Source organism: Acinetobacter sp. 197 (assembly GCF_048148385.1).
GTDB lineage: Bacteria > Pseudomonadota > Gammaproteobacteria > Pseudomonadales > Moraxellaceae > Acinetobacter > Acinetobacter pecorum.
This window is the reverse complement of sequence record NZ_JAYWZK010000010.1, coordinates 115,343-160,853: the sequence shown is the minus strand read 5'-3', so window position 1 is coordinate 160,853 and position 45,511 is coordinate 115,343. Positions and strand designations below refer to the sequence as shown.

Annotated in this window: 47 protein-coding genes; 17 read left to right on the top strand and 30 right to left on the bottom strand. The window is 43.7% G+C overall.

The features are described 5' to 3' along the window. Nucleotides 1-314 precede the first annotated feature (314 nt). The 5 genes from VXQ11_RS11595 to rplM all read right to left on the bottom strand — a co-directional run bounded on the left by VXQ11_RS11595 (nucleotide 315) and on the right by rplM (nucleotide 3,233). On the bottom strand, nucleotides 315-962 hold the full coding sequence (locus VXQ11_RS11595; RefSeq protein WP_416706082.1) for a hypothetical protein: 648 nt from the start codon (nucleotides 960-962) through the stop codon (nucleotides 315-317). A gap of 18 nt (nucleotides 963-980) precedes the next feature. Beyond that, nucleotides 981-1,409 (bottom strand): ClpXP protease specificity-enhancing factor, encoded by a 429-nt coding sequence (locus VXQ11_RS11590; RefSeq protein WP_416706081.1) that lies wholly within the window; start codon nucleotides 1,407-1,409, stop codon nucleotides 981-983. Nucleotides 1,410-1,418: 9 nt separating this feature from the next. Beyond that, complete coding sequence (locus VXQ11_RS11585) at nucleotides 1,419-2,072, bottom strand: glutathione S-transferase N-terminal domain-containing protein (protein WP_416706080.1); 654 nt, start codon at nucleotides 2,070-2,072, stop codon at nucleotides 1,419-1,421. Between the two features lie 332 nt (nucleotides 2,073-2,404). Beyond that, complete coding sequence (gene rpsI, locus VXQ11_RS11580) at nucleotides 2,405-2,791, bottom strand: 30S ribosomal protein S9 (RefSeq protein ID WP_064097058.1); 387 nt, start codon at nucleotides 2,789-2,791, stop codon at nucleotides 2,405-2,407. 13 nt (nucleotides 2,792-2,804) lie between these two features. Continuing rightward, a complete protein-coding gene (gene rplM, locus VXQ11_RS11575; RefSeq protein WP_004281682.1) occupies nucleotides 2,805-3,233 on the bottom strand; it encodes a 50S ribosomal protein L13 in 429 nt (142 codons plus the stop codon). Between the two features lie 302 nt (nucleotides 3,234-3,535). Here rplM and pdxA point away from each other — a divergent pair, with 302 nt between their 5' ends. Genes pdxA through VXQ11_RS11560 form a run of 3 tightly spaced genes read left to right on the top strand, consistent with a single transcriptional unit; the run spans nucleotide 3,536 to nucleotide 6,205 of the window. Beyond that, a complete protein-coding gene (gene pdxA, locus VXQ11_RS11570; RefSeq protein WP_416682043.1) occupies nucleotides 3,536-4,507 on the top strand; it encodes a 4-hydroxythreonine-4-phosphate dehydrogenase PdxA in 972 nt (323 codons plus the stop codon). A gap of 33 nt (nucleotides 4,508-4,540) precedes the next feature. Then, nucleotides 4,541-5,353: a 16S rRNA (adenine(1518)-N(6)/adenine(1519)-N(6))-dimethyltransferase RsmA gene (gene rsmA / locus VXQ11_RS11565; RefSeq protein WP_064097060.1), complete on the top strand. Its 813-nt coding sequence runs from the start codon at nucleotides 4,541-4,543 to the stop codon at nucleotides 5,351-5,353. Between the two features lie 6 nt (nucleotides 5,354-5,359). Beyond that, nucleotides 5,360-6,205: a symmetrical bis(5'-nucleosyl)-tetraphosphatase gene (locus VXQ11_RS11560; RefSeq protein WP_416682044.1), complete on the top strand. Its 846-nt coding sequence runs from the start codon at nucleotides 5,360-5,362 to the stop codon at nucleotides 6,203-6,205. A 53-nt stretch (nucleotides 6,206-6,258) separates the two neighbouring features. Here the strand turns inward: VXQ11_RS11560 and VXQ11_RS11555 are convergent, their stop codons facing one another. From VXQ11_RS11555 to VXQ11_RS11520, 8 genes are all read right to left on the bottom strand, one after another. Then, a complete protein-coding gene (locus VXQ11_RS11555) occupies nucleotides 6,259-6,705 on the bottom strand; it encodes a DUF2147 domain-containing protein (protein ID WP_064102538.1) in 447 nt (148 codons plus the stop codon). Nucleotides 6,706-6,845: 140 nt separating this feature from the next. Then, nucleotides 6,846-7,295 (bottom strand): DUF2147 domain-containing protein, encoded by a 450-nt coding sequence (locus VXQ11_RS11550; protein ID WP_064102537.1) that lies wholly within the window; start codon nucleotides 7,293-7,295, stop codon nucleotides 6,846-6,848. A gap of 61 nt (nucleotides 7,296-7,356) precedes the next feature. Next, nucleotides 7,357-7,806 carry a DUF2147 domain-containing protein gene (locus VXQ11_RS11545; protein ID WP_064097064.1) on the bottom strand — a complete coding sequence of 150 codons (450 nt, stop codon included), beginning with the start codon at nucleotides 7,804-7,806 and terminating at the stop codon, nucleotides 7,357-7,359. A 198-nt stretch (nucleotides 7,807-8,004) separates the two neighbouring features. Continuing rightward, nucleotides 8,005-8,451, bottom strand: coding sequence for a DUF2147 domain-containing protein (locus VXQ11_RS11540; RefSeq protein WP_416706079.1), 447 nt, complete (start codon nucleotides 8,449-8,451; stop codon nucleotides 8,005-8,007). Between the two features lie 86 nt (nucleotides 8,452-8,537). After that, nucleotides 8,538-9,212: an LrgB family protein gene (locus tag VXQ11_RS11535; RefSeq protein ID WP_064097066.1), complete on the bottom strand. Its 675-nt coding sequence runs from the start codon at nucleotides 9,210-9,212 to the stop codon at nucleotides 8,538-8,540. A gap of 9 nt (nucleotides 9,213-9,221) precedes the next feature. Next, nucleotides 9,222-9,593, bottom strand: coding sequence for a hypothetical protein (locus tag VXQ11_RS11530; RefSeq protein ID WP_064097123.1), 372 nt, complete (start codon nucleotides 9,591-9,593; stop codon nucleotides 9,222-9,224). Between the two features lie 34 nt (nucleotides 9,594-9,627). Then, nucleotides 9,628-10,968 (bottom strand): ribosome rescue GTPase HflX, encoded by a 1,341-nt coding sequence (gene hflX, locus VXQ11_RS11525; protein WP_144725323.1) that lies wholly within the window; start codon nucleotides 10,966-10,968, stop codon nucleotides 9,628-9,630. Nucleotides 10,969-11,045: 77 nt separating this feature from the next. Continuing rightward, a complete protein-coding gene (locus tag VXQ11_RS11520; RefSeq protein ID WP_263600648.1) occupies nucleotides 11,046-11,177 on the bottom strand; it encodes a hypothetical protein in 132 nt (43 codons plus the stop codon). A 190-nt stretch (nucleotides 11,178-11,367) separates the two neighbouring features. On the opposite strand from VXQ11_RS11520, the gene VXQ11_RS11515 reads away from it, so the two are divergent. Beyond that, nucleotides 11,368-12,177 (top strand): lysophospholipid acyltransferase family protein, encoded by an 810-nt coding sequence (locus VXQ11_RS11515; RefSeq protein ID WP_416682047.1) that lies wholly within the window; start codon nucleotides 11,368-11,370, stop codon nucleotides 12,175-12,177. Between the two features lie 36 nt (nucleotides 12,178-12,213). Here the strand turns inward: VXQ11_RS11515 and VXQ11_RS11510 are convergent, their stop codons facing one another. Next, nucleotides 12,214-13,848, bottom strand: coding sequence for a phospholipase D family protein (locus VXQ11_RS11510; RefSeq protein ID WP_416682049.1), 1,635 nt, complete (start codon nucleotides 13,846-13,848; stop codon nucleotides 12,214-12,216). 102 nt (nucleotides 13,849-13,950) lie between these two features. Between VXQ11_RS11510 and VXQ11_RS11505 the strand changes: the two genes are divergently transcribed. Further along, complete coding sequence (locus tag VXQ11_RS11505; protein ID WP_064097069.1) at nucleotides 13,951-14,961, top strand: metallophosphoesterase; 1,011 nt, start codon at nucleotides 13,951-13,953, stop codon at nucleotides 14,959-14,961. 24 nt (nucleotides 14,962-14,985) lie between these two features. On the opposite strand, the gene VXQ11_RS11500 is transcribed toward VXQ11_RS11505, so the two are convergent. The 3 genes from VXQ11_RS11500 to trhA form a co-directional block, all read right to left on the bottom strand. Continuing rightward, nucleotides 14,986-15,387 (bottom strand): hypothetical protein, encoded by a 402-nt coding sequence (locus VXQ11_RS11500; RefSeq protein WP_416706078.1) that lies wholly within the window; start codon nucleotides 15,385-15,387, stop codon nucleotides 14,986-14,988. A 130-nt stretch (nucleotides 15,388-15,517) separates the two neighbouring features. Beyond that, nucleotides 15,518-16,825, bottom strand: a complete 1,308-nt coding sequence (locus VXQ11_RS11495; protein ID WP_416706077.1) for an MFS transporter — start codon at nucleotides 16,823-16,825, stop codon at nucleotides 15,518-15,520. A 142-nt stretch (nucleotides 16,826-16,967) separates the two neighbouring features. Then, the gene (trhA, locus tag VXQ11_RS11490; protein WP_081406389.1) at nucleotides 16,968-17,612 is read right to left on the bottom strand and encodes a PAQR family membrane homeostasis protein TrhA; all 645 of its coding nucleotides are present in this window, start codon (nucleotides 17,610-17,612) and stop codon (nucleotides 16,968-16,970) included. 103 nt (nucleotides 17,613-17,715) lie between these two features. Here trhA and VXQ11_RS11485 point away from each other — a divergent pair, with 103 nt between their 5' ends. Both VXQ11_RS11485 and VXQ11_RS11480 read left to right on the top strand, forming a co-directional pair. Next, a complete protein-coding gene (locus VXQ11_RS11485; RefSeq protein ID WP_416706076.1) occupies nucleotides 17,716-18,939 on the top strand; it encodes a class I SAM-dependent methyltransferase in 1,224 nt (407 codons plus the stop codon). Continuing rightward, nucleotides 18,933-19,364: a GNAT family N-acetyltransferase gene (locus VXQ11_RS11480; RefSeq protein WP_064097074.1), complete on the top strand. Its 432-nt coding sequence runs from the start codon at nucleotides 18,933-18,935 to the stop codon at nucleotides 19,362-19,364. Before VXQ11_RS11485 ends, VXQ11_RS11480 begins: the two co-directional genes overlap by 7 nt. 69 nt (nucleotides 19,365-19,433) lie before the next feature. Here VXQ11_RS11480 and VXQ11_RS11475 read toward each other — a convergent pair whose 3' ends face one another. The 4 genes from VXQ11_RS11475 to VXQ11_RS11460 all read right to left on the bottom strand — a co-directional run bounded on the left by VXQ11_RS11475 (nucleotide 19,434) and on the right by VXQ11_RS11460 (nucleotide 24,502). Next, nucleotides 19,434-19,781, bottom strand: coding sequence for a hypothetical protein (locus VXQ11_RS11475; protein ID WP_064097075.1), 348 nt, complete (start codon nucleotides 19,779-19,781; stop codon nucleotides 19,434-19,436). Between the two features lie 162 nt (nucleotides 19,782-19,943). Further along, the gene (locus tag VXQ11_RS11470; RefSeq protein ID WP_416706075.1) at nucleotides 19,944-22,079 is read right to left on the bottom strand and encodes a 3-hydroxyacyl-CoA dehydrogenase NAD-binding domain-containing protein; all 2,136 of its coding nucleotides are present in this window, start codon (nucleotides 22,077-22,079) and stop codon (nucleotides 19,944-19,946) included. 11 nt (nucleotides 22,080-22,090) lie between these two features. Continuing rightward, entirely contained in the window at nucleotides 22,091-23,296 is a 1,206-nt protein-coding gene (locus VXQ11_RS11465) for an acetyl-CoA C-acetyltransferase (protein ID WP_416706074.1), read from the bottom strand. A gap of 195 nt (nucleotides 23,297-23,491) precedes the next feature. Next, on the bottom strand, nucleotides 23,492-24,502 hold the full coding sequence (locus tag VXQ11_RS11460; protein WP_064097078.1) for an AraC family transcriptional regulator: 1,011 nt from the start codon (nucleotides 24,500-24,502) through the stop codon (nucleotides 23,492-23,494). Between the two features lie 213 nt (nucleotides 24,503-24,715). Between VXQ11_RS11460 and VXQ11_RS11455 the strand changes: the two genes are divergently transcribed. From VXQ11_RS11455 to VXQ11_RS11445, 3 genes are all read left to right on the top strand, one after another. Next, nucleotides 24,716-25,837 carry a CaiB/BaiF CoA transferase family protein gene (locus VXQ11_RS11455; RefSeq protein WP_416706073.1) on the top strand — a complete coding sequence of 374 codons (1,122 nt, stop codon included), beginning with the start codon at nucleotides 24,716-24,718 and terminating at the stop codon, nucleotides 25,835-25,837. Between the two features lie 254 nt (nucleotides 25,838-26,091). After that, nucleotides 26,092-27,735, top strand: a complete 1,644-nt coding sequence (locus VXQ11_RS11450; protein WP_416682055.1) for a nitrite/sulfite reductase — start codon at nucleotides 26,092-26,094, stop codon at nucleotides 27,733-27,735. Beyond that, nucleotides 27,728-28,213: a DUF934 domain-containing protein gene (locus tag VXQ11_RS11445; RefSeq protein WP_416706072.1), complete on the top strand. Its 486-nt coding sequence runs from the start codon at nucleotides 27,728-27,730 to the stop codon at nucleotides 28,211-28,213. The genes VXQ11_RS11450 and VXQ11_RS11445 overlap by 8 nt, the downstream gene beginning before the upstream one ends. A gap of 64 nt (nucleotides 28,214-28,277) precedes the next feature. Here the strand turns inward: VXQ11_RS11445 and VXQ11_RS11440 are convergent, their stop codons facing one another. The 3 genes from VXQ11_RS11440 to VXQ11_RS11430 form a co-directional block, all read right to left on the bottom strand. After that, nucleotides 28,278-28,727 (bottom strand): VOC family protein, encoded by a 450-nt coding sequence (locus tag VXQ11_RS11440; protein ID WP_144725355.1) that lies wholly within the window; start codon nucleotides 28,725-28,727, stop codon nucleotides 28,278-28,280. 151 nt (nucleotides 28,728-28,878) lie between these two features. Next, nucleotides 28,879-30,054, bottom strand: coding sequence for a thiolase family protein (locus VXQ11_RS11435; protein WP_416706071.1), 1,176 nt, complete (start codon nucleotides 30,052-30,054; stop codon nucleotides 28,879-28,881). Between the two features lie 112 nt (nucleotides 30,055-30,166). After that, nucleotides 30,167-30,688: a GspH/FimT family pseudopilin gene (locus VXQ11_RS11430; RefSeq protein WP_064097082.1), complete on the bottom strand. Its 522-nt coding sequence runs from the start codon at nucleotides 30,686-30,688 to the stop codon at nucleotides 30,167-30,169. A gap of 376 nt (nucleotides 30,689-31,064) precedes the next feature. Between VXQ11_RS11430 and omp38 the strand changes: the two genes are divergently transcribed. Both omp38 and VXQ11_RS11420 read left to right on the top strand, forming a co-directional pair. After that, nucleotides 31,065-32,192, top strand: coding sequence for an outer membrane protein Omp38 (omp38, locus tag VXQ11_RS11425; RefSeq protein ID WP_064097083.1), 1,128 nt, complete (start codon nucleotides 31,065-31,067; stop codon nucleotides 32,190-32,192). Between the two features lie 103 nt (nucleotides 32,193-32,295). Further along, on the top strand, nucleotides 32,296-32,829 hold the full coding sequence (locus VXQ11_RS11420; RefSeq protein WP_416706070.1) for a peptidase C39: 534 nt from the start codon (nucleotides 32,296-32,298) through the stop codon (nucleotides 32,827-32,829). 55 nt (nucleotides 32,830-32,884) lie between these two features. Here VXQ11_RS11420 and VXQ11_RS11415 read toward each other — a convergent pair whose 3' ends face one another. From VXQ11_RS11415 to VXQ11_RS11405, 3 genes are all read right to left on the bottom strand, one after another. Further along, a complete protein-coding gene (locus VXQ11_RS11415) occupies nucleotides 32,885-34,348 on the bottom strand; it encodes an amino acid permease (protein ID WP_144725349.1) in 1,464 nt (487 codons plus the stop codon). Continuing rightward, on the bottom strand, nucleotides 34,348-35,382 hold the full coding sequence (locus VXQ11_RS11410) for a methyltransferase (protein ID WP_144725347.1): 1,035 nt from the start codon (nucleotides 35,380-35,382) through the stop codon (nucleotides 34,348-34,350). Before VXQ11_RS11410 ends, VXQ11_RS11415 begins: the two co-directional genes overlap by 1 nt. A 66-nt stretch (nucleotides 35,383-35,448) precedes the next feature. Beyond that, a complete protein-coding gene (locus VXQ11_RS11405) occupies nucleotides 35,449-36,819 on the bottom strand; it encodes a uracil-xanthine permease family protein (protein ID WP_416706069.1) in 1,371 nt (456 codons plus the stop codon). 174 nt (nucleotides 36,820-36,993) lie between these two features. On the opposite strand from VXQ11_RS11405, the gene typA reads away from it, so the two are divergent. Next, complete coding sequence (typA, locus tag VXQ11_RS11400) at nucleotides 36,994-38,832, top strand: translational GTPase TypA (protein WP_191731273.1); 1,839 nt, start codon at nucleotides 36,994-36,996, stop codon at nucleotides 38,830-38,832. Nucleotides 38,833-39,011: 179 nt separating this feature from the next. Then, nucleotides 39,012-39,455 carry a large conductance mechanosensitive channel protein MscL gene (mscL, locus tag VXQ11_RS11395; RefSeq protein WP_064097088.1) on the top strand — a complete coding sequence of 148 codons (444 nt, stop codon included), beginning with the start codon at nucleotides 39,012-39,014 and terminating at the stop codon, nucleotides 39,453-39,455. A gap of 178 nt (nucleotides 39,456-39,633) precedes the next feature. Here the strand turns inward: mscL and VXQ11_RS11390 are convergent, their stop codons facing one another. Both VXQ11_RS11390 and mutM read right to left on the bottom strand, forming a co-directional pair. Continuing rightward, on the bottom strand, nucleotides 39,634-39,918 hold the full coding sequence (locus tag VXQ11_RS11390) for a peptidylprolyl isomerase (RefSeq protein WP_064097089.1): 285 nt from the start codon (nucleotides 39,916-39,918) through the stop codon (nucleotides 39,634-39,636). Next, nucleotides 39,915-40,775, bottom strand: coding sequence for a bifunctional DNA-formamidopyrimidine glycosylase/DNA-(apurinic or apyrimidinic site) lyase (gene mutM / locus VXQ11_RS11385; RefSeq protein WP_416706068.1), 861 nt, complete (start codon nucleotides 40,773-40,775; stop codon nucleotides 39,915-39,917). The genes VXQ11_RS11390 and mutM overlap by 4 nt, the downstream gene beginning before the upstream one ends. A gap of 397 nt (nucleotides 40,776-41,172) precedes the next feature. Here mutM and VXQ11_RS11380 point away from each other — a divergent pair, with 397 nt between their 5' ends. From VXQ11_RS11380 to VXQ11_RS11370, 3 genes are all read left to right on the top strand, one after another. Next, nucleotides 41,173-42,441, top strand: coding sequence for a carbohydrate porin (locus tag VXQ11_RS11380; RefSeq protein WP_416706067.1), 1,269 nt, complete (start codon nucleotides 41,173-41,175; stop codon nucleotides 42,439-42,441). Nucleotides 42,442-42,534: 93 nt separating this feature from the next. After that, on the top strand, nucleotides 42,535-43,644 hold the full coding sequence (locus VXQ11_RS11375; RefSeq protein ID WP_416706066.1) for an NADH:flavin oxidoreductase/NADH oxidase: 1,110 nt from the start codon (nucleotides 42,535-42,537) through the stop codon (nucleotides 43,642-43,644). 60 nt (nucleotides 43,645-43,704) lie between these two features. Continuing rightward, nucleotides 43,705-44,631: an AEC family transporter gene (locus VXQ11_RS11370; protein ID WP_144725341.1), complete on the top strand. Its 927-nt coding sequence runs from the start codon at nucleotides 43,705-43,707 to the stop codon at nucleotides 44,629-44,631. An 80-nt stretch (nucleotides 44,632-44,711) separates the two neighbouring features. Here VXQ11_RS11370 and VXQ11_RS11365 read toward each other — a convergent pair whose 3' ends face one another. Then, nucleotides 44,712-45,509, bottom strand: coding sequence for a tetratricopeptide repeat protein (locus VXQ11_RS11365; RefSeq protein WP_191731276.1), 798 nt, complete (start codon nucleotides 45,507-45,509; stop codon nucleotides 44,712-44,714). Between the last annotated feature and the right edge of the window lie 2 nt (nucleotides 45,510-45,511).

The window sequence follows — 45,511 nt, the reverse complement described above, 5'->3', positions numbered from 1 at the left end:
CATTATTCAAAACACCCCCGGTCTAAAGGCCGGGGGTGTTTTTTTATGGGGGGAATTTAGTCGAAAGCTTAGACACTTTTTAGATGTATAAAAGGTACTGGAGCGGCTAGAGCTTCCTGAAAGGAATAATCTAAGGGAGAGAGCGTGTTTCAAAACCCGATAACATGGCTTTGGGCACATGATTACGGGGCTGGTCCTAAGTTGAAATGATTTGGCTTATAAGAGCCTACCAAGCCTGCAAAGTATAGATGCCGCTGTTGAAATGCAGGAAATAAAAAAACCAGCGATTCGCTGGTTTTTTACTGCTGGCTATTTTAGCCAAATACACGCATAACGGCTGCAATCAACACCCAGAGAATTGCAATGGCTACGATTGGTTCAACAATCTTTGCCCATGTTGGGGTTTCTACAAGAATAACATCTTCGACATCTTGATGCTGCTGATTCTGGCTTACCATTTGATTAAACTCCTTCATTGATGCTTCCAATGATAGCTCTTCTTGTACAATTGGTTTAGAGCCTTTTAGTTCTATTAGCTTATTTGTTGTCCAAATCCAGTCATCTGCTTGACCGGATAAATGTTCAATTTGTCCTTTAAGAAGTTCTTGAATACTATTCAGATTATGATTGCCGGTATCATTTAACTGTTTCAGCTCATTGAGCTGGAAATGAAAGATTTCTGAGGTGACCTGCTCAAGTTGCGGTTGTGGCAAGGCTGACTTGTTTTCAACTTGGGTCGTCAGGTGGCGGGCAATTTCCAGTATATATAATTCATCTGGATGCTTGATTTCATTATAAATTTTTTGCGGATTGTGACGCCACTCAGTAATAAGTTTACCTAAAGTTAAAGCATTGATTTCGCAGATATATTTTCGCCTTTCTTCTTTTGTATACTCTTTTAGAAGCTCAGGCTTTTGAGTTTCTATCTGTTCAACAAAATATTGTACTAAATCAAAAGCCATTCACTTACTCCATTATTTTTAATCTAATAGTCTTAAAGTTGTTTTTTTCTTTGGTGGTTCAGCTGGTTCTTCAGTGCTTGATTTTAAAGCATCTTCATCATTTTGTGTATGCTCATATTCACTTGGATCAAAGAATAAACCTTGTCCATTTTCACGTGCATAAATACCCAGTACTGCTTCTATAGGTACATAGATCTCCCGAGAGACGCCACCAAAGCGGGCCGAGAAGCTAATCGCATCATTGCTTATATGTAGCGCATGGACGGCATGGGGGACGATATTCAGAACAATTTGTCCATCTTTAACAAACTGCTCCGGAACCATTGTATTTGGACGTGTAGCATCCACCAGCAGGTAAGGCGTCATATTGTTATCGCAAACCCACTCATAGATTGCACGTGCCATATAGGGACGGGTAGGGCTAAGGTTGAATTCTTGTTCGGACATGAGGTTTCTCTACAGATGCTTGAGTTGCGCTGAATAACGGTTCTTTTCCTGCAATGTCATGGATTTTACAAAAGCAGAACGACTGAATATTCGCTGGCAATACAGGTGAAATGGACGGCATTGCTGCTGTGGTAATTCGACACCCATGTGTTTCAGACGGATAAAAATTGGTGCCAGCATGCAATCTAGGATACTAAATTGTTCGGACATAAAATAGGGAAAATGCTGGAATAAGGGTATAAGTGAAATCAGAATGTCCTGTAGCTGTTTCTGTGCCTTAACTTTGGCTTTCTTATCCAGGGTATCAGGATGACATAGCATGATATCAGCCAGTTTCAACCAGTCATTTTCAAAGCGCCAGATATATTGGCGTTGTTCTGCACGTGGCATTGGAGCATCGGCATAGAGTTTATTCTGGCGATAACGATCATCTATATATTCAGAAATAATCGGCGTATTGAATAATTTGAGCTCATTTTCAATCAGCATCGGCAATTGATTATAAGGATTGAGACTGGCCAAATCCTCATCATCAGTATCTACCAAAATCAGGTTATATTTAATCTGTTTTTCGGCAAGTACGTAGCGAATCCAATGGGAACGAAAGTCATCGGCATGACTATAGAGAGTAATTCCTTGAAGAGGCGCGCTTTCGACTGACATAAATCCTGATAAGCTTCTAATGAATAGACTAGGATACTAAAATTCAACCCAAAAAGCACTAATCATCAAAAGTCACTCCTTTTGAGTCGGGGTAGATTATAAGAAAAACAACTGGAGGAAAATAAAATGCTGATCAAGCTTCCTATCATTTTGCTGTTTATCTGTATTGGGATTGCAAATTATTATTTGATGAAGTCATTCTGGTGCCATGAAGGGGTATGGGGTAAAGATGTGCATGAACAATAAAGAGAAAATCTTTCCATCTACTCGACTAATATACCCATAAAAAACCCTGGAAAATCCAGGGTTTTTTGTCCGATTCGGTAAACGAATTAACGTTTAGAGAATTGAGGACGTTTACGAGCTTTACGTAAACCAAGTTTCTTACGTTCAACTTCACGAGCATCACGAGTAACGAAACCAGCTTGACGAAGAGCAGGTTTTAAAGTTTCGTCAGAAGCGATCAGTGCACGAGTAATACCGTGACGGATAGCGCCTGCTTGACCACCGATACCACCACCAGCAACAGTGATGTAAAGGTCATATTTGTTAGTCGCTTCAAGAAGCTCAAGTGGTTGGTTAACAACCATACGAGCAGTTTCACGACCGAAATACTGTTCAAGAGTGCGGTTGTTAATTACGAGTTTACCAGTACCAGCTGATAGGAAAACACGTGCAGTTGCGGTCTTACGGCGACCTGTACCATAATTAGTAGCCATGTGCTGTTATCCCTTAGATGTCCAAAACTTGTGGCTGTTGAGCAGCGTGTGGATGCTCAGTACCTGCATACACTTTCATTTTCTTGATCATTGCATAACCAAGAGGACCTTTAGGTAACATACCTTTAACAGCTTTTTCTAGAACTGCTTCTGGTTTGTGAGCGATTAACTTTTCAAAGTTAGTCTCACGGATACCACCAGGGAAACCAGTGTGGCGATAGTATTTCTTATCTTGTGACTTTTTACCAGTCACAGTGATTTCTTCAGCATTGATAACTACGATGTAGTCGCCAGTGTCAACGTGAGGAGTATAAGAAGTTTTATGCTTACCGCGTAAACGACGAGCGATTTCAGTCGCAAGGCGACCTAAAGTTTTGCCAGAAGCATCAACAACGTACCAGTCGTGTTGAACTTCAGCTGGCTTAGCGCTGAGAGTTTTCATTAAACCACTACCTATTATAGTTGGTTTGGACTATGGAATCTGTCCAAACTAAAGGAGACGCGATTCTAAACGAATACGTGAAGAATCACAAATGAAAATTAAAATTTCAAGCGCTGTATTTTATCTAATCTCCTTGGTGAAAGAAAGACCTAAGCCCTTATATGCTGCAAAAACTGCAACTATATTTGTAACCACAGTTTCAATCGTATCAAAATATTGATTTATAAGTACTCTTTGCAATGATCACTACAGCGTAGTCGTGATCGGGTTATAATATTTCTCAGCTTTGCCAAATTGAGAAGATGATGCTTCCTTTATATGTCACCAGTGGAGAACCTGCCGGAATTGGTCCTGATATTTGCCTGAGTCTTGCAGAGCGTGTTGATGAGCGCCCAATTGTGGTATTAGCAGATATGGATATGCTCAAGCAACGTGCTCAGACACTTAAATTGCCGGTTGAGCTGATTCCGTATCACGGGCAGGATGCATCTTCAGGTATCGGTGAGCTTTTTGTAGAGCATGTACCTTTGCAGCAAGAGGTGGTATTGGGTGAATTGAATCCGAACAATGCTGCTTATGTACTGGAGCAACTGCGTCGATCCGCAGACTACGCCATGTCAGGAAAAAGTGTCGGCGTTGCGACTGCGCCTGTACAAAAATCTGTAATTAATGAAGCAGGTATTTCTTTTAGTGGCCATACCGAGTATTACCAGGAATTTGCTGGTGTTCCACGTGTGGTCATGATGCTGGCCACCAAAACCTTACGTGTGGCTTTGGCTACCACACATCTTCCTTTACGTGCCGTGGCAGATGCAATTACCCCTGAACGCTTGCATCAGGTAATTGATATTCTGATTCACGATCTGAAATCCAAATTCAAGATTGAACAGCCGAAGATACTGGTTTGCGGTTTAAATCCGCATGCGGGTGAGGGTGGTTACTTGGGGATGGAAGAAATTGAAGTGATCAATCCGGTACTCGAAAGCTATCGTGCGCAGGGTATCAACATGAGTTTAAGCCTACCTGCTGATACTTTGTTTACCCCGGAAAACCTAAAAGATGCTGATGCTGTTCTGGCGATGTATCACGATCAGGGTTTACCTGTGTTAAAATCACAGGGCTTTGGTGAAGCCATTAATATTACCCTGGGCTTACCGTTTATTCGAACTTCTGTTGATCATGGCACAGCACTCTCCCTTGCGGGAACGGGACTTGCGAAAAGTTCCAGCCTGCACGTTGCTGTCGATTTAGCCCTCGATCTGGCGCGCCACTGATTATTGTTCATCACTCACGTTGGAAATGTTTTTATGTATCAAATTAATGCCTTAAACCCAAAAGATGAAGGGCATCAGGCTCGAAAAAGATTTGGTCAAAACTTTTTACATGACCAGCGTGTCATTGCCAAAATTGTACGCTCAGTCAATCCGCGTCCAGGTCAGAACATTCTGGAAATTGGCCCGGGTCTGGCCGCTTTGACTTCACCTTTAATTGGTGAATGTGATGCCTTAACTGTACTTGAGCTGGATCGTGATCTGGCTGCTGGTCTGCCGGGCCGTGTACCGCATCCCGAACGTTTAACCATTATTGAAGCCGATGCCTTGAGATATGATTATTCTCAATTGTTTCAGGAAGGTCGTCCATTACGTGTCGTTGGTAACTTGCCCTATAATATTTCAACGCCACTGTTATTCCATCTCCTGGAATTTGGTGACAAAGTGCAAGACATGCATTTCATGCTGCAAAAAGAAGTCGTGGATCGCATTACCGCATCACCGAATACCAAAGAATATGGCCGTCTGTCGGTGATGATTCAATATTTCTGTAAACCGACTTTCCTGTTCGAAGTACCACCAGGCTCTTTTAATCCGCCTCCAAAAGTAACTTCAGCGGTATTCCGTTTAGAGCCTTATAAAGTTAAACCGATTGTGGCGAAGAATGAAAAAGCGCTGGCACGTCTGGTATCTCATGTCTTTACCCAGCGTCGTAAAACCTTGCGTAACAGCTTGAAGGGTATGCTGGTAGAAGATGGTTTTGAAAAAGCGGGTGTTGACCCGATGGCGCGTCCAGAAACCCTGACCCTTGAACAGTTTGTTGCACTTTCAGATCAAATGGTGGCTTAAATTACGATGAACCGTACTGCTCGATATAATTATGTGATTGGTGATGTTCAAGGCTGTTTTGAGGCTTTGAAAGCTTTACTTAAAGAAATCAAGTTTGATGCAGATCAGGATTTTATCTGGTTTGCCGGAGATTTGGTGGCACGGGGTGAAAACTCAATTGGCGCACTGCGGTTTATCAAGAAACTGGCTGAGCAGGGTGCGGCTGCAACTGTCTTGGGAAATCATGATTTAACGTTGCTGGCCTATGCCCGCGGCATCAAGCCAGTAAAAGCAAAAGACAATGTTCAGGATGTCATTGATGCGATCGACAGCGATGAACTGATTGACTGGTTACGTAAACAGCCACTTTGTTTATTTCCCAATGAGCAGACTATTCTGACCCATGCCGGGATTCCGAGTCTCTGGAGTGCAGAAAAAACTGCACAGCTGGCACAGGAAGTAGAAGCAATTATTGCTCATGATGACTTTGATGTGCTGGATAATTTTCTAAAAGAGATGTTTGGGAAAGAGCCGGCACTTTGGTCAGATCAACTGCAAGGTCAAGAACGTATCCGCTGTATCGTAAACTATCTCACCCGAATGCGTTTAACCGATGTAGAAGGACGTCTGGAATACAGTTTTAAAGATGGGCTGGATGATCCGATGCCGGAAGGCTTTAAACCCTGGTTTGATTTTGAGTCCCAGGCTGCGAAAAGTCATCAGATCCTGTTTGGTCACTGGGCAGCTTTAAATGGTAAAACCATTTCAGACAGGATTCAGAATGTCGATGGTGGCTGTGTTTGGGGCAATCAGCTGATGGCATTTCGTCTGGAAGACCAGCAGATGTTTGCAGTTAACAATCCGGTGATGTAAGTAAAGCTATTAAAAAAGCCACGTGATTACACGTGGCTTTTTTAATTTTAAATTTAGTCTGCCCGAATCCAGGTCTGGTTTCGGCCCAATACAGAAACACCAATACTGGCACGTAAAGTTAAGCGTTTCCCCGTGTTGTTCAGACGCATTTTTGCATCATAAATTTTACCTACCAAGGGATCAATAACTTTACCTTTTTCATAGTTATTGGTGCCTTCTACATGTTTTAGGCCCCTGATAATGGTCATTCCCAGAATAGGCTGATTGGTATAGGGCGCGGGGCAATTATTGCATTTTTCACGTGGCGTATAACCCGGGCGAGGAGTGATCTTTACAATTTTGCCTGAATAGGTGTTGTTGTCCTCTTTGAAAATGACAATGATGGCTTTTGCTGCACCACTTTTATCATCAATCTGTTGCCAGATCCCGGTAATATCTTTTGCCCAAAGGTTGGTCATGCATGCTGCTAGCAGTATGACAAGCAATATTTTTCTAAACATAGAGGCTTATTCCACAGAATTTTTATCAGCGCCGCTCATGTTAGAAATCTTACTAAAATAGTCAATAATTATTTGAAAAAATCTAGAATGAATGCACTAAAAAGCTGCCAATTCGGCAGCTTTTGTATACTCAGAATTTATTAGTCCTGACGGATCCAGGTCTGGCTACGGCCTAAAGCGGAAACCCCAACATAACCACGCAAGGTTAAACGTTTGCCATTCGCACTCAAGCGTACCTTGGCATCATAAATTTTACCTGATAGTGGATCAATCACTCTACCTTTCTCGTAGTTATTGGTGCCTTCCACATTTTTTAAACCAGTCAAAACGTCCATGCCTAAAATAGGTTGATTGGTATAAGGGGCCGGACATTTATTGCAGGTTTTCTGAGGCGTATAGCCTGGACGTGGAGTCACTTTGACAATTTTTCCAGCAAAAGTTCCATTGTCATTTTGACGAATTTCAATAATCGCTTTTGGTGAGCCGGTTTTGTCATCAATTTGCTGCCAGGTGCCAGTTAAATCCTGTGCATAAATCATCCCGCTCATCATTGTCACGAAGAACATTAATACTAATTTAAATTGTTTCATTATATTTATCTCTTTTTTTATGGATGAAATAAAAGATCCCCAACACCGAAGTGCTATTTTATTAATCCTGACGGATCCAAGTTTGTGTACGCCCGATAGCAGATATCCCAATATATCCACGTAAGGTCAGTCGTTTCCCATTGGCGGAAATCCGCCCCTTTAAATCATAAATTTTGCCGGTGAGTGGATCGAGTACCTGGCCATGTGCAAAGTTATTTTTGGTGGTGGGCTTCAATCCTTTAATGACATCTAAACCCAAAATCGGTTTATCTGTATAAGGTGCCGGACATTTGATGCATTTTTCCCGTGGTGTATAACCCTGGCGGGGTGTGACTTTAGTAATCGTTCCTGTATAGGAACCATCTGCTTCAGTTTTCATTTCAATCAATGCTTTAGGTGAGCCAGTTTTATCATCAATCTGTTGCCATAGGCCAGACAGTTCCTGAGCAAATGCCATAGAGCCAGTAAATAAAGAAGCTGAAATAATAGTTAAAGCTGCAATTTTATGCATGTTATATCCTTATTTTTTTAATTAACGTTCACCCAATTCCATGTGGTGAACGTTGCTGCACATTACCCTAATACATTTTCATAATCTTTATTGCATGAAAAAGCATGTGTCTAATATTCATACAACTTAATGTATAAAAATGCAAGCTTCTATCTACTAAAGCATAAATTAATCACATTTTATGTGATTAAACCTGACTTATTCATATTTGATCCAGGTCTGACTACGGCCCAGTGCTGAAACCCCTACATAGCCACGCAATGTCAGACGTTTACCATTGGCACTCAATTTCGCTTTGGTATTGTAAATGTTGCCTGATAATGGATCGAGAAGTTTGCCCTGACTGAAACTGTTATTGCCTGTGTATTTCAGGCCTGTCAGTACATCCAGTCCTAGAATTGGCTTATTGGTATATGGAGCGGGACAGGATACACAGATTTCTTTTGCTGTATAACCAGGGCGCGGAGTGATTTTCGTAATTTTAGCTGTATAGACGCCTTCTGATGTCTCACGAATCTCCAGGAATGCTTTAGACGAGCCGGTCTTGTCATCAATGCTTCGCCATGTCCCTGAAAGGTCAGAGGCCAAAGCCAGATGGCTGAAAGAGGCTAAAAGTAAAGTTGAAAAAAATTGAACCTTTTTCATATATCTGTTCCTAGGTGAGATTAGTGTTCTTACTCTATAGTAAGAACGGTTACCACATAAAACAAACAATTAATTTGATTCACTAGTCACATTTTTTGCAGATACAGTATAAAAGTTGGCAACCAGATTGCAGTAAAGACTGCATTTACCGCCATGCCAAAAGCAGCATAACGTCCCGCAACACTGCCACGCTGCCAGGCCTGTGCTGTGCCGATGGCATGTGCTGCCAGTCCCAAGGCGAGTCCGGATGCACGTTCATCATTAATATGTCTCAGAATAAACGGAGAAAAAGCCGCACCAATCACACCAGAGAGAATCACAATCAGAATAACCATACTGATAGGTGCATCCAGCAGGGTGGCAATATTAATTGCAATTGGCGTAGTGACGGCACGAGTAGCAAAAGCCAAAATGTCGGCAGAAGCCATATGTAGCAGATAAGCCAGACCCATCGGTAAGGCAACCGCACTGATACTGGCAAAGACCAAAATGCCGATAATGGCTTTGAGCGGCAAATCATCATAGCGCATGGCAGCCAGAGGAATAGCCAATGCGACTGTCACATAGCCGAGTAAATGGTTGAAAAGTGGATTTACTTCATCCATGTAATTTTCATAGGGAATTCCGAGTGCAAATAAAAGTGCCAGCACAAAAAACATGCTAAACACGATGACGGGAATTTGCGGAATGATCCGGTTACAGGGTTTGGCAATCAGATAGGCGATGAGTGTGACCGCGAAGCCATACAAAATAGATAACATGCGGAACTCCTATAACCAGCGCTTGGCCATTTTGGCATACACCCATAAAGGAATTAGGGTGCTAAAAAACATGATGAACAGAAAAGCCGGAATTTTCTGGCCCATATGTACCAGCATCATTAGGGCACCTGCACTGACAGGAAGGAAAGCAAAGGCACTTTCCTTCATCAGTTTGTTATTGGTATCCACCAGGCGAGCGGGGAGTTTGCCGAAATAGCGCCAAGTAAAAAGTGCAATTAATAGGCTTAATAACCCGACCAGATTACCCAGTTCAGGATGATTCAGCTGGGTCATTAACCAGACCGAAGCTTCCCGAAAGATAACAATAAGTAACAGGGTGCCGATCCATGCTGGCCAGTCAATTTGTTTTATCCAGTTCATTACTCTGATCATTAATAAGTTTACTTATCAAGTTTTACTCGATCTTTGACTGGATTTCAAACGCTTCCAGTGGACGTTGAAACTGCTGCGCCTGTTTTCCCAAAATTTCGTCTAAAGGTAAATGCGCCTGTTTAATCAATTGTTCCAGTTTTTGTGGTGCAATTCGAATGTGCAGATGCAGTTGGCCTTCATCATCATAATGTTCAGACTGAATCACATTCAAGCTGTACAGCTGGTTGCGCAGCTTGCCATAGGCGGGTTTAAGAATTAAATCGAAGGACTGCAGTTGCCCCATCAAGGATTCATGTACCGCTTTACGCAGCAGGTCGATACCTTCGCCAGTATGTGCCGAGACATAGACCCGTTCCGGTTCACCCGGGCGTCGATAAATAATTTTGGCTTCTTCACCGCTACAGTCAATTTTATTGTAAACCTGAAGGATGGGAACATCGGCCCCAATTTCTTTCAGCACTTTTTCAACGGCTTCAATCTGTTCCAGCATCTCTGGACTACTTGAATCAATCACATGCAGTAACAGTGTGGCTTCAACGGTTTCTTCCAGCGTTGCCTTAAAGGATTCCACCAGTGAATGGGAAAGATTACGGACAAAACCGACCGTATCGGCCAATACCAGATTGCCGATACCATCCCATTCCAGACGCCGTAAGGTAGGGTCCAAAGTGGCAAACAGCTGATCGGCTGCATAAACATCGCTGTTGGCGAGTAAGTTAAACAGGGTCGACTTGCCGGCATTGGTATAACCGACTAAAGATACTGTTGGAACAGCCGCTTTTTGACGGGCTACACGACCTTGCATCCGGGTCTGGCGGACTTTATCAATACGTGCCTTGAGTTGCCCCATACGGATACGTAGCAAGCGCCGATCTGTTTCCAGCAGGGTTTCACCCGGACCACGCAAACCGATCCCGCCTTTCTGGCTGTCAAGATTGCCACGACTACGAATCAAGCGCGAAGATAAATGCTGTAATTGTGCCAGTTCAACTTGCAGCTTGCCTTCGTAGGTACGTGCACGCTGGGCAAAAATATCCAGAATCAGTTCGGTACGATCTACCACGCGGCATTTGATTACCTGTTCCAGGTTCCGGGCTTGAGCAGGGGTTAAGGCATGATCAAAAATGACCAGATTGGCATCTAGTTCTTTTACACGTTCGGCAATTTCTTCTGCCTTGCCGGAGCCGATAAAAAATTTGGCATCAGGTTTAACCCGCTGAGCATGAATATGTTCCAGAATTTCGGCATCTGCAGACTGTGCCAGCAAACGAAACTCTTCAGCATCAAGGTCATCCAGCATTTGTACGCTGACACTCACCAGAATGACGCGCTCTTTCCCTCGATGTTGTTGTAAATACTCCACTCAGGCCGATCTCCACTTAAAAACTTAAGTGTAGTAGAAAACGGACTATACAGATACTGAATTAGTGCGGCTTAGGTTTAAAGTGCGCTAATAAATAGTTGTGCAAGTGTTACCAGTACTACGGCATAGATAAGGGTACCACCCAAAATATATTTGAGCACTTGTAGAGGCTGAAGTGTTTCTTTCGCGGGCTGTATTTGATCTGGCATGGCTGCGATCCTTTTCAATCTAATATTTCGATAGTTTTATTTTGAATGATTTTTTAATCCAATTAAAATTGTAGATATAGATGTTATTGGCCGATTTTTATTATCAATGCAAGTTGCGAATGAACAGTATAGAATGAGTTTAATTCGTGGATATTCCCTGTATCTAGCTTAGGATTTTAGTGACGTTTTTATGAACCCGACTGTACAAGATCAAACATCCGACATACATGGCTTGTCAAAATTCTTCCTCTATACAAGAAAAATTGGTGCCTTGCTGGCAGCCATTAGTAACGGATTTTATCTGGTTTTTCGTCATGGCTTATATAAAAATCCGAATAATCCCTCCAATACCCGTTATGTACAATATTTTTGCCGCCAATTGTGTCAGGTTTTTAATATTAAAGTGCAGGTGCATGGGGAGATTCCACGGGAACCCGCCTTATGGGTAAGCAATCATATCTCTTGGCTAGACATTGCAGTGCTGGGATCAGGAGCACGCGTATTTTTCTTGGCCAAGGCCGAGATTGAAAACTGGCCTGTTTTTGGAAAATTGGCCAAAGGCGGCGGTACCTTGTTTATTAAACGTGGTTCTGGAGATTCTGTCAGAATTCGTGAACAAATTACTGATTTTCTCAAGCAGGATATTCCGGTGCTGTTTTTTCCTGAAGCCACGACTTCAGATGGCCGTTTTATTAAAAAGGTTCATGGCCGGATTCTAGGGGCTGCGATTGAAGCTAACCGTCCAGTGCAAATCTGTTTGATCTGTTATGTGAATCAGCAGGGTGAGCTGGATCTGGTCGCGCCGTATGTCAATGATCTCAGTTTTGCTGCCCATGTCAAAAAAGTACTGGAAATGCCACAAGTTACTGCACATTTAATGGCTTTGCCTGCAATTTCTTCCGAGGGGCATACGGTAGACAGTCTGACTCGTGAGGTACAGGAAAAAATGCAGGAAGGCTTACATGAGTTGCAATCCCGAGTATTAAAAAAGCCTCGGTAAACGTAGTTTTTTAGAAATAAAATTTATGCGTCGGCCTTACATAAAGCCTTCAATTGGCAACCACGACAACAGTTTTAATCCGGTTTTCTGATACCATTTTATTCCTGGCTCTTTGCTAAAGGTTTTTATTTCGCCATTGGCTTTCCTGATTTTCCAGTTAATGTTCTGGTTCGCATCCAAGACCAGTTTATAGGCATATTTACTCAAATTCTGATCCATGGTTTCGTGTACGGCTTTTGCCAGAGCAGGGCTGTTTAGCAACACACCAATTTCAGTATTCAGATAAGCTGAACGCGGATCAAAGTTAAATGAACCGATGAAAACCTGTTTCTGGTCCAGTGCCATCAGTTTGGCATGCAGACTGGAGCGACTCAGGCCTTTCAGGCTAACTTTCGCTTTTTTGGCAATCTCTTCTGTATTGACGTTTAAGTTGTGTGAATCCGGGGCAGCCAGAAATTCATATAGCTGTACATCATTTTCCAGCAGGTCCTTTCGATATTTGGCATAAAAGGCATGTACTACAGAAACGTCATTGGCTTTAAATGAGTTGGTTAATACCCGAACCTTGATATTCTCATTCACCAGTTTTTTCAGACGGTCTGCACCGGTTTTTTCCGGCACGAAATAGGCAGAGACAATGTCTACACTCTGTTCAGGCTTTTCCAGATGCTGTAATAACTGGAAATTGAGATGTTCTTCAGTTTTGGCTTTGGCCTTGATTTTACTGGGTGGATCTTTGACGACTTCTGCTTCAACCCAGTCTAGCTGAATCTTCTGTTCTAACCATTGATCAAAGGCCAGAGAACGATTCGCCAGATCCAGATAATTCTTTGTGGCTGGATCCTGACTATGGGCTTCAAGCTGTTGCCTCAGGCTCGGGAAACGTAACCCGTGATGGTGCGGATTGACAATTTTTTGTACCGGATAAGCATAATCATCATTCCAGTACTCATCGAAGGAATGGATGATTTCATCCGAAGCCGCACCGACCAGCATGACATCGACATCCGAGAACTGATAGTTTTCACTGACATTATAATACTGGTTGCTCATATTGCGCCCGCCAATCAGTGCAATCTGGTTGTCAGCAATAAAGCTTTTATTGTGCATGCGGCGATTGATTCGCTTTAAATCCAGCACCATGTCCATGGCGCGATATTTACGAAAGCGATAAGGGTTGTACAGTTTCACATCGATATTCTGATGCTGGTTCAAGGCCAGATAAATCCCTTCCATTTTCTTGGCATTGTTATCATCCATCAACAGGCGTACTTTTACACCACGGTCCGCTGCCTGAATAATGGCATGCAGGGCGAGGGCGCCAATGCGGTCGTTATCCCAGATGTAATATTGCAGATCCAGACTGCGTTCTGCTTTATGGATCAGCTGCATACGTGCAGCCAGTGCTTCCAGTGGATCATAAAGCACGCGATAACCGGTCAGACCGATATTCTGTTCACGTAAAGGTTCAATAATTTGAGCCAGACTGGTTTGCGAGGTATCAGTTTCAAATGCCATCTGGCTTGGCTGTTCAGTTTGCTTGGGTAAGGTGCTACATGCAGGAAGTCCCAGTACCAGACTACAGCTTAGTAAAATGCCGGCTTTATAACGATGGGTGCGGATAAAACCTGAGGATTGAAGATAGATTTGATCGCTGGAAGCATTGGCCATATAAGTCGCAGAATGAAAAATTAGAATTGAGTATAATTGCCAGCTATGAAAAGATAAATATAAAGCCAGTGATATACTGCTTGACTGAAACAAGGCGAATATATGTGGGATTCAAATTCCGTACTTTTTTATTGTTATCTCGGCATGGCCATTCTCGCTATCTGGGCTGTGTATCAGGCCTGGTCGAGTCAAACCCGCACCGAGACCATTCACCCATTTAAAGCATTCTGTCATTTACTGGCTTTTTATCTTTCCTATTTATTAATCCCATTGGTGTTCTTCAGTATTTTTGCTGGATGGACGGGTCATTATTCGCTACATGAAGCTGTTTTTGTATTTCTACTCAGTGCGGTTTTAAGTTATGCACGCTTTATTGAGCCGCATCTAATTCAAGTGAAAACGACACAGTATCAGATCAATGCGGATAAACGTTTACAGAAACCGGTCAAAATCGCCCTGATTGCAGACTTGCATATCGGTCTGTTTTCAGGACATGAGCGGCAGTTACGACAAATTGTACATAAATTAAATCATATTCAGCCTGATTTGGTGGTGGTCGCCGGCGACTGGACCTATGAGCCAGAAAATAAACTGGCTCAAGAGCTGGCAGTTTTAAAAGAGATTCACGCTCCGGTCTATTCAGTCAATGGTAACCATGACGAGCAATATCCAGGGCCGCCGATTCAGGAATTGTTGCACTATGCACTGCAAGTCAATCAGGTCATGGATATTGAAGGTCAAATTGTCGAATTTGATGAGTTCCGTCTCTTGGGCGTAGGCGACCTCTGGGCTGGAAAAGCTGATATGCGCAGTTTGCCTGATCTCCCTCAGGACAAGCCCTGGATCATTCTTTCGCATAACCCGGATACGGTCGATATGGTTCCAAAACTGCCGACGCGTCCTTTAATGCTGTCCGGGCATACCCATGGCGGGCAAGTGGAGCTGCCTTGGCTGACCGATTATGTGATGAAAAGAGTGTCCATTTTGGGACATAAGAAAGGCATGTACCGTCATGAACATGCAGATGTGTTCGTGACAGTTGGAACGGGGCTGGTTGGTGTACCTTTTCGCTTCCGGGTCCCCCCTACCATTGATATTATCGAACTGATTTAAAGTCAGTTCGCCTTCTGTGCAGGATTAACTGATCAGCCAGATCAGAATCAGCAAGATGACAGCGACTGTTGCTATTATCCAGATTTTCTTTTCGATTTTTCGGGGCGGTACATTTTCACGTAATTGTTGTGCAGTGATTTCAGCTTCTGTAGGTGCACTCAAACTAGGATGGTTGGGAATTTCCAGGGGAGGCGTGACCAGGTCAATATCATCAGCATCATCACTAAAACGTGGGCCGGTACTTTCATGTTTCATGACGATGTCGTGTTCACGCACAATCTCTTCAATTACTTGCAGCGCCTGAACTTCATCTAAAGGGGTATTCCCGGTGATATAGCCAACAGCTTCTTTTTTCTTATCATCTTCCAGTAAAATAATGACATTGACCAGTTGTTCCTGTGATAAGTATTCGATGAGATCTTGCATACCCGTGCCTCATTTTTTGAATTGAGTCCATTTGATTGTTGAGCAAATTTAACGAGATAAGTAGCAGAGTTTTGTTGTGAAATCATAAAAAAGCCAGCATCGAGTGCTGGCTTTTCATCCATCTAAAACCTTAGATCTGGTTATTTACATCATCATTCTTGGTTTCACGAATCATCAGAAACGCGATTAGGGACAGGATCGATGCTGCGGTCAGGTAGTAACCGACTGCAGACAAACCATAAGTAGTCGCCAGTTTGGTGGCGATTAACGGAGCAAATGATGCACCGAAGATACCTGCCAGGTTAAAAGTCAATGCAGAACCGGTATAGCGGACTGAAGTCGGGAAGATTTCAGATAATACGGTACCGATAGGCCCATAGGTTAAGCCCATGATTGACAGACCAATACACAAAAACAGGAACACCACCAGGGTACTGCCAGATTCAAGCATATCTGCAAAGAAAATACCGAAGATCGCAGAAACGACACATACCGCAATCGAAGTAGTCTTACGGCCAAATTTCTCTGCCAATACTGCTGAAAGCGGGATGAATGCAGCAAAACACAGGGTTGCAACTAACTGCAATTGCAGGAATGCTTCACGAGAATAACCAAGTTGTTTGGTTCCCCATTGCAGCGCAAATACCGTAGTCAGGTAGAACACGACAAAGGTACAGATTGCGGCAATCGTACCCAGAACCAGCATGCGGGAATGCTTTTTGAATACCTGAACAAAAGGAACATTCACTTCTTGTTGTTTATCCAGCACTTTCTGGAAAGCAGGCGTTTCATGCAGTTTTAAACGGATCCATAAACCCATAATTACCAACAAGGCACTTGAGATAAACGGAATACGCCAGCCCCACGCCATAAAGTCAGCTTCAGACATGAAAGCGCCAAGCGTCAGGAAGGAACCTGTCGCCAGAATAAAGCCGATTGGGGCACCCAGTTGCGGGAACATGCCATACCAGGCACGCTTACCTTCAGGTGCATTTTCGGTGGCAAGCAGTACTGCACCTGACCATTCACCACCCAGACCCAAGCCCTGACCTAAACGGCACAGTGCCAGCAGCAGTGGCGCAGCAATCCCGATTTGTGCATAAGTTGGCAGCAAGCCAATCGCAACGGTTGAAATCCCCATGGTCAGCAAAGCCGCGACCAATGTCGCTTTTCGTCCGATCCGGTCACCTAAATGACCAAATAATGCAGCACCAATAGGGCGGGCAATAAAGGCAATGGCAAAAGTCGCAAGAGACTGAATGGTTGCGGTCATCGGATCTGTACTTGCAGGGAAGAACAGATACGGGAAAATAATAACAGCAGCGGTGGCATAAATATAAAAATCGAAGAACTCGATTGTGGTACCTACCAAGCTCGCTGTTAAAACGCGAAATTTTGAATTTTGTGCTGGTTGAGCAGCAGAATTAGACGACGCCATGGAAAACCTTACACTTACTAAAAATAAAAAAACTTAGTTTTAAAAGCGTAATCTTTTTAAAAAAGGCGTAATTTTTTAAAAAAACAACTGCAATCTTCTCGCTTAAACTCGCTCAGGGTCACTGAAATGAAAAAGGAGATGATTAAATCACGTAAAGATAGATAGCCAGAAAATGTGATCCTGCGCCTATCAATACAAATATGTGCCAGATAGCGTGGGTATATCTTACTCTTTTTAAAGCGTAAAACAATGCACCCACGGTATAAGCCAATCCGCCAATGATGAGAAAGGTTAAAGATTGAGCACTTAGATATTGCTGCATATCATCCATGACCAGCAGTGCCAGCCAGCCCATGGCCAGATAAGCAGCCAAAGAAAGTTTCTGGAAACGATGAATGAAAACGAACTTGAAAAGTGTACCAAGGATGGCAATCACCCACAGCGCAATCAATAAATAATGGGCTTTAGGGGTGGGAATGGCGATTGACAGAAACGGGGTATAGGTTCCGGCAATCAAATAATAAATCGCGGTATGATCGACTTTTTTGTAAAAATAACGACGGTCTGCTGTGGTGGCCATATGGTAAAGCATGGAAGCAGAAAACAGCAAAATCATGCTGAGCGCATAGACCCAAAGCCCAATCCATTGTCCGGTACTTAGGTAAGAACCTTTAATAATTAAAAGAATACCGGCAACAACGGAGAGTCCGGCACCTATACCATGACTGACATAGTTAATCCGTTCCTCATTCTGATCATAATCTGGAACCAGTGGAGCATTCTGCATCATTGTCATTCTTTCTTCAAATATACACTTGTATAGTAATTCAATTTTGCTTTTAGGTTAAGAAGATTTAAACTTGATATGCAATTCATTTCAGGTTTTATCTATGTCAACATTGGCAACTCTCTCGGACCAGGAACAGCAATTCCTGGATACATTTCAGCAAACTGTTGAAAGGAATCAGTTTGATCGTCTGATCTTAAGCCAGTATAAGGGTGAGCTGCAGGATTTAGAGAAAATGACCTGGCGAGTCATTACATTAAATGAACAACGGGTATTGAGCTGCCTGTATCGCTACAAGACGCAGGATGTCACTAAAAACTATCCTTTGGAAGAAGCGTTATCGCAGGTGACTACATTGCTAGCATGTTGCAAGCAGGCCAATCTGATGACAGTAGATGAAGAATTACAGCTGAAAAAAAACAAGAAAAAAGCCATGTTGACACGCAGCAAACATACAGGATCTGCTACTCAGGCAAAGCCCGCTGAACAAAGTCATGACCGGATGAAACAGCGTTTTGTGGATCAGGACAGCATTTTTCTCCAGCATCTTGGCATTACCGATCAAAAAGGGCAAATCATTCCGAGCATGGCGCGCAAATGGAAACAGATTAACAAGTTTGTGGAAATTTTCTCAGGCGCGCTGACGCAGATCAAGCCACAGGCTGAAGGCCTGCGCGTGGTAGATTTTGGTTCGGGCAAAGGCTATCTGACCTGTGCTTTATATGACTATATGCAAAAACATGGTCAAACGCCGTATGTCACGGGGGTAGAGCTTAATCCAAAAATGGTCGAGTTCTGCCAGAATGTCGCGCAGCAATCTGGTTTTGATCAACTGGACTTTTTCCAGGGAGATGTGCGTACTTATGCGCCAGAAAGACTGGATGTAATGATTGCCTTGCATGCCTGTGATGTAGCAACAGATTTTGCGATTCATAGTGGCATTCGCCTGAATGCACAGATAATCATGTGTGCGCCATGTTGTCATAAGGAGTTACGTCCACAGTTACAAGCACCGAAAGTCCTGAGTCCGATGTTGCAATTCGGTATTCATGCGGGACAGCAGGCCGAAATGCTGACTGATACCATTCGTGCTTTATTGCTCAAAGCTTATGGTTATGAAACCAAAGTTTTTGAATTTGTGGCGCTAGAACATACCAGTAAAAATAAAATGATTCTGGCAACAAAACGCAAAGACTATCAACAACCTGATCAGGCGGTTCTGGCAGAAATTCAGGCCTTAAAAGAGATGTATGGAATCCAGAAACATTCACTGGAATTGTTGCTCAATGATCAATGGGATCAGCAGGGAATTGGTTCTAAATGCTAAATAATCCAGAATTGAAAATAGTGTCCGGCAGCTGGAAAGATTTGGGAGTGTATGCCAAAGTGATTCGTGAAGCCGTATTTATTCAAGAACAGTATATTGCAGCTGAAGATGAATGGGATGCTGAAGATGCGGTTGCTGTACATTTCATTGTTTTTCAGCAGGATCAGGCGATAGCCACTGCAAGATTGCTGACAAATAACAGTGTAGGTCGCATTGCAGTTTTAAAGTCACATCGTGGTTTGAAGATCGGGCAGCGCCTGATGCAGGCCGTGATTGACTATGCGCGTGCCGAGCAGCGCGAGTTGGTCAAGCTGTCTTCGCAAGTGCATGCCATTGGCTTCTATCAAGCGCTCGGGTTCGAAGCTCAGGGCGAGGAATATCTGGATTGTAGCATTCCCCATATTGATATGTATTTAAAGCTTTAATTTTCAGCCATTCAAATATAAAAAAGCGAGGCATTGACCTCGCTTTTTTATGCATAGACTGAATCTGGATCAGTGGCCATGTGCTGGATTTGAGCTGTGCTCGGCATTATCCATGTTGGCATGTTCTTCAGCTGACATATGATGCTCAGTGGCTGTCGTATCTGTAGGAGCCACATTGGCAGCTTCACGTGCTTCACGATCTGCCTGAGCTTTGGCAAGCGCTTCTGGAGACATCGTTGGTGCATTTTTAAAAGCGTGTTGCTGGGTGTTCTGTTTATTTTGCTGGCTTGGCATATAATCCGGTTCATTACTTACTGCAAGCCAAAAAATAAGCATGAATAATCCACCTAAAATACAGAAGATAATAAGTGCTTTCCAACCCCAAGGAGATTTTTCAGGTGAACTGTGATCAGTCATAGGTCTTACCCACGTGGATACCAAACTTATGTAACTTTATAACATAAATTAATCAAAAAGCAGATCAAAATCTGTCATCACATAACTCTGTTCCGTGCTTGAAGCAAATCTGAAAGATAAAAAAGAGGAAACACGTTCCTCTTTTTTATCTAAGTGGCCACACTATTGAATCGGCTGGGCATGTGCTGCGCGATCTTTGAGGAGTTGCGGAGCTTTGAAGCGTTCGCCATACTTATTTTCAAGTACTTTGGCACGGGTCACAGCTTTGGCCAGTCCATACTGATTCAAGAATTGTACAGCACCGCCCGTCCAGGCAGCAAAGCCAATACCAAAAATAGAACCCACATTGGCATCGACTACAGATTCAAGGACACCTTCTTCCAGACAGCGTACGGTATCCAGTGCCTGTACAAACAGGAAGCGGTCAATCATTTCCTGTTCAGAAATATCGTTGTCTTTTTTCCAGTGGCTGAGACCAGACCAGAGCTGCTTTTTGGCATCAGCCGGATAATCATAAAAACCTGCGCCTGCAGCCTTACCTTTACGGTTAAATTCGTGAATCATGCTGTGAATCACGTCATCCGCAGGTGAACGAGAAATTGACTGTCCCTGTGCCTGCAAGGCTTTATATCTTTCATTGGCCACCTGTTCAGACAGGGTCAAGGACACCTCATCCTGAATCGCCAACGGACCCACCGGCATACCGGCTTTGAGTGCAGCCATTTCAATTCGCGCCGGGTGTACACCTTCTGCCAGCAGGCATAAACCTTCCTGTACAAAGGTACCAAACACGCGGCTGGTAAAGAAGCCACGGCTGTCATTTACCACAACCGGTAATTTGCCAATTTGCTGCACGAAATCGAAAGCTTTGGCCAGCGTTTCTGCCGAGGTATTTTTACCTTTGATAATTTCCACCAGCTGCATTTTATCGACCGGACTGAAGAAATGCAGGCCGATAAAGTTCTGATCATTTTTTGAAGCCTGGGCTAATTCTGTGATCGGCAGGGTCGAGGTATTCGAAGCCATTACGCCGTTGCTGGCAAGATATTGCTCTGCCTCTTGCGTGACTTGAGCCTTGAGCGCGGGATTTTCAAAAACTGCTTCAATGATCAGGTCGCAACCGGCTAGATCTGCATTAGATGCAGTTGTTTGAATCAGGCTTAAAACCTGATCTCGTTTCTCGGCTGATAAACGCCCTTGAGCGACTTTTTTATCCAGCAGTTTCTGGCTATAGGCTTTGCCTTTTTCAGCCGCTTCGATTGAAATATCTTTTAATACCACAGGAATGCCTGTGCTGGCAGTCGCGTAGGCGATCCCAGCCCCCATCATGCCCGCACCTAGAATACCGACTTTCGTGGCTTTCCATCTTTCAATACCTTGAGGGCGACTGGCACCGGACTTGATCGTATTCAGGCCATGCCAGAAGGTGCTAATCATATTTTTAGAAATTTGACCGATGGCAAGATAAGTAAAGTAACGTGATTCAATGGTCAGGGCTGTATCGACATCGACCTGTGCACCTTCTACCGCAGCCGACATGATCGCTTCAGGTGCAGGGTAGCAGCCTTTGGTTTTATCGCGCAGCATCGCCGGAGCAATAGCCAACATCTGGGCAACTGCTGGTGTCGAAGGGCTACCACCTGGAATTTTATAGCCTTTTACATCGAATGGCTGCTGAGATTTTGGATTGGCTTTGATCCAGGCAATGGCCTTTTCCAGCAATTCATCGGTACTGTCTGCGACCTCATGAATCAAGCCTAAAGATCTGGCTTTATCGACTCCAAACTGTTTGCCTTCCATCAATAAAGGAAGGGAATTTTGCAGACCGAGCAGGCGGACGCTACGGACGATACCACCGCCACCTGGTAATAAACCCAGTGTGACTTCAGGCAGGCCAAATTTGCTTTTAGGGTCATTCAGGGCAATACGATGATGGGCACACAAGGCAATTTCCCAGCCACCGCCAAGCGCCGTACCATTCAATGCAGCAACAACAGGAATACCGAGAGTTTCGATATAGCGTAGTTTGGCTTTCATCTCTTCAATCATATTGAAGAATTCAGTTGCATGTTCCGGAGTGGCTTGAATCAGTTCGTCCAGATCACCACCAGCAAAGAAAGTTTTTTTCGCTGAACGGAAAATAATCCCGGCAATATCTTCATCTGCTTGTAACTGGGCAACGACTTCATCCAGTGCCGTGCGAAAGTCGGCATTCATGGTATTGGCAGACTGGTTTGGAGAATCAAACGTTAAAATAACAATATTATCTTCATTTTTTTGATATTGAATTGCGCTCATTATTTTTCTCCTTATACCAGTTCAATAATGGTTGCGATGCCCATACCGCCACCCACACAAAGTGTAGCCAGACCCCGCTTTTTGCCCTGGCGTTCTAGCTCGTCCAGTAATGTCCCTAAAATCATCGCACCAGTCGCACCGAGTGGATGTCCCATGGCAATTGCACCGCCGTTAACATTCACCTTGGCAGGATTAACCTTCATCTCATTGATAAAGCGCATCACCACGGCAGCAAAAGCTTCATTGACTTCAAACAGGTCAATATCATCAATTGTTAAACCGGCTTTCGCCAAGGCCTTACGAGCAGCCGGGGCAGGGCCGGTCAGCATAATGGTTGGATCTGCACCGACCAGTGCCGTCGCCAGTACTTTGGCACGTGGCTTCAGACCTTGTTCTTTTACTGCTTGTTCCGATGCGATCAAAACCACAGCCGCACCATCGACAATGCCTGAAGAATTCCCGGCATGATGCACATGATGGACAGCACCCACTTCAGGATATTTTTGCAGGGCAATCGCATCAAAGCCCATTTGTCCCATAGTGGCGAAACTTGGATTGAGTTTGCCCAAGCCTTCTGCAGTCGTTGTCGGTTTGATAAATTCGTCTTTGTCCAGAATTACTACACCAGCTTTGTCTTTTACCGGGATAACAGAGGCGTTGAAATAACCATTGGCTTGAGCGGCAGCTGCTTTCTTTTGTGATTGTTCGGCAAACTGATCTACATCTGCACGGCTATAACCGTCAATGGTAGCAATCAAGTCTGCACCAATACCTTGTGGAATAAAGTCACAGGCCATATTGGTCTCAGGGTCCAGTGCCCAGGGCCCGCCGTCTGAACCCATCGGCACGCGAGACATGGATTCGACTCCACCTGCAACAACCAGATCTTCCCAGCCAGAACGGACTTTTTGTGCGGCCAGATTGACAGCTTCCAGACCGGAAGCACAAAAACGGTTAATTTGCACACCCGCTACATCATTGTCCCAGCCGGCAGCGATGGCAGCCGTTTTGGCAATATCGGCACCCTGATCACCAATCGGGGTGACACAGCCGAGCACGATATCATCCACTTTTGCGGTATCAAACTGATGACGCGCCTGAAGTTCGTTGAGTAAGCCAGTCAGTAAGGAAATGGGTTTTACCTGATATAAAGATCCATCTTTTTTGCCTTTTCCGCGTGGGGTACGAATGGCGTCAATAATATATGCCTCGCTCATAGCTTGTCCCTTTTATTGATTTGATGAAATTTATTCTAATGACTCGAGTGTAATACTTAATTTTTGAAGTGCAATGACGAGAACGGGCCAGATCATTTGAGCGATTTAGCCAATTTTAACCATAAAAAAAGCCTAAGCTAGGGAGCTTAGGCGGAGAGAAACGATTTTAATTTTTATCGGTTCGGGAGTATCAGCTTAATGATAACCGTGTAATTGACGATACAGACCCGGAGTCACACCTGTCCATTTTTTGAAAGCACGGTGGAAGGTACTGGTTTCACTGAAACCGACCTGTTGCGCGACATCTTCAAGGGTAAGATCAGGGTTAAGTAACAGGTGAATTGCGGCATCACGGCGCAAGGCATCTTTCACACCTTGATAGCTTTTGCCTTCGGCTGCCAGACGGCGACGCAAGGTTTGCGGTGATAGATATAACATCGATGCCACATCATTCAAGGTTGGCATTTCTTCACCAATCTGGCTCTTCAGCACATCACGGATTCTGGAGGTCAGTGAATTGGTATTTTTGAATTTCACCAGCAGTTGGGCCGGCGCTGCTTTCAAAAACTCTTCCAGAGTTTCTTCATTCTGGCGAACGGGCAGGTCCAGATAGTCTGCAGCAAAGGTAATTTCAGTGCGTGGCATGTCAAACTGCATCACTGGTGCAAAGAATAAAGCATCATATTCATCGGCATGGGCTGGACGCGGATAGCTAAAGTGTACGCGTTCCAGCGGTACACGACGCTCAATAAGCCAGGAAGCCAGACCGTGCCAGATCATTAGCATACTTTCGGTAATAAAATGATCCGGATCCATTGCATTTGGAATCAATGGCACCAGACGTGCTTCATGCTTGTCACGTTCTAGGGTCACCGACCAGTCATCACCGAAGAGTTTGTAGAACTGGGAAGAAAGTTCCAGTGCATCACCGAGGGTTTTGGCATGAATAATCAGCTGGCACATGATCGCAAACGTACCCAGACGGCGTTGCTGTTTGTCAAAACCGACATGCTCGTCCTGAGTCACCATCCACAACATTTTTATAAAGCGGGTATATTGTTCAGGTGAAATACGCGCTTTGGGTTGATGCAGCAGTTCTGCTTCAATCCCGACGTGAGACAATAAAGTATCGACATCCATGCCCAGACGTTTAACGCCAGATAGAGCTGCGTTGACGAAATGGATACTGATCGTATCACGACTCATGTTTAATCCTTCAGTCTCTTTAATGTTCACTAATAATTGACCTAAATGACGAAAAATAATAAAGCAATGGCAATTTACAAGAATACCTTTGCCATTTTCTTACATATTAGATTGCCGAAACTATCAAGGTAAATGGCTGAACATGACATTGTTTTTGTGCATTTATATTCTTATGATGCTAAAAAAAGCAATAGAAGTAGAGCAAATACTCCAATGTCATATGCATTAAAAGGATTGAAAATCCTAGACTTTTCTACACTTTTACCCGGCCCGTTTGCCACCTTGTATCTTGCTGATTTAGGTGCAGAAGTTGTGCATATTGAATCACCAACCCGACCGGACCTGCTACGGTTAATGCCACCTTTTGCCAATGGGCAGGCCACCTCACAGAGTTATCTGAACCGTAACAAGCAATCGGTTGCTCTGGATCTGAAAGATTCTGCAAATATCGAACTGATCAAAGCCAGGATTGCAGATTATGACATTGTGATTGAGCAATTTCGTCCCGGTGTGATGCAACGTCTAGGGCTAGACTATCAAACCTTAAGCGAAATTAATCCTAAACTGATTTACTGTTCCATTACCGGTTATGGTCAAACTGGCACATATAAAGATAAGGCAGGCCACGACATTAACTATCTGGCTTTGTCCGGAATTGCCGGACACAGTGGCCGGATTGAAAATGGTCCACCAGCTTTGGGAGTTCAGGTTGCCGATGTTGCAGGTGGTTCCCTGCATGCCGTAATTGCAATTTTGGCTGCCGTAATTGAACGTCAGCAAAGTGGCAAAGGGCAATATATTGATATATCCATGACCGATTGCGTGGTGACGATGAATAATCTGGCCGCATCTGCCAGTCTGGCTGGCAATCAGCATCAACGACCGGAATCGGGCTATCTGAATGGCGGAACTTTTTACGACTATTATGAAACCCAAGATGGACGTTATCTGTCAATTGGCAGTCTGGAACCACAATTTATGCAGGGGCTGGCACAGGCCTTAGAGCTGCCAATTATTCTGGAAAAGGGCAATTCTTTTGCTGAAGAAGATCGTACTGAGGTGAAGCAGGCGATCCAAAATAAAATCAAGACCAAGCCTTTATCTGAATGGCAAACACAGTTTGCCGCGCTGGATGTCTGCGTCGAACCGGTACTCAAACTTGAAGAAGCCTTGCATTCTGATCTGGCCCAGCAGCGAGGCTGGATGGTACAGGTGCCACTTAAAGCCCGCAGTCAGCAAACTGAAGCACAACTGGCTTGTCCGATTAAATTTTCACGTTCCACGATACGTTATGAATTTGTAGGGCAGCAATTGGGAGAGAGCCAAAATTGGTAGCATTTTTCAAGTGTTAATAGATTAGATAACGAAAGTAGAGATAAATCTTTCTATATGAAAATAAGTAATAATGATTGAAGATTTTCATCATTATTACTTTAAATTTAATCCAATGCTGTAAATACAGAGATCCGTGAAATTTTGTCAGGCTTATCAATAAAACCGCTATGAAATATGTATAAAAAGCATTTTATTGATAGGTTCAATCTCGCTATCCTTGCCGGCGATATAATAGAAACTACTAGCTGTACGCCATGTATTTATATACTGATTTTGATCAGCAACTGATTAATGAACGTGTTGCACAGTTCCGAGACCAGACGGAACGTTATTTAGCCGGTAAACTCACTGAAGATGAGTATCGTCCGCTTCGTCTGCAAAATGGTTTGTACGTACAGCGTTATGCGCCAATGTTACGTATTGCCGTGCCATATGGTTTGATGAATTCAAAACAACTTCGTAAAGTGGCTGATTTGGCAAAAGAATATGACCGTGGCTACGCGCATATTTCGACTCGCCAAAATATCCAGTTTAACTGGCCTGCACTGGAAAATGTGCCGGATATGCTGGCTGAACTGGCGACGGTGCAAATGCATGCGATCCAGACCTCAGGGAACTGTATCCGTAATACCACGACGGACCAGTATGCAGGTGTGGTTGCCGGTGAAGTTGCCGATCCGCGTCCGACCTGTGAATTGATCCGTCAATGGTCTACCTTTCATCCGGAATTTGCTTTCTTGCCACGTAAATTCAAGATCGCAGTTTCTGCGCTGGAAGAGATTGACCGTGCAGCCACTGCATTCCACGATATTGGTGTATATATCGTGCGTAATGAAGCAGGCGAAATAGGCTATAAAATCAAAGTGGGTGGGGGTCTCGGCCGTACGCCAGTGATTGGTAGCTTTATCCGTGAGTTCTTGCCGCGTGAAGACCTGATTGCTTATCTGGAAGCAGTACTTCGTGTATATAACCTGCACGGCCGTCGCGACAACAAATATAAAGCGCGGATCAAGATTCTGGTAAAAGCCTTAACACCAGCTGTATTTGCCGAGAAAGTTGAAGCTGAATTTGAGCATACGATTAAAACACTGAAAATCGATGCAGACACCTTGGCAAAAATGGATGAGAACTTTACGCCATTCGATTACCAAGATTATGCAGATGAAGATTTCACTGAATTGTTCGCGCAATATCCAAAATTCAAACAGTGGTTCAACATCAATACCAATGCACATAAAGTGAAAGGTTATCGCATCGTGACGATTTCACTGAAACGTGCCGGAATTGCACCGGGTGATGTCAGCACTGAAGAAATGAACCTGATTGCAGAGCTTGCAGACAAGTATACTTTTGGTGAGCTGCGTACTACACATGAGCAAAATATTGCGCTTGTGGATGTACCGCAAAAAAACCTGTTTGAGTTATGGCAGATCCTTGATCAGCATAACCTGGCACGTGCACACATTGGTTTCTTGACCGACATTATTTGCTGCCCGGGCGGTGATTTCTGTTCATTGGCCAATGCCAAATCCATTCCAATTTCGGAAGCAATTTCACGCCGTTTTGATGACCTTGATACCATTTACAATTTAGGCAAACTGGATCTGAATATTTCAGGTTGTATGAATGCCTGTGGTCATCACCACGTGGGTAACATCGGTATTTTAGGTGTAGACAAGAAAGGTGCAGAATTCTACCAGATCACTTTAGGCGGTAATGCCGATCATGATGCTTCGATTGGTGACATTCTTGGCCCATCATTTGCAGCCGAAGTCGTGCCGGATATTGTAGAAGAAATTCTGAATACCTATCTTGACCTGCGTCAGGAAGGTGAAGAGTTTATCGATACTTATCGCCGTGTCGGCATTCAACCATTCAAGGAGCGTGCATATGCTTAATACCGCACTACAAGTGCTCTCTAAAGATGGCACGATTGCAGACAATACATACCAATTAATTGGTGAAGACGGTATTTTACCACAGGGCGATGTCGTTCTGACTGTTGAACAGTTAGACCAGATTGCCAATGTGGTAGGTAAAAAAGCATTGTACTTAACTGTAGATGCTTCGCCGGAAAACCATGAATTTCCACTGGACCAGCTAGACACAATCTTTATCGAGTTTGCAGGTTTTAATGATGGCCGTGGCTATTCATTTGCAGCGCTGCTTCGTCGTCAAGGTTTTCAGGGCGAACTGCGTGCTACTGGGGATGTATTCAAAGATGTGTTGAACTACATGAAGCGTTCTGGTTTCGACACTTTCGTGATTAAAGAAGGTAAAGATATTCAGGAAGCTGCTGCAGGTTTGAATGATTTCAAAAATCCGTATCAGGCATCGACTGCGGTTGCACAGGCACATTATCAAACAGGTGCATAATTTAAATTATGCTGCTATAAAAAGCCGGATTGATTCCGGCTTTTTTATGTCTTAATAAAAATCTTTAATTTTCTTCAAGTTGACAGTTGATCATCCAGTGAATTCCAAACTGATCGCTAAAGGCAGCATAAAGTGCGCCCCAAAAGGTCTTTTCTAGTGGCATCTCAATTTGACCATTCACCGATAAAGCATCAAAGAGTCGTTGTGCTTCAGCTTGCTCGCTGGCGTCTAAGTTAATGGAAATATAGTGGTTATTACCTTGCATGAACACAGTATTGGTTTGCGTGCAAAATTGATCATTCGTATCAGATGCCATCAGTTCTGTAAAATCGTTAATGGGAAGTGAGATATGCAGGATTTTATTTTTATCCGCTTCCGACAGTGTGACACCTTCTTCAACTGGCATTTCACCATAACGACTCAGACTTGAAAATTCGCCTCCAAAAACTGATTTATAAAAGTTAAAGGCTGCTTCAGCCTGACCTTGGAAATTGAGGTAATGATTCAGTTGCATGGGAGAACTCCCTTTTATTTACTTGCTTTAATCTACGCCACTTTGCGGTATTTTGCGCGAGCAAGCCTTATCAAGATGTAAGCGAAAAAAATCCCCCAGATCAGGAGGATTTTTAACTCCCTATGGGAGAGGGATGGGATGAGGGAAGAGGTTACAGTAATTCAATCGCTACAGCAGTCGCTTCACCACCACCGATACACAGGGCTGCAATCCCTTTCTTGCCACCGGTACGTTTTAATGCATGAATCAAAGTCAGGATAATACGTGAACCGGTAGAACCCACAGGATGGCCGAGTGCACATGCACCACCGTTGATGTTGACTTTTTCAGGGTCTAGCTTGAACTCATCCATTGGGCACATGGTCACCATGGCAAAGGCTTCATTGATTTCCCAAAGGTCGACATCAGAAGCGGCCCATCCGGTTTTATCTAGCACTTTCTGGATTGCACCGACTGGAGCAATAGTAAACTCAGATGGATGTTGAGAATTCGAAGCATAAGCAACAATTTTAGCCAAAGGATTCAACCCTTTTGCTACTGCATTGTCAGCCGAGGTAATTACTAAAGCTGATGCACCATCCGAAATCGAGCTGGCATTAGCCGCCGTAATCGTACCGTCTTTAGCGAAAGCAGGACGCAAAGTTGGAATTTTATCGATGTTGGCATTGAACGGCTGTTCGTCTTTATCAACGACCACATCACCTTTACGGGTTTTAACTGTTACAGGCACGATTTCATCAGCAAAGTAGCCTTCATTGACCGCAGTTTGCGCCCGCTTTAATGAGCGAATCGCAAAATCATCCATCTGCTCGCGGGTATAATCTTTGGTATTTGCCATATCTTGGGCAAATGAACCCATCAAACGACCTGTTTCAGCATCTTCCAAGCCATCCAGGAACATATGATCCTTGATTTCACCATGGCCCATACGGAAACCACCCCGTGCTTTTGGCAATACATAAGGCGCATTGGTCATGGATTCCATACCGCCGGCAACCACGATATTTGCAGAACCAGCTTTAATCATGTCAGCCGCTTGCATGACGGCTTTCATGCCTGAACCACATAATTTATTAATGGTTACCGCACCAGTAGAATCTGGAAGACCAGCTTGACGCATCGCTTGACGTGCAGGACCCTGCTTTAAGCCTGCAGGGAGTACACAACCCATAATGACTTCTTCAATATCCGTTGGTTGCAGACCCGCACGGGCAATTGCTTCCTTAATAGTGACAGCACCCAGTTCCGGTGCAGTTACACTGGCCAGACTGCCCTGAAAGCCACCCATGGCTGTACGTGCACCATTTACAATTACGATGTCAGTCATTGTTGTATCTCCCTATCAGTTTTGATCGTTTTATCTTGAACTTAAGCAGTATATTGAAAAAAACTGACGATTGAAGCTTTAATCGTACCGAAGCATAAACTGGATAGTTCTATTAACATGAGGGAAGACTTTCCCTCCGGATATGCCCCATTTTGCTAAGTACAATACGCTGTTGGCTAGAAAACTGGGCAGAACAGTAGTAGAAACTGCCATTTGAACCAATAGGCAGACCTGTTTGTGCCTGATAAGTGACACTTGGTAAGCTCAAAGCTCCTCGCCAACTCAGGTTACCGTATTTGAGATTAACTACATCAATATGTAAAATGGTCTCACCTGTATCCACTTGCCTGTTTTTATTTTTATCAATGAAAACCAGCATAGTCTTGTTCCATTGATTGGCTTGGCAAGTGAGAGAATCTTGGCTTGGGCAGATCACTACATTCTGTCGCAAAATTGCAGCCTGGCTGCGTGCATAACGATTAATTGTAGATAACTTGATCGGTATGTTTTGAGCTTCCTGTCTGGCTCGGTACTCGTGATAGTAAGGAAGCGCGATACTGGCGAGAATTGCAATCATTGCAATACAGATAATTAACTCAACAATAGTAAACGCTCTTGTTATTTTTTTATACATAGAGTTACCTGATTTATATATTATTTTTCTTATAAGGGTGCTATTAATTATATGTTTTTTATGCTTTATTGAGCGTGTAATTCATTGCTTACTTAAGTTTAAAGAAAGCTGTTAAAAATAATTGGCAATCACAATAGGTCATTCAGAATAAAAAATTGAGTAAAAAGTTACCGAATTACAACGGAAATTGTAAGTAATTTTGTCAATAATTTACTTGATTAGATTAATCAAGCACTTGGAAAAATAATAAAGTGTTTGTATGATGCCATGTGAATAGCTTAAGAATAATACTGGGGTAATAAAAAGCCTATCTCAGGATGGCCTATTTATAAGGCTTGAGCTTGAACAACAATTGTTATCTCTGGAGGATAAATCCATGAAAATGAGTCGTATTGCTTTAGCTATGCTTGTAGTTGCACCTTTTGCTGCTGCAAACGCAGGCGTAACTGTTACTCCATTAATGCTGGGTTATACTTGGCAAGACACCAAGCATAACAATGGTCAGTCCCACTTGTTATCTGCACAACTCGGTCAAGGCGAAATGCAAAACGACTTGTTCGTTGGTGCAGCACTTGGTGTAGAACTAACTCCATGGTTAGGTTTCGAGGCTGAATATAACCAGGTAAAAGGTGATGTTAACCAATCACTTCGTTACATTACTGATGGTCGTCCATCACAAGTTGAACCAGGCGCTGAGTATAAGCAAACTCAAATCAACGGTAACTTCTATGTTACTTCTGATTTAATCACTGGTAACTATGACAGCAAAGTTAAGCCTTACCTATTGGCGGGTGCGGGTCACTACAAATATAAATTTGATGGTTTAACTCGTCTTAACAGCCCAACAGCTCCAGTACGTCGTGACCGTGGTAATACTTCAGAAGGTACTTTAGCAAATACAGGTATCGGTGCTTTCTGGCAGTTAAATGACGCGTTATCACTACGTACTGAAGCTCGTGCTACGTATAATTTTGATCACGAGTTCTGGAACTATACAGCACTTGCTGGTCTTAACGTAGTTCTAGGTGGTCACCTGAAGCCAGCTGCTCCAGTAGTTGAAGTTGCTCCAGTTGAGCCAGTTGCTCCAGCTCCACAAGAGTTGACTGAAGACCTGAACATGGAACTTCGTGTATTCTTTGATACTAACAAGTCAAACATCAAAGATCAGTACAAACCAGAAATCGCGAAAGTTGCTGAGAAGCTAGTTGAATATCCAAACGCTACTGCTCGCATCGAAGGTCATACTGATAACACTGGTCCACGTGCATTGAACGAACGTTTGTCTCTAGCTCGTGCTAACTCTGTTAAGTCTTCACTTGTGAACGAATACAACGTAGATGCATCTCGTTTGTCTACTCAAGGTTTCGCTTGGGATCAACCGATTGCTGATAACACTACTAAAGAAGGTCGTGCTATGAACCGTCGTGTATTCGCGACAATTACTGGTAGCCGTACTGTTCTAGCTGAACCAGTTATGCAACAACAAGCTCCTGCTGCTCAATAATTCGTTATTGAACACAGACTGAAAAAGCGACTCTAAGGAGTCGCTTTTTTTATGGCTGTTTTTTGCATACACTTGCTGCTCTAAAATGATTTTGAGTAAAGGCATGAGCATAGAACTTCCTCAAGACTTGCTGAGTCTGGAAGCCAATAGTGGTATTTATGCAATTTGGATGATCTTTCATCATTATGGTATCGATCTACATATTCCTGATCTGGTGCAATTGACACGGCACGATGATGAGATGGGAACTTCAACTATTGCGCTCGCAGTTGCGCTCAAAACCTTGGGGCTGGATGCTGAATTTTTTACAGAAGTTGATCCGGATAAACAGCCTGTTGAAGTAGAATTTTATCAAAAGGCCCAAGAACTCAAATTACCTGTTTATGAATCTCCTCTTTCATATGCAGAAATTCAAAAAAAGGCAGGTGAAGGTCGTTTTGTGATTGTGTTCTATGACACTTTAGACAGGGTAGGGAATCACTCGTTAATTTATGCTATTGATGAGCAGGAAATCAGTTTCTTTGATAGCTTTGAGGCAATGCCGGCGCATGTGTTTGAGCAGCAACGTCGGGTAGATGGAATCTGTCAGCAAGCGATTGTGATTGATGACCGTAACTTTGTAATGCGAAATAGCTAAAATAGAGAGATTAAAAAAGCAGTCCTGAGACTGCTTTTTTTGATTATTGACTGGGTTATTCCTGATCAAGCTTCATGGGCTGTACATCCATTTCCTGATAAGACACCAGTTTGGTTTTTTTCTTCCATTTGTAGCCGAACCAGATGGCCAGGAATAGCGGAATACTGATATAGGTCGATAATACGCCCATCCAGTGACCGGCCAAAACATCCTGATAGTTCTGACCCAGAACGACAATCGTACACAGAATAAATGCAAACCAGGGAGCAAAAGGAAAAAATTTGGCACGATAAGCCAGATCTTCGAGTTTATATCCTTGTGCCAGATAACCTTTACGGAAGCGGTAATGGGAAATGGCAATACCGAGCCAGACGATAAAGCCGCACATTCCTGACATGTTCAGCAGCCAGTTAAAGACTTCCTGCTCACCAAAGAAAGTGGTCAGAAAGCACAGAGCTGCGATTACAGTCGTGGCATAGAGTGCATTCATTGGCACACCACGCGGGTCTAGACGCGCAAACATTTTAGGTGCACTACCTTTACGTGCCATATCAAACAGCATACGGGTAGATGAATACATGCCCGAGTTACCTGCAGATAGAATAGCGGTCAAGATCACCGCATTCATGATGCTGGCAGCAAAGGCAAAACCAGCTTTTTCATACAATAAGGTAAAAGGAGAAAGTGCAATATCGTCGGTTGCAGCTGCCTGTAATAAACGTGGGTCATTATAGGCAATCAATGTGCCGATAACGAAAATACACACGATATAAAACAACAGGATACGCCAGAATATCTGTTTAATGGCTACCGGAATGGTTTTCTTTGGATCTTTCGATTCACCTGCCGCGACACCGACCATTTCGGTACCCTGGAAGGAGAATCCGGCAATCATCGCCACACCAATTAATGCCTGAAAGCCACCGACAAAAGGTGCATCGCCAATGCTCCAGTTGGCAAATGCTTCTGCACCCGGAGTCAGCATGATCTTCACGATCATCCAGATCCCGATAATGATAAAGGCAATGATTGCAAGGACTTTAATCAGCGAAAAGAAAAACTCAGATTCGCCAAAGCCTTTTACTGTCAGGGCATTAATCCCAAAAATAATGACAAGAAAAATGGCGCTCCAGTACACGCCCGGTATATCGGGAAACCAGAATTTCATAATGAACTGAACGGCAACCAGTTCAAAAGCCACGGTAATGGCCCAGTTGTACCAGTAATTCCAGCCTAAAGCGAAACCAAAACCACCTTCGACATATTTGGTGCCGTAAGTGAAAAATGCACCTGAAGTCGGATTGTGCGTGGCAAGCTCCCCCAAGCTGGTCATCAGGAAATAAATCATGATCCCAATCAGTACATATGCAAGCAGTGCACCACCTGGTCCAGCATTGGCAATGGTCGCACCTGAGGCCAAAAATAAACCTGTACCAATGGATCCGCCAATGGCGATCATATTCAGATGACGAGCACCCAGCTTACGCTGCAGCTGCATCGTATTTTGCGTTTCGCTCATCATGATTCCTTAACATTTTTTTGAGTGCTGGCGAAGAGCACTTTAAAGCCTTGTTGATCCGCTTTCACTGTGCAGCGACCAAAGTTTTGTTCAATCAGGGTAGGATAGTTCAAGAAACGGTTGGCCACGATCCAAAGCTCGCCGCCTGATTTTAAATGACGACGCGAGGTTTTACATAAGGTTTCACTTGCCGTGTAATCGGTCTCGATTCCCATATGAAAAGGCGGATTACTGACAATGGCATGCAGGAACAAGGGTGCATCCTCAATGCCTGTAACCGCTTTGATTTCAATCTGTTCAGGAGTAAGCTGGTTTTCTTCAAATGTCATTTGTGTAGAAGCCAGTGCAAAGGCATCAACATCCATGGCAAAAATCCGGTTTTTCGGATTCAACTTTGCCAGATACGCGCTAATCACCCCCGCACCACACCCAAAGTCGGCAATTTTACCTGAAGTGACTTGTGACAAATAAGGTAATAGTGTGGCAGTTCCTACATCCAAACGGTTTTGACTAAAGACGCCTGGAAGTGCACAAATATTCAGATCACCATTTGGTGTAGATACGGTATAACGCTGTGCCCAGTCTGCAAGTGCTTTTTTCTCGACCGTATGGTCTAGAACCAATTGCCAAAGCTGGCAATGACGTGCGCTGTCAAGTTTGAGAGTTTTACCAAAAGGCTGCAACTGTTTGGCTGCGCGTTCTATCCCGCCTTTCTTTTCACCGACCAAAAAAATACTGCTGCCCGGTTTAAGCTGCGCTGCCACAGTGTGCAGTAAATAATTCAACAGTTCTTTAGACTTGGGTACAAAAATAACTGCCTGATCAAATTCAGCTTCAGGCATTTCTGCACCAAAATGCACATCTGCTTGTTGTGACTGGAAATATTGAAAATCGTTAAAATTCCATGTCCAGACAGCCGGATTGATAGAGGCATCGAATTCAGCGAGCAGATTATCTGTCGGTGCATTAATCAGTAAGATGCGACCCGACAAAAAATCATATTGTCTTAATAAAACTTCGCTTTTAGGATCCATAGGTATCTCTCCAATATAAAGAACACTGCCTAAGCCTGACCTAGACAGTGTTCTTTGGACATGAAATTACTTCTTTGTTTCAGGAAGTACCACATTCAGAATAAGGGCAGCGATACCACCAGTGGCAACGCCTGAGCTAAAGATATTACGGAATAACTCAGGAAGATGCTCAAGAATTTGTGGAACTTGTGCAACACCTAAACCCAGTGCCAGTGAAATCGCAATAATCAGCAGGGCGCGACGGTCCAGATGGACACCAGACAGAATGTTAATACCAGAGGCTGCGACTGCGCCAAACATGACCATGACTGCGCCGCCCAGTACCGCTTGTGGAACGGCCTGAATAATACCAGCAACTGCAGGCAACAAACCAAGAATAACCAGCAAAGCAGCAATCCAGATGCCGACATAACGACTTGCTACGCCCGTCAACTGGATTACACCATTATTTTGTGCAAATACTGAACTTGGGAAGGTATTAAAAATACCGGCAAGGAATGAATTCGCGCCATTGACCAGTACACCGCCTTTAATGCGCTGCATCCATTTTGGACCATCAACTGGCTGGTTGGAAAGCTTTGAAGTCGCAGTGATATCACCAATCGCTTCTAAAGAGGTCACCAGGTAAATAAATGCCATCGGAATAAACAGGCTCCAGGAGAAGCTTAAACCGAAATGCATGGGAGTCGGAATCTGTACCAGAGGTGCATCTTTTAAGCCGGAAAAATCCAGATGGCCCATAAAGCCCGCCAGGATATAACCACAAACCAGAGCGATCAAAATGGCAGAACTTTTTACCCAGGTAATCCGGATACGGTTCAGAATAATAATCAGTGCCAGGACGGTACAAGACATGATCAGGTTGTCGGCATTGGCAAAAGTTTTATCGCTCATGGCCTGATAACCACCACCCATGCTGATTAAACCTTCTTTAATCAGGGTCAAGCCAATCAGAAGTACGACAATTCCGGTGACCAAAGGGGTAATCAGTTTTTTGATCCAAGGCAGAATTTGTGACACGCCCATTTCAATGAATGCACCTGCAATCACTACACCAAAGATAGACGCCATGACTGCTTCTACAGGTGTACCCGCAGCCACCATGGCTGACCCAATACCAATAATTGGACCGATGAAGTTGAAACTGGTTCCCTGAACGATCAGCAGACCGGCACCAAATGGCCCTACTTTTTTAGACTGTAAAAAAGTCGCGATACCCGAGATCACCAGAGACATGGATAAAATCATGTTGGTGTCTTCTTTGGAAACACCAAGCGCCAGACAAATCAGTAGGCCAGGGGTCACAATCGGGACAATAATCGCTAATAAATGCTGGAAAGCAGCTAGAAAAGCAATCAGGGGTTTTGGACGATCATTCAGACCATATATCAGGTCAAGTTGATCTTTAGAAGGAGGAGATTGATTAAAATCAGACATGTGTCAATGCAAAATAAGGCTGGATGGCGCTATTCTAATCGAGTTACACGTCTTTACAAAATCAAAAAAGCCTCGACCAGACAAAAAAAGTTGAGGAGTAGGGCTACAGTGACTATAAAAGTTTTGTATTTTTCTGTATAATTTGCCCTCAAATTACACACGCATTGAATTTACATGTCAGATATTAAAACTCTCCGTAACATCGCCATTATTGCGCACGTCGATCATGGTAAAACCACTCTTGTAGACAAACTTTTGCAACAATCAGGTGCTCTCGGTGATCGCGCGGGTGAGATCGAGCGTGTCATGGATTCCGGTGCTATTGAAAGTGAACGTGGTATTACCATTCTTGCAAAAAATACTGCAATCAAATGGTTAGATGAACGTACCAATACTGAATACCGCATTAACATCGTGGACACCCCGGGACACGCCGACTTCGGTGGTGAAGTTGAACGTGTAATGTCGATGGTTGACTGCGTACTTCTTCTTGTAGATTCACAAGAAGGCCCGATGCCACAAACACGTTTCGTAACGCAAAAAGCATTCGCACGTGGTTTAAAACCAATCGTAATTATTAACAAAGTTGACAAGCCAAGCGCGCGTCCAGACTGGGTAATTGACCAAGTATTTGATTTGTTTGATAACTTGGGTGCTTCTGACGAACAGTTAGACTTCCCGGTTGTTTATGCTTCAGGCCTTCGTGGTGTTGCTGGTCCTTCTCCAGAAGAACTTGCTGAAGACATGACTCCGTTGTTCCAAACGATTGTAGATATCGTTGAACCACCAAAAGTTGACGTTGATGGTCCATTCCAAATGCAAGTGTCTTCACTTGACTATAACAGCTTCGTTGGTGTTATCGGTATTGGTCGTATTCAACGTGGTTCAGTAAAATTGAATACACAAGTCACTGTAATCGATAAAGAGGGCAAAACACGTAACGGCCGTATCTTAAAAATCATGGGTTATCATGGTCTAGATCGCGTTGACGTTGAAGAAGCTTCTGCAGGCGATATCGTTTGTGTAACGGGTATCGATGCACTCAACATTTCTGACACCATTTGTGATCCGAAAAATGTTGAAGCTTTACCTCCATTATCTGTAGATGAACCTACAGTATCGATGACCTTCCAGGTAAACAACTCACCGTTTGCTGGTAAAGAAGGTAAATTCGTGACTTCACGTAATATCCGTGAACGTCTAGACCGCGAATTGATTCACAACGTAGCACTTCGCGTTGAAGATACTGACAGTCCGGACCGTTTTAAAGTGTCTGGTCGTGGTGAACTTCACCTTTCAGTTCTGATTGAAAACATGCGCCGTGAAGGCTTCGAGATGGGTGTATCCCGTCCGCAAGTAATCATCAAAGAAATTGATGGTGAAAAACAAGAGCCATACGAAAACGTAACGTTTGACGTTGAAGAACAGCATCAAGGTGCTGTAATGGAACAAATGGGTTTCCGTAAAGGTGAAATGACCAATATGGAAGTTGACGGTAAAGGCCGTATCCGTATTGAAGCAACTGTTCCTTCACGTGGCTTGATTGGTTTCCGTTCTGAATTCCTGACCATGACTTCTGGTACAGGGATCATGACGTCAAGCTTCTCGCATTACGGTCCAATGAAACAAGGTACTGTTGCGAAACGTCAAAACGGTGTATTGATTTCTATGGTTCAAGGTACTTGCCTGGGCTATGCATTGTTCACGCTTCAAGACCGCGGTCGTCTATTCGCTAAACCTCAGTTAGAAGTTTACGAAGGTATGATCATCGGTATTAACTCTCGTTCAGACGACATGACAGTTAACCCGACTAAAGCGAAACAGTTAACGAACGTACGTGCCTCTGGTACAGATGAAGCGTTGACCCTTGTTCCAGCAATTGAATATACGCTTGAACAAGCGCTTGAATTCATTGAAGATGATGAGTTAGTAGAAGTAACACCTAAGTCAATCCGTATCCGTAAGCGTTTCTTGACTGAAAACGAACGTAAACGTAACCGTTCAGGTAAATAATCTGTAGATTATTGGCCCGCTTACTAAAAACCGTAATCTTTTCGAAGATTACGGTTTTTTTATATTTACGCTATGCTCACATCGTAATTTATTAAATCGTATTAAACTAAGTCAAAATTAGAAGTTTCTAGTCAGGTATAATTTAGCCCAAAACTTGAAAATAAAATATGGGAGCAGACATGAGTATTATTCAAGAATTTAAAGAGTTTGCCATCAAAGGCAATGTGATGGATCTGGCGATTGGTGTCATCATTGGTGGTGCATTCAATAAAATCATCGACTCGATGGTCAAAGACATTGTTATGCCGGTAATCAGCTGGATTTTAGGCGGAGATGTTGACTATTCCAACTGGTTCTTGGTACTGGGGGATAATCCGAATAATGTCACCACACTCGCTCAGGCCCAAGCGGCTGGCCTAAACGTTTTTGCTTATGGTAACTTTTTGACTATTCTGATCAATTTCTTGTTATTGGCTTGGGTGGTATTCCTGTTAGTTAAAGCGATGAACAAGTTGCGCCGTAAGCAGGAAGCAGAACCTACTACGGAAGAGACACCGGAAGATGTCGCATTGTTACGTGAAATTCGTGACGAGTTAAAAAAACGTCCTGATCCTGAAGCTTAAGTTCCAGGGATTAAAAAACGGCGCCTATTGCGCCGTTTTTTTAATTTCCCTCTGCGGCCAAGAGATGAGACACATTGTTTCGCAAAGGGAGAGCTTAAATATAATCTAATTTATTTAAATATCTCGTTACCCTTGCGGATTATATTCCTCACCGCTTAAAAGAAGAAAAGAAAAATATTTAGAAATCTGCCCGAAACTTAATTTCGACTAAATGGAAACCAAACTGGCTTTTGACCGGGCCATGCAATACCCGTTCTGCTGCAGTAAAAACCAGTTTATCAATCACTGGAACCAGCTGGCCTTTTTTGATTTCACCCAGCTCACCACCACGTTTGGCAGAATTACAGGTCGAATACTGTTTGGCGATTTTATTAAAGTCTGCGCCACTTAAAATCTTCTTTTTAAGCTGTTCTGCAGTTTCTTTGTCTTTGACCAGAATATGACGCACAATGGCTGTTTTCATGACTTTTTTCCTCGTACAGTTGCCATTTTTTTGACAGGGAGCTGGCGCTTTTTCAAAGGTTGGCATTCAGGACAAAAAACGGAAGCCCGTTGCCCCAATTTAATATTTTCAAGCGTAGTTTCACAGTTCACGCACATTTCACCAGCGCGGCCATAAGCCAGCAAGGTTTGCTGGAAATAGCCATTTTCGCCCATGGCATTGGTGTAGTCTCTTAGGGTTGAGCCACCCAGATCAATTGCCTGTTTTAAAATGCGCTTAATTTCAACGACCAGTTTTTCAATCTGCTCAAAACTCAATGTAGAGGCAGGTTGTGCTGGATGAATGCCCATATTAAACAGGCTTTCAGTCGCATAAATATTGCCTACGCCCACCACCACATGGTTATCCATAATTGCAACTTTGGTGCCAACATTTTTATTCTTCAGTTTTTCAAACAAATACTCGGCATTAAAGCTCTCACTTAAGGGTTCTGGTCCCAAGGTGTCGATCAATTTGCTTTGGGATTGGGCATCTAGCCAAAGAATACAGCCAAAACGGCGAGGGTCGTGATAACGCAGTTGAATATCTTCAAACTGGATAATCAGATGGTCATGTTTGCGTAATTCTTCAGTGCTCTCGCATAGACGGAAACTCCCAGACATGCCCAAATGCCAGAGCATCGTCTCATGTTCAAACTCCGCCAGAATATATTTGGAACGGCGACTAAGCTTGAGCAATTTCTGTCCCACCAGCTTCTCTATATTTTCCGGAATGGGCCAGCGTAAACTTGACTGGCGTACTTCAACACGTTTCACGCGTTGTTCCAATAAGGGTAATAAACTGATTTTGGTGGTTTCGACTTCTGGTAATTCAGGCATAACACATCGCTGGCGAGGGAGATGCAGCTAATATTGGGTGAATCGGCCAGGATTGCAAGCATTAATCTAAAGGAAATAATTGGAAAATGGCTAGATATTTCATATTTATTTAAGCTGTATTTTGTTTGAAAAATGAACTTTATTTTTAGGCCTTTCTAGCAGAATTTTAGTTGAATAAACCTCACGATAAAATTGAGTAAATTATAAAATTTTGAAAAATATATAAATAATTTAAAGTATCAAAATAAAAATTATATTTTTATATTTAAAGCATAACTAAAAGTTTAATCAATAATAAAAAAAATGCTGAGAATTTATATGAAAATTTATGTAACTTCATGTGCCTGAAAGCAATTTTAAAACCTTGCTTGTTTTTCTCCTTATGTTCGGGTTTTACATGAAATATTTAGGTCTAGCTCTATTGCCTTTGTTGGCTGCCATGACAACCGCACAAGCGGAAACTGCATTTGATCCACAAGGTCAGTATTTACTGGGGGACTGGAATGGTCAACGTACAAAACTGGCCCAACAGGGGATCAAATTTGAAGCCAATCTGTTAACCGATACCGCATATCTTGCTGATGGTGGCCGTAATGAGGGTGCAGATCCATTAACTTCTGCCCAATTATGGCTGGGTAGTCAACTGGACATGGAAAAACTGGCAGGATGGGAAGGTATCACTATACGTGCCGCGATGACTGCACGTCAGGGGCAAAGTACCTCTATTCGTGATCTGCAGGATACTAATGCCCCACAGTTGGCAAATGTACAAGGCACTTTTGGACGCGGTAATCAGGATAGCCGCCTGAGCGAGCTGTCCATTGAGAAGAATTTTAAAGACCAGGGGCTCAGTATTAAGGCAGGCCGTCTTGGTCTGGGCATGGATTTTAATGTCATGGCCTGCGATTTTGCCAGTACGGCATTCTGTGCAGCGCAAATGGGCAAATGGCAGGGCAATATCTGGATGAATACGCCAGTTGCACAATGGGGTGCACGGGTGAAGCAGCAAGTGGCCCCTGAACTCGCGATACAAGTTGGTGTCTACGAGTTTAATCCAGATAATGGTAATGGTGCCAAAGAAGGTCAAGGCTGGAGTCTGGATACCGACCATGCCGATGGCGTAACCATTCCTGCAGAAATCGTATGGACACCGAAATCATTGGTGAATGGCTTGCCGGGCAGCTACCGTATTGGCGGGATGTACAATACTGCCGATGAAGTTGCCAACCAGAAAGATATTGCCCATCCTGCAGATGCCAAAAACCGTACCTTTGCAGGCTGGTTAGCAGTGGAACAACAGCTCACTTCAACAGGCGCAGGTCGCAAAGGTTTACACAGTTTTGCCAACTTTACCTGGCATGACCGCGATACTAACAAAGTGGATAATTCACAACAAATTGGTGTGAAATATATCGGTTTGGTTGACACTCAGTCAAATGATATTCTGGGCTTGGCGGTTAACCGTGTGCATGTCAATCATCGCTTCGCAGCTTCGCGTCCAGCTTTGAATGCAGATGCAGAATACAATATTGAACTCAACTATAGCTATAATGCAACAAAGTGGCTGATGTTACGTCCAAACCTGCAATATGTGGTGAATCCAGGGTCAAGCAATAACGTAGATAATGCGCTCGTGCTCGGTTTAAGCAGTCGCCTGATCTTCTAAAAAGTGATGCTTCACGTTATAACTAAACAGGCTTATTAAAGCCTGTTTTTTATTGCCCGATCATACTTGACATGAAGAAAGAGGGAATGCCACGTGACATTATTATTTCAACCGCTACAGTTTGGTTCATTATCACTCAGCAATAAAATTATTATTGCACCGATGTGTCAGTATTCAGCCACAGATCAGGGTGAAATCACCTATTGGCATGAGCAGCAATGGGCAAGTTATGCACTCTCTGGTGCGGGTCTATGTATTGTGGAAGCGACTGCGGTACAGCCAGAAGGCCGGATCAGTTATGCCGACTTAGGCTTATGGAATGATCAGCAAGCTGCCCAAATAAAAGCATTACTGGCCAAGGTCAAATCTATCTCGCCAATGCCATTTGCGATTCAACTCGCACATGCCGGACGTAAGGCTTCTACAGATAAACCCTGGTCAGGAAAAGGGCAGATCGCGCCAGATCAGCCCCATGGCTGGCAAACCGTTTCTGCAAGCAATCTGCCGTTTCAGGCAGACGAACATCCACCCAAAGCCCTAAGCCATTCAGAAATTGAGCAAGTCATTGCCGACTTTGCAAAAAGTGCCAAACGTGCAGTGGATGCCGGCTTTGACATGATTGAGTTGCATGCAGCACATGGTTATTTATTGCATCAGTTTATGTCACCGCTTTCAAATAAACGCGATGATCAGTATGGTGGTTCACTGGAAAACCGGATTCGTCTGACACTGGAAGTATTGCAAGCCATGAAGGCCGCAGTTCCGGAAGGCTATCCGATCGGGGTACGTATTTCGGCCAGCGACTGGATGGATCAGCCAGACAGCTGGACTATTGATTCTTCAATTGAATTGTCTAAAGCACTGGAAGCTGCTGGGGCTGCCTATATTCATATTTCCAGTGCCGGTCTGCATGTCAAACAGCACATTGATGTGAAACCGAATTATCAGGTGCCTTTTGCAGATGCGATCAAGAAAGTGGTGAGTATCCCTGTAATTGCTGTGGGATTGATCACTGAAGCAGAACAGGCAGAAGATATTCTGCAAAAAGGCCAGGCCGATGCCATCGCCATTGCCCGTGCCATTCTGTACGATCCACATTGGCCTTGGCATGCAGCCGCAGCACTTGAGGAAAAAATCAAAATTTCACCGCAATATCTGCGCAGTGCCCCACATGGGTTGAATCATTTATTTGAGCCTTTTTAACACTGCTTTAGTGTCAGAAATTCTTATAATAGGAAATCGATGGCAAGAGGATAGTGTATTATGATTTTTGCGGTCATTGTGCCCATATTTTTATTATTGGCACTGGGTTATCTGACTGTAAAGAGTCAAGTATTAAGCAAGGAACAGGTAGGTACGGTCGGTGCTTTTGTCATTAAAGTGGCCTTACCCTTGCTGTTCTTTCAATCCCTTGCCTCCAAAGACCTGCATGAAATCTGGTATTTTGAATACTTTGCAGTGTATAGCAGCGTGACCTTAGTGCTCTATGGCAGTGGCTTCTGGATCATGCGCCAGTATTTTCAGAATACGCATTCGCAAAGTGCTGTCCTGTCTCTAGGCGCCGCAATGTCAAATACCGGTCTGATTGGTACGGCTGTGCTGAGTCTATTGATGGGACAGCAGGCGATGACCTATACCTCTCTGGTGGTGATCATTGAAAGTGTATTGCTGATTCCGCTGGTGCTGGTACTCGCGGCAATGGGAACACAACATCAGGCGAATCTGGGTTCCATTTTAAAAAGTGCATTGCTCACCTTGCTAAAAAATCCCCTGTTTATGGGGGTGATGCTCGGGATGGCCTGTGCTGTATTCCAGATTAGAATTCCGGTCTATCTCGATCAGATGTTTGCCTTGATTGGTCAGACTGCCTCACCGCTGGCCCTGTTCGCAATTGGCGGTGGTATCGTGGGAATGAGCCTGAGATATGTCAACCTGCAAAGTTTTTATCTGGTATTTTCCAGCAATATTATCATGCCACTCTTGATGTATCTGGGGCTAAGCCAGTTGACGGACTTAAATCAGGAAATGGTTCGTGCCGGTACATTGATTGCAGCTTTGCCAATGCCCACGATTTTTGGCATGTTGGGGCAGGCGTATGGGCTGAATGATCGAGCCTTAACCCCATTGTTGATGAGTACTATTGCCGGTTTTATGGTGACCAGTGGTTTAATTGCTTTATGGTGGGGATAATCTTTTAGAAGATGAATGCTCTGTCATTAAAAAAAGCCCCCGATGTGTGGGGCTTTTTTATTTAAATTTATTGATTCAACTTAACTTTTTTTCGCAGGTGCTTTTTTCTGCTCAGCCAGCATTTTATCTACTGCTGCCAAAGATTCTTTGGCCTGCGGAATATTTTGCTGCGCCAGTGCGGCAAAGATTTTTTTCGCTTCTGGCAGGTTTTGCGGCACGATACTGCCATTCGCAAACATATTACCTACTGCCATCAGCGCCGGAATATAGCCTTTTTTTGCCAGTTCCTGAATGCTGCTTAGGCCTTGCTGAATCGGTTTTTCATCTTTGTTTTTGAAACCGCTGCTGATGTCATATAAGGCTTTTGCATGAATGGCCTGCATATTGCCTTTGCTGATTAGCGGTTGCAGTTTTTGCAGACCGGCTTTATTGGAGGCTGGCGTATTTTCAGAAAATAGCAGTACCGCCAGATCTACGCTGGCATCTTCAAAATTGGCTGCCGAGGCACGTTCCAGATGCTGTTTGGCTTTGGTCAAATCCTGTTTGAGACCGAGCGTGCCAGCTGCGTAGTTTTTACCCAATACATAATTGGCCACCGGATAGCCTTTGCTGGCAGACTGCTCATAGAGCTGAATGGCTTTTTTCTCGTCTTTGACGGTACCTTGGCCAGTCTGGGTTAAATAGCCTAAGTTATATAAAGCCTGGGCATTGCCTTGGCTGGCTAGCTTGTTTAAAGCTTCATAGGCGCCTTTAAAATTATTGGCTTTCACCATAGCTTCAATTTTTTCAAATTGCGGATCGATTTGATCTTGTGCAGTATTTGCCAGAGCGAATGATGCAGAAGCGGCGAGAGCTACCGCGAGGATTAACTTTTTCATGG

Bases quoted from the DNA above. Each gene is read 5' to 3' on its own strand.
- VXQ11_RS11455 (WP_416706073.1), top strand. From the start codon at position 24,716: ATGTCATATGCATTAAAAGGATTGAAAATCCTAGACTTTTCTACACTT.
- VXQ11_RS11380 (WP_416706067.1), top strand. From the start codon at position 41,173: ATGAAATATTTAGGTCTAGCTCTATTGCCTTTGTTGGCTGCCATGACA.
- trhA (WP_081406389.1), bottom strand. From the start codon at position 17,612: ATGCAGAATGCTCCACTGGTTCCAGATTATGATCAGAATGAGGAACGG.
- pdxA (WP_416682043.1), top strand. From the start codon at position 3,536: ATGATGCTTCCTTTATATGTCACCAGTGGAGAACCTGCCGGAATTGGT.
- rplM (WP_004281682.1), bottom strand. From the start codon at position 3,233: ATGAAAACTCTCAGCGCTAAGCCAGCTGAAGTTCAACACGACTGGTAC.
- VXQ11_RS11420 (WP_416706070.1), top strand. From the start codon at position 32,296: ATGAGCATAGAACTTCCTCAAGACTTGCTGAGTCTGGAAGCCAATAGT.
- omp38 (WP_064097083.1), top strand. From the start codon at position 31,065: ATGAAAATGAGTCGTATTGCTTTAGCTATGCTTGTAGTTGCACCTTTT.
- VXQ11_RS11520 (WP_263600648.1), bottom strand. From the start codon at position 11,177: ATGCCAGATCAAATACAGCCCGCGAAAGAAACACTTCAGCCTCTACAA.
- VXQ11_RS11405 (WP_416706069.1), bottom strand. From the start codon at position 36,819: ATGTCTGATTTTAATCAATCTCCTCCTTCTAAAGATCAACTTGACCTG.
- VXQ11_RS11460 (WP_064097078.1), bottom strand. From the start codon at position 24,502: ATGAGTCGTGATACGATCAGTATCCATTTCGTCAACGCAGCTCTATCT.
- rpsI (WP_064097058.1), bottom strand. From the start codon at position 2,791: ATGGCTACTAATTATGGTACAGGTCGCCGTAAGACCGCAACTGCACGT.
- VXQ11_RS11585 (WP_416706080.1), bottom strand. From the start codon at position 2,072: ATGTCAGTCGAAAGCGCGCCTCTTCAAGGAATTACTCTCTATAGTCAT.
- VXQ11_RS11390 (WP_064097089.1), bottom strand. From the start codon at position 39,918: ATGAAAACAGCCATTGTGCGTCATATTCTGGTCAAAGACAAAGAAACT.
- VXQ11_RS11505 (WP_064097069.1), top strand. From the start codon at position 13,951: ATGTGGGATTCAAATTCCGTACTTTTTTATTGTTATCTCGGCATGGCC.
- VXQ11_RS11435 (WP_416706071.1), bottom strand. From the start codon at position 30,054: ATGACTGACATCGTAATTGTAAATGGTGCACGTACAGCCATGGGTGGC.
- VXQ11_RS11540 (WP_416706079.1), bottom strand. From the start codon at position 8,451: ATGAAAAAGGTTCAATTTTTTTCAACTTTACTTTTAGCCTCTTTCAGC.
- VXQ11_RS11415 (WP_144725349.1), bottom strand. From the start codon at position 34,348: ATGAGCGAAACGCAAAATACGATGCAGCTGCAGCGTAAGCTGGGTGCT.
- VXQ11_RS11545 (WP_064097064.1), bottom strand. From the start codon at position 7,806: ATGCATAAAATTGCAGCTTTAACTATTATTTCAGCTTCTTTATTTACT.
- VXQ11_RS11590 (WP_416706081.1), bottom strand. From the start codon at position 1,409: ATGTCCGAACAAGAATTCAACCTTAGCCCTACCCGTCCCTATATGGCA.
- VXQ11_RS11555 (WP_064102538.1), bottom strand. From the start codon at position 6,705: ATGTTTAGAAAAATATTGCTTGTCATACTGCTAGCAGCATGCATGACC.
- VXQ11_RS11365 (WP_191731276.1), bottom strand. From the start codon at position 45,509: ATGAAAAAGTTAATCCTCGCGGTAGCTCTCGCCGCTTCTGCATCATTC.
- VXQ11_RS11470 (WP_416706075.1), bottom strand. From the start codon at position 22,079: ATGAGCGCAATTCAATATCAAAAAAATGAAGATAATATTGTTATTTTA.
- VXQ11_RS11485 (WP_416706076.1), top strand. From the start codon at position 17,716: ATGTCAACATTGGCAACTCTCTCGGACCAGGAACAGCAATTCCTGGAT.
- VXQ11_RS11370 (WP_144725341.1), top strand. From the start codon at position 43,705: ATGATTTTTGCGGTCATTGTGCCCATATTTTTATTATTGGCACTGGGT.
- VXQ11_RS11475 (WP_064097075.1), bottom strand. From the start codon at position 19,781: ATGACTGATCACAGTTCACCTGAAAAATCTCCTTGGGGTTGGAAAGCA.
- mutM (WP_416706068.1), bottom strand. From the start codon at position 40,775: ATGCCTGAATTACCAGAAGTCGAAACCACCAAAATCAGTTTATTACCC.
- VXQ11_RS11430 (WP_064097082.1), bottom strand. From the start codon at position 30,688: ATGTATAAAAAAATAACAAGAGCGTTTACTATTGTTGAGTTAATTATC.
- VXQ11_RS11510 (WP_416682049.1), bottom strand. From the start codon at position 13,848: ATGGCCAATGCTTCCAGCGATCAAATCTATCTTCAATCCTCAGGTTTT.
- VXQ11_RS11550 (WP_064102537.1), bottom strand. From the start codon at position 7,295: ATGAAACAATTTAAATTAGTATTAATGTTCTTCGTGACAATGATGAGC.
- VXQ11_RS11500 (WP_416706078.1), bottom strand. From the start codon at position 15,387: ATGCAAGATCTCATCGAATACTTATCACAGGAACAACTGGTCAATGTC.
- VXQ11_RS11445 (WP_416706072.1), top strand. From the start codon at position 27,728: ATGCTTAATACCGCACTACAAGTGCTCTCTAAAGATGGCACGATTGCA.
- rsmA (WP_064097060.1), top strand. From the start codon at position 4,541: ATGTATCAAATTAATGCCTTAAACCCAAAAGATGAAGGGCATCAGGCT.
- VXQ11_RS11535 (WP_064097066.1), bottom strand. From the start codon at position 9,212: ATGTTATCTATTTTGTATGGCTTCGCGGTCACACTCATCGCCTATCTG.
- VXQ11_RS11530 (WP_064097123.1), bottom strand. From the start codon at position 9,593: ATGAACTGGATAAAACAAATTGACTGGCCAGCATGGATCGGCACCCTG.
- VXQ11_RS11465 (WP_416706074.1), bottom strand. From the start codon at position 23,296: ATGAGCGAGGCATATATTATTGACGCCATTCGTACCCCACGCGGAAAA.
- VXQ11_RS11560 (WP_416682044.1), top strand. From the start codon at position 5,360: ATGAACCGTACTGCTCGATATAATTATGTGATTGGTGATGTTCAAGGC.
- VXQ11_RS11595 (WP_416706082.1), bottom strand. From the start codon at position 962: ATGGCTTTTGATTTAGTACAATATTTTGTTGAACAGATAGAAACTCAA.
- VXQ11_RS11515 (WP_416682047.1), top strand. From the start codon at position 11,368: ATGAACCCGACTGTACAAGATCAAACATCCGACATACATGGCTTGTCA.
- VXQ11_RS11495 (WP_416706077.1), bottom strand. From the start codon at position 16,825: ATGGCGTCGTCTAATTCTGCTGCTCAACCAGCACAAAATTCAAAATTT.
- typA (WP_191731273.1), top strand. From the start codon at position 36,994: ATGTCAGATATTAAAACTCTCCGTAACATCGCCATTATTGCGCACGTC.
- VXQ11_RS11410 (WP_144725347.1), bottom strand. From the start codon at position 35,382: ATGGATCCTAAAAGCGAAGTTTTATTAAGACAATATGATTTTTTGTCG.
- VXQ11_RS11440 (WP_144725355.1), bottom strand. From the start codon at position 28,727: ATGCAACTGAATCATTACCTCAATTTCCAAGGTCAGGCTGAAGCAGCC.
- VXQ11_RS11480 (WP_064097074.1), top strand. From the start codon at position 18,933: ATGCTAAATAATCCAGAATTGAAAATAGTGTCCGGCAGCTGGAAAGAT.
- mscL (WP_064097088.1), top strand. From the start codon at position 39,012: ATGAGTATTATTCAAGAATTTAAAGAGTTTGCCATCAAAGGCAATGTG.
- VXQ11_RS11450 (WP_416682055.1), top strand. From the start codon at position 26,092: ATGTATTTATATACTGATTTTGATCAGCAACTGATTAATGAACGTGTT.